At 68.3% G+C, this 56228-nt stretch carries 53 protein-coding genes and 10 pseudogenes (1 of these 63 running past the window's edge); 36 read left to right on the forward strand and 27 right to left on the reverse strand.

Features of this window, described 5'->3' with window-relative positions:
• Window positions 1-86: 86 nt before the first annotated feature.
• From BJF80_RS06710 to mobF, 5 genes are all read right to left on the reverse strand, one after another.
• Complete coding sequence (locus BJF80_RS06710; RefSeq protein ID WP_202817162.1) at window positions 87-1640, reverse strand: helicase C-terminal domain-containing protein; 1554 nt, start codon at window positions 1638-1640, stop codon at window positions 87-89.
• A 20-nt stretch (window positions 1641-1660) separates the two neighbouring features.
• A protein-coding gene (locus tag BJF80_RS06715) for an IS3 family transposase (RefSeq protein WP_143554014.1) occupies window positions 1661-2853 on the reverse strand; the annotation gives its coding sequence in 2 pieces (ribosomal slippage) (window positions 1661-2566 and window positions 2569-2853; 1191 coding nt in all).
• Between the two features lie 46 nt (window positions 2854-2899).
• Window positions 2900-3538, reverse strand: a complete 639-nt coding sequence (locus tag BJF80_RS06725) for a DEAD/DEAH box helicase (protein WP_237767475.1) — start codon at window positions 3536-3538, stop codon at window positions 2900-2902.
• 160 nt (window positions 3539-3698) lie between these two features.
• Complete coding sequence (locus tag BJF80_RS06730; RefSeq protein WP_051988614.1) at window positions 3699-4070, reverse strand: hypothetical protein; 372 nt, start codon at window positions 4068-4070, stop codon at window positions 3699-3701.
• 190 nt (window positions 4071-4260) lie between these two features.
• Window positions 4261-7803, reverse strand: coding sequence for a MobF family relaxase (mobF, locus tag BJF80_RS06735; RefSeq protein ID WP_143554015.1), 3543 nt, complete (start codon window positions 7801-7803; stop codon window positions 4261-4263).
• 163 nt (window positions 7804-7966) lie between these two features.
• Between mobF and BJF80_RS06740 the strand changes: the two genes are divergently transcribed.
• Genes BJF80_RS06740 through BJF80_RS06755 form a run of 4 tightly spaced genes read left to right on the forward strand, consistent with a single transcriptional unit; the run spans window position 7967 to window position 9515 of the window.
• Window positions 7967-8347: a TIR domain-containing protein gene (locus BJF80_RS06740; RefSeq protein WP_006591162.1), complete on the forward strand. Its 381-nt coding sequence runs from the start codon at window positions 7967-7969 to the stop codon at window positions 8345-8347.
• 20 nt (window positions 8348-8367) lie between these two features.
• Window positions 8368-8802, forward strand: coding sequence for a RipA family octameric membrane protein (locus tag BJF80_RS06745; protein ID WP_202817163.1), 435 nt, complete (start codon window positions 8368-8370; stop codon window positions 8800-8802).
• Complete coding sequence (locus tag BJF80_RS18320) at window positions 8793-9116, forward strand: DUF7701 domain-containing protein (RefSeq protein WP_006591160.1); 324 nt, start codon at window positions 8793-8795, stop codon at window positions 9114-9116. Before BJF80_RS06745 ends, BJF80_RS18320 begins: the two co-directional genes overlap by 10 nt.
• Before the next feature lie 39 nt (window positions 9117-9155).
• The gene (locus tag BJF80_RS06755) at window positions 9156-9515 is read left to right on the forward strand and encodes a hypothetical protein (protein ID WP_075812448.1); all 360 of its coding nucleotides are present in this window, start codon (window positions 9156-9158) and stop codon (window positions 9513-9515) included.
• 673 nt (window positions 9516-10188) lie between these two features.
• Here the strand turns inward: BJF80_RS06755 and BJF80_RS06760 are convergent.
• Window positions 10189-11184 (reverse strand): PIN domain-containing protein, encoded by a 996-nt coding sequence (locus tag BJF80_RS06760; protein WP_006591158.1) that lies wholly within the window; start codon window positions 11182-11184, stop codon window positions 10189-10191.
• 301 nt (window positions 11185-11485) lie between these two features.
• Here BJF80_RS06760 and BJF80_RS06765 point away from each other — a divergent pair, with 301 nt between their 5' ends.
• On the forward strand, window positions 11486-11851 hold the full coding sequence (locus BJF80_RS06765; protein ID WP_006591157.1) for a DNA cytosine methyltransferase: 366 nt from the start codon (window positions 11486-11488) through the stop codon (window positions 11849-11851).
• Here BJF80_RS06765 and BJF80_RS06770 read toward each other — a convergent pair.
• Window positions 11781-12206, reverse strand: a complete 426-nt coding sequence (locus BJF80_RS06770) for a winged helix-turn-helix transcriptional regulator (protein ID WP_006591156.1) — start codon at window positions 12204-12206, stop codon at window positions 11781-11783. The genes BJF80_RS06765 and BJF80_RS06770 overlap by 71 nt on opposite strands.
• 104 nt (window positions 12207-12310) lie before the next feature.
• Between BJF80_RS06770 and BJF80_RS06775 the strand changes: the two genes are divergently transcribed.
• A complete protein-coding gene (locus BJF80_RS06775; protein WP_040562036.1) occupies window positions 12311-13207 on the forward strand; it encodes an oxidoreductase in 897 nt (298 codons plus the stop codon).
• A gap of 78 nt (window positions 13208-13285) precedes the next feature.
• Here BJF80_RS06775 and BJF80_RS06780 read toward each other — a convergent pair whose 3' ends face one another.
• From BJF80_RS06780 to msrB, 4 genes and pseudogenes are all read right to left on the reverse strand, one after another.
• Window positions 13286-13654, reverse strand: a complete 369-nt coding sequence (locus BJF80_RS06780) for a thioredoxin family protein (RefSeq protein ID WP_006591154.1) — start codon at window positions 13652-13654, stop codon at window positions 13286-13288.
• Between the two features lie 233 nt (window positions 13655-13887).
• A complete protein-coding gene (locus BJF80_RS06785; protein WP_075812450.1) occupies window positions 13888-14529 on the reverse strand; it encodes a TetR/AcrR family transcriptional regulator in 642 nt (213 codons plus the stop codon).
• Window positions 14530-14761: 232 nt separating this feature from the next.
• A pseudogene (gene msrA, locus BJF80_RS06790) lies at window positions 14762-15321 on the reverse strand (peptide-methionine (S)-S-oxide reductase MsrA).
• Window positions 15318-15797 carry a peptide-methionine (R)-S-oxide reductase MsrB gene (gene msrB, locus BJF80_RS06795; protein ID WP_006591151.1) on the reverse strand — a complete coding sequence of 160 codons (480 nt, stop codon included), beginning with the start codon at window positions 15795-15797 and terminating at the stop codon, window positions 15318-15320. The pseudogene msrA and the gene msrB overlap by 4 nt, the downstream one beginning before the upstream one ends.
• Before the next feature lie 235 nt (window positions 15798-16032).
• Here msrB and BJF80_RS06800 point away from each other — a divergent pair, with 235 nt between their 5' ends.
• The 6 genes and pseudogenes from BJF80_RS06800 to cysS all read left to right on the forward strand — a co-directional run bounded on the left by BJF80_RS06800 (window position 16033) and on the right by cysS (window position 20094).
• The gene (locus BJF80_RS06800) at window positions 16033-16485 is read left to right on the forward strand and encodes a GNAT family N-acetyltransferase (protein WP_006591150.1); all 453 of its coding nucleotides are present in this window, start codon (window positions 16033-16035) and stop codon (window positions 16483-16485) included.
• Window positions 16478-17041, forward strand: a complete 564-nt coding sequence (locus BJF80_RS06805; protein ID WP_006591149.1) for a carboxymuconolactone decarboxylase family protein — start codon at window positions 16478-16480, stop codon at window positions 17039-17041. Before BJF80_RS06800 ends, BJF80_RS06805 begins: the two co-directional genes overlap by 8 nt.
• A 25-nt stretch (window positions 17042-17066) precedes the next feature.
• Window positions 17067-17660 carry a molybdopterin-dependent oxidoreductase gene (locus BJF80_RS06810; RefSeq protein WP_006591148.1) on the forward strand — a complete coding sequence of 198 codons (594 nt, stop codon included), beginning with the start codon at window positions 17067-17069 and terminating at the stop codon, window positions 17658-17660.
• Window positions 17657-18391, forward strand: coding sequence for an FAD-binding oxidoreductase (locus BJF80_RS06815; RefSeq protein WP_006591147.1), 735 nt, complete (start codon window positions 17657-17659; stop codon window positions 18389-18391). The genes BJF80_RS06810 and BJF80_RS06815 overlap by 4 nt, the downstream gene beginning before the upstream one ends.
• Window positions 18388-18645: a DUF6510 family protein gene (locus BJF80_RS21535; RefSeq protein ID WP_006591146.1), complete on the forward strand. Its 258-nt coding sequence runs from the start codon at window positions 18388-18390 to the stop codon at window positions 18643-18645. Before BJF80_RS06815 ends, BJF80_RS21535 begins: the two co-directional genes overlap by 4 nt.
• 49 nt (window positions 18646-18694) lie before the next feature.
• Window positions 18695-20094, forward strand: a pseudogene (gene cysS / locus BJF80_RS06825) (cysteine--tRNA ligase).
• Window positions 20095-20141: 47 nt separating this feature from the next.
• Here the strand turns inward: cysS and mshC are convergent.
• From mshC to BJF80_RS06850, 4 genes are all read right to left on the reverse strand, one after another.
• Window positions 20142-21380, reverse strand: coding sequence for a cysteine--1-D-myo-inosityl 2-amino-2-deoxy-alpha-D-glucopyranoside ligase (gene mshC, locus BJF80_RS06830; protein ID WP_006591144.1), 1239 nt, complete (start codon window positions 21378-21380; stop codon window positions 20142-20144).
• Window positions 21381-21872: 492 nt separating this feature from the next.
• Window positions 21873-22496, reverse strand: a complete 624-nt coding sequence (locus tag BJF80_RS06840; RefSeq protein ID WP_006591142.1) for a TetR/AcrR family transcriptional regulator — start codon at window positions 22494-22496, stop codon at window positions 21873-21875.
• Between the two features lie 39 nt (window positions 22497-22535).
• A complete protein-coding gene (locus BJF80_RS06845) occupies window positions 22536-23159 on the reverse strand; it encodes a DUF1003 domain-containing protein (RefSeq protein WP_006591141.1) in 624 nt (207 codons plus the stop codon).
• Window positions 23156-23836: an RraA family protein gene (locus BJF80_RS06850; protein ID WP_006591140.1), complete on the reverse strand. Its 681-nt coding sequence runs from the start codon at window positions 23834-23836 to the stop codon at window positions 23156-23158. The genes BJF80_RS06845 and BJF80_RS06850 overlap by 4 nt, the downstream gene beginning before the upstream one ends.
• A gap of 622 nt (window positions 23837-24458) precedes the next feature.
• Here BJF80_RS06850 and BJF80_RS06855 point away from each other — a divergent pair.
• The 20 genes and pseudogenes from BJF80_RS06855 to BJF80_RS18325 all read left to right on the forward strand — a co-directional run bounded on the left by BJF80_RS06855 (window position 24459) and on the right by BJF80_RS18325 (window position 43640).
• Window positions 24459-25367: a helix-turn-helix domain-containing protein gene (locus BJF80_RS06855; protein ID WP_075812452.1), complete on the forward strand. Its 909-nt coding sequence runs from the start codon at window positions 24459-24461 to the stop codon at window positions 25365-25367.
• 232 nt (window positions 25368-25599) lie between these two features.
• A complete protein-coding gene (locus BJF80_RS06860) occupies window positions 25600-26715 on the forward strand; it encodes an ArdC-like ssDNA-binding domain-containing protein (RefSeq protein WP_075812454.1) in 1116 nt (371 codons plus the stop codon).
• Complete coding sequence (locus tag BJF80_RS06865; protein WP_187344347.1) at window positions 26715-27668, forward strand: bifunctional DNA primase/polymerase; 954 nt, start codon at window positions 26715-26717, stop codon at window positions 27666-27668. The genes BJF80_RS06860 and BJF80_RS06865 overlap by 1 nt, the downstream gene beginning before the upstream one ends.
• Window positions 27668-28379: pseudogene (locus BJF80_RS06870) on the forward strand (DUF2637 domain-containing protein); the annotation flags it as partial. The gene BJF80_RS06865 and the pseudogene BJF80_RS06870, both read left to right, overlap by 1 nt.
• A gap of 32 nt (window positions 28380-28411) precedes the next feature.
• Window positions 28412-28804 carry a hypothetical protein gene (locus tag BJF80_RS06875; protein ID WP_075812458.1) on the forward strand — a complete coding sequence of 131 codons (393 nt, stop codon included), beginning with the start codon at window positions 28412-28414 and terminating at the stop codon, window positions 28802-28804.
• A 6-nt stretch (window positions 28805-28810) separates the two neighbouring features.
• A complete protein-coding gene (locus BJF80_RS06880) occupies window positions 28811-29722 on the forward strand; it encodes a hypothetical protein (RefSeq protein ID WP_075812460.1) in 912 nt (303 codons plus the stop codon).
• The gene (locus tag BJF80_RS06885; protein WP_083673506.1) at window positions 29719-30744 is read left to right on the forward strand and encodes a ParB N-terminal domain-containing protein; all 1026 of its coding nucleotides are present in this window, start codon (window positions 29719-29721) and stop codon (window positions 30742-30744) included. The genes BJF80_RS06880 and BJF80_RS06885 overlap by 4 nt, the downstream gene beginning before the upstream one ends.
• Window positions 30745-30790: 46 nt before the next feature.
• Window positions 30791-31500, forward strand: a pseudogene (locus BJF80_RS06890) (hypothetical protein).
• Window positions 31501-31521: 21 nt separating this feature from the next.
• The gene (locus BJF80_RS06895; protein ID WP_075812462.1) at window positions 31522-33165 is read left to right on the forward strand and encodes a M23 family metallopeptidase; all 1644 of its coding nucleotides are present in this window, start codon (window positions 31522-31524) and stop codon (window positions 33163-33165) included.
• A gap of 276 nt (window positions 33166-33441) precedes the next feature.
• Window positions 33442-33708 carry a DUF6112 family protein gene (locus BJF80_RS06900; protein WP_075812464.1) on the forward strand — a complete coding sequence of 89 codons (267 nt, stop codon included), beginning with the start codon at window positions 33442-33444 and terminating at the stop codon, window positions 33706-33708.
• A 229-nt stretch (window positions 33709-33937) separates the two neighbouring features.
• A pseudogene (locus tag BJF80_RS06905) lies at window positions 33938-34209 on the forward strand (DUF6112 family protein).
• Between the two features lie 41 nt (window positions 34210-34250).
• On the forward strand, window positions 34251-35669 hold the full coding sequence (locus tag BJF80_RS06910) for a conjugal transfer protein TrbL (RefSeq protein WP_075812466.1): 1419 nt from the start codon (window positions 34251-34253) through the stop codon (window positions 35667-35669).
• 5 nt (window positions 35670-35674) lie between these two features.
• Window positions 35675-37147: an SCO6880 family protein gene (locus tag BJF80_RS06915; RefSeq protein ID WP_075812468.1), complete on the forward strand. Its 1473-nt coding sequence runs from the start codon at window positions 35675-35677 to the stop codon at window positions 37145-37147.
• A gap of 87 nt (window positions 37148-37234) precedes the next feature.
• Window positions 37235-37591, forward strand: a pseudogene (locus BJF80_RS21540) (hypothetical protein); the annotation flags it as partial.
• A gap of 842 nt (window positions 37592-38433) precedes the next feature.
• Entirely contained in the window at window positions 38434-39921 is a 1488-nt protein-coding gene (locus tag BJF80_RS06930; RefSeq protein ID WP_075812470.1) for a putative type IV secretion/conjugal transfer ATPase, read from the forward strand.
• Window positions 39918-40478 (forward strand): hypothetical protein, encoded by a 561-nt coding sequence (locus tag BJF80_RS06935; protein WP_075812472.1) that lies wholly within the window; start codon window positions 39918-39920, stop codon window positions 40476-40478. Before BJF80_RS06930 ends, BJF80_RS06935 begins: the two co-directional genes overlap by 4 nt.
• Window positions 40475-42246: pseudogene (locus BJF80_RS06940) on the forward strand (type IV secretory system conjugative DNA transfer family protein); the annotation flags it as partial. The gene BJF80_RS06935 and the pseudogene BJF80_RS06940, both read left to right, overlap by 4 nt.
• 95 nt (window positions 42247-42341) lie before the next feature.
• A complete protein-coding gene (locus BJF80_RS06945) occupies window positions 42342-42821 on the forward strand; it encodes a hypothetical protein (RefSeq protein WP_075812474.1) in 480 nt (159 codons plus the stop codon).
• Window positions 42822-42835: 14 nt separating this feature from the next.
• Window positions 42836-43443 (forward strand): annotated as a pseudogene (locus BJF80_RS06950) (hypothetical protein).
• Window positions 43440-43640 carry a hypothetical protein gene (locus BJF80_RS18325; protein ID WP_143554017.1) on the forward strand — a complete coding sequence of 67 codons (201 nt, stop codon included), beginning with the start codon at window positions 43440-43442 and terminating at the stop codon, window positions 43638-43640. The pseudogene BJF80_RS06950 and the gene BJF80_RS18325 overlap by 4 nt, the downstream one beginning before the upstream one ends.
• Here BJF80_RS18325 and BJF80_RS06955 read toward each other — a convergent pair.
• The 3 genes and pseudogenes from BJF80_RS06955 to BJF80_RS06965 all read right to left on the reverse strand — a co-directional run bounded on the left by BJF80_RS06955 (window position 43624) and on the right by BJF80_RS06965 (window position 46599).
• Complete coding sequence (locus BJF80_RS06955) at window positions 43624-45267, reverse strand: recombinase family protein (protein WP_075812476.1); 1644 nt, start codon at window positions 45265-45267, stop codon at window positions 43624-43626. The two genes, BJF80_RS18325 and BJF80_RS06955, sit on opposite strands and share 17 nt — an antisense overlap.
• Window positions 45268-45361: 94 nt before the next feature.
• Window positions 45362-46237: pseudogene (locus BJF80_RS06960) on the reverse strand (ATP-binding protein); the annotation flags it as partial.
• A complete protein-coding gene (locus BJF80_RS06965) occupies window positions 46237-46599 on the reverse strand; it encodes a YraN family protein (protein ID WP_052327905.1) in 363 nt (120 codons plus the stop codon). The gene BJF80_RS06965 and the pseudogene BJF80_RS06960, both read right to left, overlap by 1 nt.
• Window positions 46600-46769: 170 nt before the next feature.
• Here BJF80_RS06965 and BJF80_RS06970 point away from each other — a divergent pair, with 170 nt between their 5' ends.
• Window positions 46770-48287 (forward strand): CoA-acylating methylmalonate-semialdehyde dehydrogenase, encoded by a 1518-nt coding sequence (locus BJF80_RS06970; protein WP_237767476.1) that lies wholly within the window; start codon window positions 46770-46772, stop codon window positions 48285-48287.
• Between the two features lie 26 nt (window positions 48288-48313).
• Here the strand turns inward: BJF80_RS06970 and BJF80_RS06975 are convergent, their stop codons facing one another.
• From BJF80_RS06975 to rplS, 4 genes are all read right to left on the reverse strand, one after another.
• The gene (locus BJF80_RS06975; protein ID WP_075812478.1) at window positions 48314-48634 is read right to left on the reverse strand and encodes a DUF2469 domain-containing protein; all 321 of its coding nucleotides are present in this window, start codon (window positions 48632-48634) and stop codon (window positions 48314-48316) included.
• Window positions 48631-49356: a ribonuclease HII gene (rnhB, locus tag BJF80_RS06980; RefSeq protein WP_237740066.1), complete on the reverse strand. Its 726-nt coding sequence runs from the start codon at window positions 49354-49356 to the stop codon at window positions 48631-48633. Before rnhB ends, BJF80_RS06975 begins: the two co-directional genes overlap by 4 nt.
• Window positions 49353-50132: a signal peptidase I gene (lepB, locus tag BJF80_RS06985; RefSeq protein ID WP_083673508.1), complete on the reverse strand. Its 780-nt coding sequence runs from the start codon at window positions 50130-50132 to the stop codon at window positions 49353-49355. Before lepB ends, rnhB begins: the two co-directional genes overlap by 4 nt.
• Window positions 50133-50253: 121 nt before the next feature.
• Window positions 50254-50655 (reverse strand): 50S ribosomal protein L19, encoded by a 402-nt coding sequence (gene rplS, locus BJF80_RS06990; protein WP_028131226.1) that lies wholly within the window; start codon window positions 50653-50655, stop codon window positions 50254-50256.
• Window positions 50656-50923: 268 nt separating this feature from the next.
• On the opposite strand from rplS, the gene BJF80_RS19910 reads away from it, so the two are divergent.
• On the forward strand, window positions 50924-51184 hold the full coding sequence (locus BJF80_RS19910) for a hypothetical protein (protein ID WP_237767477.1): 261 nt from the start codon (window positions 50924-50926) through the stop codon (window positions 51182-51184).
• On the forward strand, window positions 51088-51801 hold the full coding sequence (serB, locus tag BJF80_RS06995) for a phosphoserine phosphatase SerB (RefSeq protein ID WP_237767478.1): 714 nt from the start codon (window positions 51088-51090) through the stop codon (window positions 51799-51801). The genes BJF80_RS19910 and serB overlap by 97 nt, the downstream gene beginning before the upstream one ends.
• A gap of 55 nt (window positions 51802-51856) precedes the next feature.
• On the opposite strand, the gene trmD is transcribed toward serB, so the two are convergent.
• From trmD to BJF80_RS07020, 5 genes and pseudogenes are all read right to left on the reverse strand, one after another.
• Window positions 51857-52573, reverse strand: a complete 717-nt coding sequence (gene trmD / locus BJF80_RS07000; RefSeq protein ID WP_075812480.1) for a tRNA (guanosine(37)-N1)-methyltransferase TrmD — start codon at window positions 52571-52573, stop codon at window positions 51857-51859.
• A gap of 5 nt (window positions 52574-52578) precedes the next feature.
• The gene (gene rimM / locus BJF80_RS07005; RefSeq protein ID WP_075812482.1) at window positions 52579-53100 is read right to left on the reverse strand and encodes a ribosome maturation factor RimM; all 522 of its coding nucleotides are present in this window, start codon (window positions 53098-53100) and stop codon (window positions 52579-52581) included.
• Between the two features lie 107 nt (window positions 53101-53207).
• Window positions 53208-53450 carry an RNA-binding protein gene (locus BJF80_RS07010; protein WP_022926112.1) on the reverse strand — a complete coding sequence of 81 codons (243 nt, stop codon included), beginning with the start codon at window positions 53448-53450 and terminating at the stop codon, window positions 53208-53210.
• A 2-nt stretch (window positions 53451-53452) separates the two neighbouring features.
• Window positions 53453-54025, reverse strand: coding sequence for a 30S ribosomal protein S16 (gene rpsP, locus BJF80_RS07015; RefSeq protein WP_075812484.1), 573 nt, complete (start codon window positions 54023-54025; stop codon window positions 53453-53455).
• A 133-nt stretch (window positions 54026-54158) separates the two neighbouring features.
• Window positions 54159-55717 (reverse strand): annotated as a pseudogene (locus BJF80_RS07020) (helix-turn-helix domain-containing protein).
• A 116-nt stretch (window positions 55718-55833) separates the two neighbouring features.
• On the opposite strand from BJF80_RS07020, the gene aceA reads away from it, so the two are divergent.
• Window positions 55834-56228: the 5' portion of an isocitrate lyase gene (gene aceA, locus BJF80_RS07025; RefSeq protein ID WP_075812488.1), read on the forward strand. It continues 910 nt past the right edge of the window; the window shows 395 of its 1305 coding nt (coding positions 1-395); it begins with the start codon at window positions 55834-55836; its stop codon lies beyond the right edge, outside the window.

A 56228-nucleotide genomic window follows, 5' to 3' on the forward strand; every position in this document is an offset into this window, starting at 1 on the left:
TCCTTCGAGTAGGCGTGTGGTCAGAGACCGCCATCATCGAAGGAGCCCCGCTCCGTCCCCGGATTGGGGCCACAGGGTGGGGAATTTCAGTGAGCAGAACTGGGGAGAATCACCTGAGCGCCGTCACCGTCCGGCCCGCGGCCGAGGGTGTCCTCGGGCCGTTGCCCGATGTGACCGATGTGTTCCGCAAGGTCGCGCACGGCTTGCTCGAACTGTGGTGTACGAGGTCCCCAGTCAAGGTCCTGTAGGACGGCCTTGAACCCGAGCAAGAGATCATTGCCGGACGTGTACTTCGCTTGCAGCCAGGATGAAGCCTGTTCGCCCTGCGGGCGGCTCGCCGCCTTCAGACGCTCGTACAGCACACCCGTCAGGGGCCGGAGTAGCCGTCTGTTCGCGAGGTTGGCCGTCTTCTGGGTCTGCTGAGCCCCGGAAGGGTCGAAGAAGTTGGTGTATGACGCGAGCCGCTGCCTCTGGAGTGCCTGAGTCGCGGCGTCGTCTGTGATGCCATTTACGACTGTCTGCTGTTCCTGAGCTGCGACCACGTAGTCGCCGCGTAGGGCGGCATCGAACGCGCGCCGCTCAGCGCTGGCGGTGTCGGCGATCCGAGACGTGTCGTACCGGACCTGTGCCAGTGCGCCCTTGCTGTAGGCCACCCAGTCCTTATCGCGTTCGAGGCACTGCTCCATGATGTCGTGGAGGTCGTCTAGCGAGTCGGCCTCGACTTCGCTAGCGATCTCTGCTGCGAGGTCCAACTGCGCCCTCGTCGCGGGTGAGAAGAAGCCGCGTGCCTCCGGCGCATTGAGACGTTCGGCCAGCCGCGCCCCAAGGAGAAGGACCACAGCGTGATCCTCGTTCGACCGGGTGGCTCGTCCCATGCCCTGTTCCAGGCGCTGAATCTGTCGGCCAAGGAGGTTCGTTGATCCGGTCAACCGGGCCTGTGTCAGCCGCTCCGGTCCGTCGAGTGCTTCTGGTAGGCCATCCAGCACGAGGACGTGGCAGGCATCACCGGGCAGGTCGATCCCGTCGTAGCGGTTGATGAGCACTACTAGACCCAGTTGTGGGTTCTTGCGCAGTTGCTCGACGCCCTGATGAATGTTGTTGCGGTCCAGCACAAGAGCCGCGTCTTCTCGCCACCAGTCAGCGCGAGCGTGGCTCGGCACGATCACTACCACGTTCTGGTCCTCGGCCAGGTCCAGGACGAGATCACGGACCTCCTCGTCCGTCGCCTTGGGCACGAGTTGCTGTGGGACGAGGATCATCCGATCCCCGATGTCGCCAGCGCTCGAAGGAAAGATTGGCCGTGAGACTGACTCCGGTGCCGCGCCGAAGTGGCGGACCAGCACCGAGTCGTCAGCAAGCGTGGCGGTGAGGTAGACACGCCGCTGTGCCTGCGAGAAGCCGAGGAGTGTCTCTGTGGGATGGCAGGGCGGATAAATCTCGAACGCATCGCTGGTGATCACGGCGGTGCAGAGCGGGAGGCTGTCTACGACGAGCGGCCAGCCCCACTTCAGCGCGCTGTCCGAGATCGGATGGAGAATCGACAAGACCTGATCTTGCTTGTCCTGCCATGCCCAGAATGGAACCTCCTGTATCGCCGTCCGGCGGCGCGCTTCTAGGTCCAGCAGGCGGGACTGCTGCACGAATAGGTGACAGGTTGTAGTCACGCCGCCAGTGCGACGGTCGTGTTCATGATGGTCTCGAACTCGATGGGCGTCAATCGGCCTAGGCGGGCCTGGCGTCGGCGGCGGTGGTAGGTCCGTTCGATCCAGGTGACGATGGCGATGCGCAGTTGCTCGCGGGTGGTCCAGGAGCGGCGGTCGAGGACGTTCTTCTGCAGCAGCGCGAAGAAGCTTTCCATGGCGGCGTTGTCTCCGCTCGACCCGACTCTGCCCATGCTTCCGACCATGTGATGGCGGGTGAGCGCGCGCCGGAATTTTCGGCTTCGGAACTGAGATCCTCGGTCCGAATGCACGATGCAGCCGGCGGCATCACCGCGCATGGCGACCGCGTTCTCGAGCGCTTGGACGGCCAGTCGGGACTTCATCCTCGAGTCGATGGAGTATCCGACGATCCGCCCGCTGAACGCGTCCTTGATCGCGCAGAGGTAGAGCTTGCCCTCGGCGGTTTGGTGCTCTGTGATGTCCGTCAACCACAGCTCGTTCGCAGTCTCGGCGGCGAACACGTGCCGGGTCCGGCCGTGCTCATCGACGACCGCGCAAAGGTCGTCGTGCACTGGAGGACCGGGCCGGCGGTGCTTGCCGCGCTTGGGTTTCCCGAACGCGCTGAACCAGCCGTTGCTGGACGCGATCCGCCACGCGGTGCGATCCGACATCGTCTCACCGGCATCGCGGGCTTCGTCGGCGAGCAGCCGGTGCCCGAACTCGGGGTCGTCCCGGTGGGCGTCGAACAGCGTGTTCGCACGATACGCCTCCACCACCTCACCCGGCGTGATGGGGGTCGTCAGCCACCGGTAGTAGGGCTGGCGGGAGAGCTTGAGCACCCGACACGTCACCGTCACAGGGATCCCTGCTTCGGCGAGCTCCGTTACGAGCGGGTAGAACCTTTTCCCGGCAGATTCGCCTGCGACAGATACGCCGCCGCGCGGCGCAGCACCTCGTTCTCCTGCTCCAGCAGCCGGTTCCGCTTCCGCAGCTCACGGATCTCAGCAGCCTCGGTGCGGGTCTGGCCGGGCTTCGCGCCCTCGTCGACGTCGGCGCGGCGCAGCCATTTCTGCAGCGTCATCGGGTGGACACCGAAGTCTTTCGCGATCCGCTCGATGGTCACGCCGGGCTCGCGGCTCCTCGCGACGCGAACCACGTCGTCACGGAACTCGGACGGGTAGGGCTTGGGCACAGCAACATCCTTCCAGGCTCGCCGCTCGGGCAAGCCAGATCAGATGTCACCTATTCCTGCAGCAGTCCCGGCCGTTGGGCGACTGCGCTTTCAGGTCACCAGCGAAGAGTGTTAGCAGATCGCTGTACGCCTCCGAGTCGTCGTCGACGCGGAGCCGGAACACGTGGTCTGCCTGAGCGATGCAGGCGTGAGCGTCGTCAATGATCACCGCGCCAAGGCTGTGCGAGGGAGGCTTGGACACGCTGCCGCCGACTCCGAAGACGGACAGGCCGTTGAAGAGCTTCGCGAATGTCCCGACGAGCACCGCGCGTCCCTGCTGGTACTCGGGCGACCTGGGATCATTCGTGGTCGCGATCCCGACTCGTCCCGCCTCGGTCGTGACCTGTGCCGTCAGGAAGTCGTCAGGAACAAGATATGCAACGGGCCGGATACCCTCGTTGAGCCAACTGCGGGCGATGAGGAGCCCGACCAGCGTCTTGCCGCCTCCTGTGTTCATCTTGATCACGAGGTCGCGCTCGTCGCGACGGTCATGCCAGGCGGCCAGCACCTGGTCCTGGGGCCCTCGCAGGTAGTCGAGGCCAGAGACCTTCTCGGGTAGGGCGTTGAACAGGTCGCGGGGGTCGGTGATCGTGTTGGCTGGGACCGAGGCGCCCTGGCGCAGTCGCTTGAAGTTGACCTTGGCCATCGCGCGTTCTCCATCCTTCCCGGGCCCGTCCTCGGGCATGCTCATTCTCGCCCGCGCCTCCAACCAGCCGCGAGGGGCGCGCCGCCACGCCTGTCCAGAAGCGTTCGTTTCTGTCGCACCCCACAGCGCGGTAGCGAAGAGTCCCCGCAACGCTTGCCGATCAGCTCGCCGCCGAGCGAGTGATCTCGCGGTGGGGTTCGACCTCGACACGCTGCTGACGACGGCGCTCGGCACGCTCACGGAGGCGGGCACCGATGAGCAGGACCACGCTGACAGGGCCGATCCAGACCATTTTCAGGGCGTTCCAGATCGACCACAACACAACCAGGTGCAGCCACCTGGGACCGTTATCAGCGATGGCCTGCGCGCAGAGGTTCGCGATCAGCAGGTACGGGGTGGCGAGCAGCATCGCCGGGACGCCCCACCGCAACCCGCGCCTAGTGCGAATCGCGTCCAGCAGGATGTTGGTCGGCATCCAGGCGCGCAGGAGCAGGCGGGTACGAACGCTAAGGTTCCAGATCAGACGGATCATCGTGGACAGTCCTCTCCTCGGGGTTCCGTAGCGAACGAACTTCCCTGAGAGGGCCTTGTCGCCGAAGCGATGGGCCATGCCGCCGAACCTGTCGACGGCGCATATCTATGGCGCTACCTAGACATCATTCTACGACTGCACGCCGACATGAGGAAGGGCGCTGGCGACGGCCACCATCGGCCGCGTGTGCTCAGAGGCTCGGCCCTTGCCGGGTCGGGGCAGGTAGTCGGTGTTGCTGGTGGTGTTCGGGCTGGTCGGCGAGCTGGCGAAGTGCGGTCTCGGCTCTGGCGCGGTCGATCTTCTGTGCCGTGTTCTCCGGCGCCGGGCCGAGGGGCATGTCCTCGGTGAGGCCGTACCGGTCGCGGTAGGCGGCGACGGTGCGGGCGTGCCGGCGCCATGCCGCTGCCTTGCGGGGGTCACGCGGTGGCTCACCGAGGGTCCGCGTCCAGGGCTCCGCGGCGTCGCGCGCGGTGTCGAGTACCGCGTCTGCGCGGGTCTCGATCAGCTCTCGCCGCTCATCGAGGGCTTGCCGCATGTCGCGGGTCATCGGGCCGTCCGCGGAGGGGATGAGTCCGGCGATGAGCCGTGGCGTCTTGCGGGTGCGGCCTGAGCCGGCGGGGCGTGCGGTGGCGCGCGCAACGCGGTAGTGGAGGACGGAGGCGATGTCGTCGGCGTCTTCGAAGCCTCGCGCGGCTACCAGGCGCGGGAACAGGGTGTCGAGGTCGTGGTGGTTGGCCTCGGCGCGGCGCAGCTCGGCGGTGAGCGCACCGAACGTCTCGGACTCGATCACGGCGTCGATCTGGTCGGCAGTCAGACCAGAGGCACGGACGAGGGTGGCCCAGCGGTCTCGTTGTGCTGCGGCAGCAATCGTTTCGTACTCGGCGGCGAGCTGCGCGATAGAGCCCCAGTGCTCGTGTTCGGCGGTGATGGTCTCGTGTGCGGACAGCTCGGCCCCGGTGTGTTGGAGCACGCCGAACAGGACGGAGCGTCCGGTGGCGTCGGGGTTGTCGCCCGGATGCGGGTGGGCGTGTTCGTCGGCCCGGTCGAGGATGACGTAGGCGTGGTTGGAGTGCTTGCCGCGGGTCATCGCGACGTAGAGGTTCTCCCGCGTGGTGGTCGGCTCCACCAGCACGTGGGCGGTATCGACCGTGACGCCCTGCGCCCTATGCGCGGTGATCGCGTAGCCCAGATCAACATGGTCGGTCACGTAGCCGGCGGGCAGGACGATGGAGCCGCCGAACCGGCGGCCGGTCTTGCGGATGGTGACTGAGCCGTCGTCGCGGACGCCGGTGATGGTCCAGGTGTCGCCGTTGCGGACCCAGTCTTTGCCGTTGCGGAGGCGGCGGTCGTTGCGGCGGGTGATGATCGTGTCCCCTACCCCGGCAGTGGTGCCGTCGTTCAGCTCGACCTCCCGGCCCGGCTTCAACGTGCCGTCGAGGATCAGATCGGCACGGGCGCGCTGGTTGAGGGCGCTCACGTCCTCGCGGGTCTCGGCCACCAGCACCGACACCAACCCTCGCTCCCGGTCGGCGCGCCAAGCGGTGTAAGCGGCATCGGTCATCACCTCGGCGTCACCGTCGCGGATGCGGTCGTGGTCGAGGTAGGTGTCGATCACCTGCGTGCGTCCGTGCCGCAGTGCAAGGGATGCGGTCTTCTCCCAGGCGTTGGTGAACCGGTGCACGTCGACCAACTCGGGTGCATCGCCGCGGTCACCGACGAGAAGTCCGAACGCGCCGCCGGCGTCCACGGACTGGAGCTGTGCGTAGTCGCCGACCAGGAGCACCTTGGCCCCGGCTCGTTGGGCCAGGTGCGTGATCCGATCCAACGACAGAGTGCCGGCGAGGGAGGCTTCGTCGATGATGACGAGCTGCCCCGCCTCGAAGTCGGTGCCGTGGACGAGATGGTTCTGCCACCACTTCGCGGTGTTCTCCGTCGCGATCCCGAGGTCGTCGGCGAGAACCTGCGCAGCCACCGCGGACGGCGCGAGTCCAACCACGGAGCCCTTGCCGTGTTCCTTCTCCCACGCGCGCCGCAACGCGAACATCGCGGTGGTCTTCCCGGCGCCGGCCGGCCCGACCAGCACATCGAGCATCCGGCCAGAGACCGCGATCCTCATGAGCGCGTCGGCCTGATCCTCACCGAGCATCCGCCCCTCACGATCAGGCTTCGTGGTGACCTTCTCGACCGTCGCCAGCGGCACGGTCGGTCCGGTCAGGGCGCGGGAGCGTTCGAGCAGCCGGTCCTCGGCCGCGAGCAGCAGCTCGGAGGAGAACACGGTCGAGTGCTTCGGGCGGAACACGCTGGTGCCGTCCACCCGCCGAAACGCGGCCGGGCTCGTGACGAGGTCGGGCGGCGTCAACCGCAGCGATGCTTGCTCGGCGGCGTCGGCGATCATCCCCACGACGGCTTCGCGGTCGCGCATGGTGGCGAACCGCCAGCCCATCGTGTGCCGGGACGCCTCAGCCATCAGGTTCCACCGCCGCCACGTCGAGCGCTTCTCACCCACCACCTCAACCACGGTCTGCCCGAGTTCGGCAACGACCTCCAGCGGCACGTCGTCGGCACGCAGCAGCAACGCCTTGTCGTTGTCGGTGACAGTGCGCGCCCATCCGGTGGCGTCCTGACCGAGCACCCCGGTCGCGCGGGTGCGCCACTCGGCGGTGAGGTCGGCCAGCGACCGCACCTCCTTCTCCGGGCGTGTGGACAGGGTGGCTTGCGCGCGGAGCTTGATGATCGTGGCCGTGGAGGGCTGGCGACCGTGCCGGGCGACATACTCGGCGATCAACCGGTCCTTCTCGGCGTCGATGTGCCGGGCACGAGTCGAGAACTCCTGGACCAGCTCCTCCGGCACGGTGCTGATCGCCCACGCCGGGTTGCGGTCCCGGCCCATGTCGCGGGCTTCCCACTCGACGCCGAAGGTGCGCGTCATATGGTCGGCGAACACCGCCTCGTGCAACTCCGACAGCGCGACCACCGCGGCGTGCATCGGCCGACCATCCAAGCTCCGCCACTTCCCGTCGAACGCGGTCTGCACCTTGTTGGAGATGACGACGTGGGTGTGCAGATGGGGGTCGCCGGCGCGGGAGTCGAAGTGATCGAACGACGTCGCCACCAACCCGGTCACGTCAACCTGCGCAACGGCTCCGTCGCCGGCGGTTGCACCGGACCGCGTGGCTGCAACCTCCCGCTCCATGAACGCAACCACCTCCGCAACCGCCGCATGATGCGCCTCCCCGATCAGCGCCTGCGTCCCGGCATCAGCAACCGCCCACAACGCCGAGGCCGACTTCGGGATCGAGAAGGTGAAGTCGAACCCCGCCACCGCACGGCGCCTGCCGCGCTCGGTCTCCTCGGCCTCGATCCGCGCGACCGCCTCACCCTTCGCGCCAGGGCTCAGGCCGGGGTCGAGGTCGGCGATCCGGGCGTCGATCCGCTCCGGCACCGACTGGTAGGCGGGGAACGCGTGCCCGAGCGGGTCGCCGGTGATCGGGTCACGACCCATCCCCATCAAGAGCTGGAGCTGGGCCTCCGAAACCCGATCACCCACCGCGAGCTGGCCCTGGCCGAAGGAGGCGACGCCGGCCCCGAGCCATTGGCCCGGTGGTGTGCCCGCCTCCACGTAGTACCTCGTCAACGGCGTGGACAGCGCACGGTCGCCGTCCGCGGCCGCGACCGTGCGCAGCAGGTACTTGTAGCCGTCCCCGGCCGACATCACCCGCATCGAGACCGTCATGCATCGAAGGTGCGCGCGGCGACGATCGTGGCTCGTTGCATGGTGGTCGTGTCGCGCGGACCTCGTTCCGCCTCGGTCGTAGGATGGAGACGTGACTACGGACACACGGCACGAGCGGTAAGCCAGTTATCTGTGCTGCGCTCGCTATATAGAGGAGTAGAGCATGGCGCAGGATGTGTTTGTCAGCTTCGATTATGACCATGATGCGCGCCTGAAGGACCTGCTCATCGGCCAGGCCCGACTGCCAGATAGCCCGTTCGAGGTGGCCGACTGGTCAGTGAAGACTGCGAGCCCGACGTGGCGAGAGGACGCACGTCGTCGTATCCGCCGCTGCGACCAGGTCATCGTTCTCTGCGGTCAGCACACTGCTAGCGCGACAGGCGTGAGTGCTGAGATCGAGATCGCCCGCGACGAGGGTACGCCGTACTTTCTCCTGAAGGGCTACAACGTGACGTGTCAGCGGCCTACGGCAGCCTTGGCGAGCGACAAGCTCTATGACTGGACTTGGGACAATCTGAAACTGCTGATCGCTGGCAATCGATGAAGGAACCCACTCACGACACAGTGGAGCTCTACAAGTTGGCTGTCGAGATGGCCGATCGAGTCTCCGCTCGGCGCGGCCATGCTAATCAGTTCTACCTGACACTGCAATCGATCCTTCTTGGCGCTCCTGCTTTAGTTCAAGCAGTAGGATCACGAGGTTCCATCGAGCCGTTCTTGTCTTTTCTTCTTTGCGTTGTCGGCGTCGTCACAAGTGCGACCTGGTGGCTCCAACTGAAAAGTTACCGCGACCTAAACAAGGCGAAGTTTGCTGTCATCAACGCAATTGAGGAAGAGTACTTCGAGGTGCGTCCGTTCTTGGACGAGTGGAATCAACTTAAGAGTGACCCGATCGCCAGATGGCGTCCTAGATACGCTGAACTTGGTACGATCGAGAGAGTCGTCCCGGTCGTGTTTCTGCTGATAAACTTAGTGCTGGCTGTGATCGTATGGCTCTGAACTATATCGACGAGATCGCCGCGCGCATCGAGGCAACACTGGATCCGGAACAGCGACCCGACGACGACGCTTGGGCTCTCTATCGTCTGTATGCGTTGCTTGTACTGGTGAAGGGCGTGGACGTCTCGCTTGAAGACGTCCATGACGCTTGGTCTGTATGGATGGCGACGATCAATCCTAAGCACGATGCCCTCGTGCCCTTCTCTTCGCTCGATCCTGCGAAGCGATCGGAGGATGGTCCTTACGCGCAAGCGATAGCAGCCGTGGCGCGAGTGCTGAATAGTCAGTCGTTCGACGGCACAGGAGCGCGTTGATCTATGGGAAGTGCTGCACGCCCGCCGTCGTCACGTGCCGTGAAAGTCGAGATCGGACGGCAGCGCGTTGACGGCGATGACTCGCGTAGGTTCACGCCCGCCGCCATCACTTTCGATACACGCGCTCACACGCTGACTACCGAGATCAAAGATGACTGGGAAGAGCAGATAAAGAAGCAGTGGCTAACTAATCAATCGCATGTGAAAGAAGCGATTATCTACCAGTTCGGCATCGAAGACTTCGAGCAGAAGATTCGCGATTTCACCGATCTCGGTGTGGCGCCCTGGTCGGTTGTGGCGCTTCACAACGTCTACCTAGCGCAGGTGCGTAACGCCTTTGTCTCGGGGAGCTACTACTCAGCGCTTCTGGGGGCCTGCGGCTTGGTGAACGAATACTGAATCAGCTAGTCCTGACATTGCGAGACGACTACTCATCGCATCCGGCGACTAAACACGTTGCTGGAAAGAAATCTCTCGATGACTGGCAAAAGTGCGTGCGGACGCTAAAGGAATGGGGTGTTCTCGACGAAGAGACCGCCCGTGACTACTTACGTCTCATGCGCATGAGGCACGCAGCCGTGCACTATCGCTCTGATCTCGACAGCGGTGACGCGCGCGACGCCGCACTGGCCGCTGTCGTTCTGTTATGCGAGCTGGTCCAGCGAATCTTCAGCCCTCATGGCCGAGATGAGAACTACTTTCCAGGCCCAATCGGACGCTCCTACGTGCGCCGTGATGCTGAAGCCATTCCTTTCGTCAAGCACTTCATACTCCCAGCTTGCGTGCTCGTAAGCCCTGTCTATCGATTCGTGGCCTCAGCGTCGGAACCAGGTGGATTCGCTGTCTACGACGATCCTGAGTACGGCCGCAATTCACCCTCTCTCAGCGATGACCAGTTCGCCGAGCCGTCGCGAGCGAGCCCTCAAGTTCAATACCCGTTCTGACCTCGGACAGCAACACCGATCGTGCCTCATGCCGCGGCTTAGGTGCTCATGGCGACTGCATCTTGACCTCGATGGATGGTGCTCGGATTTCGCAACGCGGGCATACCTGAGCATGCGCACGGATGGCGCTAGGTGTCGAGAAAATCCCACTCACTGCCAAGGACCCATCGCAACGCAGAGATTTTCCCGTTGAGCATGCCAAGTTCGAAATCTGAGTATGGTCCTAGCTCTCCCGGTTGCGTGTAGGTCCCCTCAACGCGTGCTCGCCCCTCGCCGGCGATTTTCCGTAACCGTTCGAGCCCGGCATAGTCGCCAGCATCCTCCAAATGGTACTCGTGTTGCAGTGAACGGTGGTACCAGATGCGATCGAAAAGCTCCTTCTCAGCGTCTTGGATTTCATCCAAGCGTCGCGGCTCCTCCACGAAATCGGTATCTGCGAACAGTTCCTCGATCTCTGGACTGAAGTGGTGACGAAGGACCCCGTTCAATCCGTCGACTCCCAGTGCGTAAGTGGAATGCTCCGATGCGAAGGCTGCCGAGATGTCTGGATGCGGCAGCCGCTTGTCCCCATTGGGTAATGAGAAGTCCTCGCTGTTGGACGTAACGAACGCATGGGGGTGTTGCGCAAGATCGACAGTTGCAATCGCGGTTGCGTACAACTCGAGCAGCAACGCGTCGGCGACACTGTTGCGCGAGCGGTGAAAAGGTGCTCGCTTCGAGAGACCTCGTTCGACCGCCGCGTGGCGTTCCGAGTCCGTGGCCTCCACTGCGCGGCCACCACGGAGCAGATCGAGGACTTCATCGAAGTTGCGGGTCGTCATCGCGCCAATCAGTGGTGCGTGGCGTGCAAGGTCTTCAACGGTCCTGAGCGCCTGCTCGGTGTCGGTGCCGCCGAAGTCATCAAGATCCTGTCGGATCAGTTTGAAGCGCTGAGCGACACTAGCGGTCATCGACGCCTCGACACGCTCTCGATTGCGCTCATACTCCTCGATGACGAGCGACGGCACGATCAACTCGACCTCACCCTGATGAACAAGGACGCGGAGGGCAACGATCCATCGCTGACCGTCACGTCGTTTGGACAGGTCTAGCCACGTCGAGGTGTCAACCAGCAAGTTGAGCATGGTACTCACGTTATCCGTCACCGACAGCTCCGAGCCGTAGTCGGCGACGAGGCGGGGGTCCGAGGCGCACGACGAAGGGGGCACCCTCCCTCGACCTGCAAGACGCGTGGCAGCTCAGAGAGGGCTGAGCGGGGAGACGGATCGGCGTCGGGCTGCCGGTCGAGAGCGGACGCGCTCCGTCGGGTTATCGGCGGGGTTCCGCGGGCGACCAGGCGGGATCGTGCACCTGGCAGGTGATCAGCCCGGCGACAGGGCGCCGTGAGGGGCTCGGGTTCGGGGTCACCGAACTGCCGGAGCCTTCATGCACGACCACACCCCGTCTGGTGAGCGTCGTCTGCGGGTCGGGTCGCTGTTGTCTCGATACGGCGGACTCGATCTGGCTGTCAAGTATGTCTTCGACGCCGAGACGATCTGGTTCTTCGAGATCAACGAACCCGTCGCCCGCCACTGGCCCGACGCGCTGAACCTCGGTGACGTCACCAGCATCGACTGGAGCGCCGTCGAACCGATGGACATCCTCTGCGGTGGCTTCCCCTGCCTCAATGTCAAGCCTGGGAGCGAAGCGCTCGGTCAGCGTACCCGGATGTCGCACGGTGTCAGTGCTGGGTGTCGTAGTGGTCGCGATGGGTCTGGACAGTGTCCATGTGGTCTTGCGCCCAGACCCTGAGCTGCCGGGTGGTCCGGTGGAGCGAGAGACCGAGGTCTGTGAGCGCGTAGTCGACGGTGGCGGGGACAGTCGGGGTGACCGTGCGGGTGATGAGGCCGTCTCGTTCCAGGGATCGAAGGGTTTGGGTGAGCATCTTCTGGCTGACACCGGCGATGAGGCGGGAGAGTTCGGAGTACCGCATAGACGCCGGCTCGCCGACGCTGCCGGTGCCGTCGCCGCCGAGAGCACAGAGGATGAGCACGACCCATTTGTCGGCGAGCCGGTCGAGGAGCTGACGGCTCGGGCACACCGCGAGGAACGCGTTGTACGCGCTCTTGGCCCGCTCGCGCTTCTCGGCCGCGGTCGTCGTCGCCATCATGTCCGCCTTTCCACAGGAGGTAACGCACTCCGAAGTGCGTACTTCCCAGAAGAGAGTTGCTCTCCAACACTGATACAAGACGGTGCGGAGCACCACCCCTGATCCGAACAAGGAAGGCACGACACGATGACCACAGCGTCAATCACGCTCCCGGCGGCACCTGGAACCTTGGCGAACGGAGTGTCACCCGCTTCGGCTACGGGGCCATGCAGCTCGCGGGACCCTGGGTGATGGGGCCACCGGCTGACCATGACGGCGCGATCGCGGTGCTACGCGAGGCGGTCGCGCAGGGCGTCACGCACATCGACACCAGCGACGCCTACGGCCCGCGGGTCGCCAACGAGTTGATTCGTGAGGCGCTGCATCCGTATCCGGAGTCGGTACTGATCGCCACCAAGGTCGGCGCGAACCGCGACGCCGAGGGCGGCTGGCCAACCGCGCGCACTCCCGAGGAGCTGCGCCAGCAGTTCCGGGACAACCTTGAATCCCTGGGGGCCGAGCGCCTCGACCTGGTGAACATGCGCATGGGAGATGCCAACGGCCCCCAGCCAGGCTCGATCGCCGAAGCCATGGAGACCCTCGCCGGCCTCCAGCAAGAGGAATTGATCGGCCAGCTCGGAGTCAGTAACGTCACCGCTGAGCAGGTTGCCGAAGCCCGCGCGGTGACACCGATCGTCTGCGTGCAGAACATGTACAACCTCGCCAACCGGTGGGACGACCATCTGATCGACAGCCTCGCCGCCGACAACATCGCCTACGTCCCCTTCTTCCCCCTCGGTGGGTTCTCCCCGCTCCAGGCCGATGCGCTCACCGCCGTGGCAACCCGTCTGGAGACAACCCAGATGGCTGTCGCCCTTGCTTGGCTGCTGCAGCGCTCGGAGAACATCCTCCTCATCCCTGGGACCTCGAAGGTCGCGCACCTGCGCGAGAACATCACCGGCGCCAGTTTGTCCCTCACAGAACAGGACCTCGCCGAACTCGACAACATCAACTCCTGACGACCCGATCCAATCAGGGAGACGCCTCACGCAGCCCGACGCATGTCCGGGACATCGTCCTCCTGACCACGGCAACTACTAGTGGACGTGGGCATGGCTCTCGATCTCGGCTCGCACTTGCGCCATGTCGAGCGCCCGTACCTGTGTGATCAGGTCGTCAAGCGCGGGCCTCGGGAGCGCACCGGCCTGGAAGAACACCCTGATCGAGTCGCGGTAGACCGCGATTGTTGGTAGCGCGCGGATTGCGAGTGACTCAGACAACTGCTGCGCCGCCTCCGTGTCGACCTTGCCAAAGAGGATATCCATGTGGCTCTCAGATGCTGCCTCGTACACCGGCGCAAACGCCTTGCATGCACCGCACCAGGTAGCCCAGAAGTCAAGGATGACGATCCCTTCCCGCTCGGTCACTTCGCGGAAGTTCTTGTCTGTCACATCAACCGTTGCCATCTTCCGTCCAATCGCTCGGTGAGCTAACAATGGACCCCAGGGTCCACTCTCATGATTGCCGATCTTCGCGAGCGGCGCAAGCGCCATGGGCCTTAAGCCAAAGGGCTGCCGGGAGAGCGCAGCGCCTTCCCTACGCGTTCGACTTGAACGTGTTCTGGACCCTCAAGTCCACAGATTCTAGGAGCCGGGCGAATCTCAGGGTCGCTGCGCTGGCCGAGCGGGGTGGGGCGCAGTCACGCAGAGTTGCTCTCCGTCGAGTACGCCCGCACCTGTGCGATGGCCATGTCGAGGACCACCCGCATGGGACGGACGTCTCGGGCCGTCTTAGCGAGTAGGTAACCTCCTTGGAGAGCAGCCAACAGCCCAGTGGCCAACGCGTGCGCCTCGGCGCTCGGGATTAGCACGCCGCGCTTCTTCAGCTCTTCAATCGCATCAGTCAAGAGTTGGAGCCAGGCGTCAAAATGAGCAGCAATGACTTTCCGTGTGTCTTCGTCATGATCAGCGATCTCATTCGCCAGCGCTCCTAGTGGGCACCCATAGGCGCCGTTTCGGAGCGCATTGCGTTCAACTAGCTCATCGCGCCAGAGTTCGAGTCCGCGCAGCGACTCGACCCTCGCAAGGCGACGGCGCTGCTGTGACAGCAGTGCCTCTGCACGTGCCTCAATGACTTCTTTCACCAGTGCGTCCTTCTCAGCGAAGTGCTGATAGAGCTGCGACTTCGACGTCCCACTCGATGCACGGACGTCGGCCAGAGTCGTCGAGGCAACGCCGCGCTCGTACATCAACTGATCGGCTGCCTCGATAATCCGTGCCTTCGTTGCGGCGCCGCGCGCCGTCAAGCGGCGCGGGCGGGGGCCGCTGGCGCTGTCAGTCATACCCCAAGGCTAATCGCCTCGGGTTGGGCGGTCTCTCGCCCGCACTCAGGTGCCAACGACCATCGGCGTGGACCACCCTTGCGAGCAGCCGACGAGAGCCTCATGTCGTACTTCAGGATCGGGGCCCTCGCGGTTGGGCATGGCTGTGCAGTCGTCAACCGTCACCGGACCCTTCGGGGGCGGCGAGGCGGATCTCGACCCCAGATGCCCGGGCCCAAACCTCAGAACCTTGCTATGTTGCCACGCTGGGCGAACTCCGCTCCGGTAGTACCCAGCCGTCGCGGGGGAAGTGGCACGTGTAGCCGTTCGGATACTTCTCCAGGTAGTCCTGGTGCTCGGGCTCCGCCTCCCAGAACGGACCGACCGGCTCGATACTGGTAACTGCCTTACCCGGCCACAGACCCGATGCGTTCACATCCGCGATCGTGTCGCGGGCGATCCGCTCCTGCTCCGGCGTCACCGGGAAGATCGCGGAGCGGTAACTCGTCCCTCGGTCGTTCCCCTGACGGTTCAGCGTCGAGGGATCGTGGATCTGGAAGAACAGCGCCAGGATGTCCCGATAGCTCGTCTTCGAAGGGTCGAAGACGACCTCGATCGCCTCCGCATGGCCTGGGTGGTCGCGGTACGTCGGTGTTCGTTCTGCCCACCCGTGTACCCGACGCGGGTTCCTAAGATGCCCGGCTGGCGACGGATTAGGTCCTGCATGCCCCAGAAGCACCCGCCAGCCAGAACGGCTGTCTCCGCTCCCGAGACCTGCGCGATCGCTCCGCTGTCGTTGGTCCCGCTGGTCATGCGGTGGCTCCCTTCGTAGAGTCCTGGTCGGTGTCGAACAGTGCACTGAACTGGCCGTAGCCCTCCTCGACGAGCTTGGAGGCAGGAACGAAGCGCATCGCGGCCGAGTTCATGCAGTACCTCTGGCCCCCGGCGGCGGCGGGTCCGTCGTGGAATAGGTGCCCGAGATGGCTGTCGGCGCCCGCCGAGCGCACCTCGGTGCGGATCATGCCGTGCGTCCGGTCCGCCTTGGTCGTGACAGCGTCGGCGGCGATGGGCGCCGTGAAGCTCGGCCATCCCGTGCCGCTGTCGTACTTGTCGGTGGACGAGAACAGCGGCTGACCCGAGACGATGTCGACGTAGATGCCAGGCTCGTGATTGTCCCAGTACTCGTTCCGATAGGCCGGCTCTGTGCCGTCCTGCTGCGTCACCCGATGCTGCTCGTCGCTCAGGCGGCTGAGCAACTCAGGGGTCCTGCGGTAGTCGTTGGTGGTCACTTTGGCTCCTCCTAGCAGGTGACGCGCGGCCGCGCCATCACGTGCTGTAACGGACCGGGCGGTCCAACTATTCCACATGTCCTGCGTTAGAGTCGAGGCCAGACGATGCGTCGCCCCCGAGGCGGGGCGGCTGGTCTCGCGACGACCGACAAGACCGATGTCACGCGGCTGCTAGGGTCAAACCAAGACTCCTCGGCGATGCAGGTCCGGCGACAGAGGTTGGAGAGGAAACGGCATGAACGAACCCGAGGACCTGGGTCAGGTGACAGGAAGTATGGACCCACAGGACCAGAATCAGGCTGGTGGCGCCTTCACGGACACAGGCGCACGGCATGACGAGCCCGATGCCAGGTCGACGAACCTCGAGGACGGCACGTCGTTCTCGATCGCAGTGGATGCTCAGGCCAGCGCCTTCGTCGCAACCAAGGATGGCGTCGAATTCGGAGCCGTCCCGTTCGCGGACAAGAACGGCAGAGTGACGCTGTTGGCGACCTCGATCCTGCCGGACTACCGAGGACAGGGCTTGGCGACCGAACTCACCCGCAGGGTGCTGGACAGCATCCGCGCGGAGGGCAAGAGCGCGACCGTGAGGTGCCCCGTGTTCCGGTCCTTCATCGAGCGCAACCCCGAGTACGCCGCCATGGTGGACATTCCGGGCACTGGACGGGACGGTCGCGACGATGCCTGAGCCCGGCACCGAAGACCCGAAACCGGTACTCGGGAGTCTCCGGTTCGAGAACACTCGCTTCGACCCAGACATCACCCCGTTCCACGAACTTGCCAAGGACATGGCCGCACAGTTCGGGTACGCCGCAGAGCTGTCGGCGGACCGTGTCCTGCTACAACTCCTTCGTCTGCGCGTCGCACAGCTCAACCCCTGCTCCTACTGCCTGATTCTCCACGCCGAGGTGGCGGCCAGGATCGGGATCCGGTCCGAGCAGACCGCACACCTGGCGTCGTGGCGCGAGAGCGCCATGTACTCGCCCGGGCAGAGAGTCGCGCTCGCCTACTGCGAAGGTCTCACCTTGTTCCGTCACGAGGAGATTCCGGCCCTGCACAAAGAACTGCGGCTCCACTTCACGGAGCGCGAAGTCGCCGAGATCGCCGCGGTCGTCATCAACATGAACGTGTGGACCCGCCTAAAGCTGGCTCAGGGTGCCACTCCGAGCCTGGCGTCGTCCGGAACACCTACCCAACATCGCTCCCTCGTGAGCGACGCCGACCGTTCGCGCGGGCCACAGTAGAGAGTTCCCGGAGGAAGGGGTAGCCATGACAGTGATCAACAGCGGTTTCGGAGGACGAGGTGGCTCCAGTGACCCGCGACTGCCTCCTGGGCAGACCCACGTCTACGACTGGCCGGTGCTCTCGACGGGACCCACGCCCAATGTCGACGAGAGCCGATGGAGCTTCACGATCACGACCGAGGACCAGGTCGCGCACCGATGGAACTGGAGTGAGCTTCAGGAGGTGGGCGTCGAAGACATCGTCACCGATATCCACTGCGTCACCCACTGGTCGAAGCTGGACATGGCTTGGCGTGGCGTGCCCATAGACCGGCTGTTCGAGGATGTCGAGACCAGTTACGACTATGTGATGGTCCGTAGTTACGGCGGATACACCACCAACCTCCCTCTCGAGGATCTGCTCGATGGTCAGGCATGGGTAGCCACCGAAGCGGAGGGCGAGCCTCTCAGGCCCGAGCACGGAGGTCCTGCTCGACTTCTCGTGCCTCACCTCTACTTCTGGAAGAGCGCGAAGTGGGTTCGCGGGATGGAGATGATGCCCTCGGACGACCCGGGGTTCTGGGAACAGAACGGCTATCACCTCCGTGGCGACCCGTGGCGGGAGGAGCGCTACTGGTGATCACCTCTAACCGAGTCCGGTGGCACCTCGGGCGGGTGATCAGTCGGCAGTTTGAGACCGGCTCGGCCGTGCGTCTTGAACTGGCTGTGCCGACCTGGCCTGGAAACGACGCCGGAGCTCATCTCGACATCCGGCTCACGGCACCGGGCGGGTACCAGGCGTCCCGGTCTTACTCGCTGGCGTCTTCGGGTGAGTCGACACGGGTCGTGCTGGTGGTCCAGGAGCTACCCGGGGGCGAGGTGTCGCCGTTTCTTGTGCGTCAGCTCGCGGAAGGTGAAGAAGTCGAGGTACAAGGACCGCTCGGACGCTTCTTCGTCTGGATCCCCGCTGAGCCCGAGCAGTCACCGGTTCAGCTCATCGCGGGCGGCTCAGGGGTTGTGCCCTTGTTCTCGATGGCCTCGGCGCGTGAACGTGAGTTGAAAGGTGCTGAGTTTCGGCTGCTGTACTCGGTCCGCAGTCCGCGCGATGAGTTCTTCGCTGACGAACTGGCAGAGCTCTCACGAACCGTCGTCGAGATTGTCTACACGCGCGAGTCAGCACCTGGAGCGGGCCGGCCACCTGGACGGCTGACGCGTGAGGCGCTCGCAGCGTCGACCTTTCCCGCGTCGCTGTCGCCACGCATCTTCGTCTGCGGACCGACATCGTTCGTTGAGGCCGTCGCCGGTTGGCTTGTCGAACTGGGCCACGACCCCACGCAGATTCGTACGGAACGATTTGGAGGCAGTCGATGACTCACGTCGACGGAAACGCCCTCGCGGGTGCGTTCGCGACTGCTCTCGGTATCGAGATCACTGTGACGGTCGGCAGGTGCCGGGGCTGCGGCAGCTCTTTCAACCTCGCCTGCGCGCATGTCTTCATCACGGCCATGGGTGCAGTCATGCGATGCGGCCATTGTCAGGCGGTCCTGGGCGTCATCGTCCGCGGTTTCCGAGAGACGCTAGTGAACCTCTCGGGCCTGGACTACATCAGGGTGCCCCGCCTATGACTGGTCCGCTCGTCGCGATCGCGGCTTCTACCAGGCAGGAGGCTGCGGACTGATGCTTCGCATCTACGACAGTGCTGTCCGGGAGCTACGTAGCTTCGTCCCGCTAACCCCAGGACGAGTCTCCATCTATGTGTGCGGGCCGACCGTGCAGTCCGCGCCGCACATCGGGCACCTTCGTAGCGCCCTCGTCTACGATCTCTGGCGACGCTGGCTCACCCACCGCGGCTACGCGGTCACCCTCGTTCGCAACGTCACCGACGTCGACGACAAGGTTCTGGACCTAGCAACCGAGACTGAACCATGGTGGGCACGCGCCTACCGTGTCGAGACGGAGTTCGCGCGCTCGTACACCGCGTTGGGTGTTCTCCCGCCAACCCATGAACCCCGAACCTCCGGTCACATCCCGCAAGCACTGACCCTGATCGAACGACTCCTTCGCCGCGGACACGCCTACGTCGCCGGCGACGGCTCCGGCGACGTCTACTTCGATGTCAGCAGCTGGCAGGCATACGGCACGCTCACCCGGCAGACCCCCGACGCGTGGTGGACCCTGACGAAGGGCCTGGCGGGGCAAAGACCGATCCCCGCGACTTCGCGCTTTGGAAGGGAGCCAAGCCCAGCGACCCAGCATCCGCTCGTTGGCGCTCACCATGGGGAACCGGCAGGCCGGGATGGCACATACAGTGCTCGGCGATGTCCAGGCACTACCTCGGCCGTGCATTCGACATCCACGGAGGTGGCCTCGACCTGCGGTTCCCGCACCATGAGAACGAGCTTGCCCAGTCCACCGCAGCAGGCGAGGAGTTCGCCAAGTACTGGGTGCACAACGGCCTCGTCACCGTCGGCGGTCAGAAGATGGCCAAGTCGCTAGACAACTCTCTGTATGCCGACGAACTCCTCCGCCGCGTCGGCCCGGCGACCCTGCGTTACTACCTGCTCAGCGCGCACTACCGCAGCGCCTTGGACTATCACCAGGAAGCCCTCGCGCACACCGAAGCTGCGGTCACGAGAATCGCGACCTTCCAGCGCCGCGCACGAACACAGCTCGCGAACACAGCATCCGACGTCCCGAAGCCGCCCATTGCCTTTGCGGCCGCGCTCGACGACGATCTGAATGTTCCAGCGGCGCTCGCGGTATTACACGACCACGTGCGCGCGGGCAACATCGCTCTGGATAACGGCGATGCAGCTGCCGTCATGTCCGCGTACGAATCGGTGCTCGCGATGACCGAAGTGTTAGGAGCCGAGCCCGGCGGCTTCACGACCGCCCCGCGAGCCGACGTGCAGAGCAGCACGATCTCTACCCTCGTCGAGGTCCTGCTCGCGAATCGCTCTCATGCGCGAGACGCAGGAGACTTCTCCACAGCCGACCGCATCCGGAACGAACTGGCTAGTGCTGGGATCGCCATCCAGGACCACACCTCCGGCACCACCTGGACGCAGGCGTAGCCAGCTCGTGCACGATGGCCGAATATTCCCAGTCCGGGGTGATCCGATCAGAGCAGGAGACCGAGTGAAGCGTCCGCCAGACGTCGAACCGTCATAGAGGCAGAGCTGTCTCGCTTGTCCGCCACAGTGTCGGTACCAAGCGAGGCGTCAACCCACGCCTGCACAATGGTAACCGCGGCCGGAGCGTCCAGGTCGGCGGCTAGTGCCGATAGCACGGCCTGCACGACCGGTGCTGCCGGCGCCCCGCTACCGAGCGCCAGGGCACGCCGCCACTGCTTCAACGTGACGAGTGCGGCAGGGAGTTCGGCGTCTGTCCACTGCCAGCTTGATCGGTAGTGGTGCCGCATGAGGGCGAGGCGGATGGCCACAGGGTCCACTCCTTGCTTTCGCAGAGAGGAGACGAAGACCAGGTTTCCGCGCGACTTCGACATCTTCTGGCCGTCGTAGGCAACCATCCCGGCATGGACGAAGGTCTGCGCGAACCGATGCTGTGGATGAATGACATGACCGAGTCCTGCGGACATCTCGTGGTGCGGGAATGCCAGGTCTCGTCCTCCACCCTGTACGTCGAAGGATGGTCCCAGATATTCCTGGGCGATTGTGGTGCATCCGATGTGCCATCCGGGTCGTCCCGGCCCCCACGGACTGGGCCAGAACGGCTCCCCTGGCCGCTCGCCGCGCCAAACCAGACAGTCGAGCGGATCGCGCTTGCCTTTCCGGTCGGGGTCACCACCACGCTCGGCGAAGTCCTTCAGCATCACGTCGCGGTCGAGTGACGATATACGGCCGAAGGATGGGTCGGCAGACACCTCGAAGTAGAGGTCGATCCCCACTCGGTAGATGGAGCCGCGTTCTTTCAACATCTCGATGCGAGAGATGATCTTGGTGACGGTCTCGGCAACCCCGATGTAATGCGCGGGTGGCAGCACGCGTAAGGCTGTCATGTCCTGCCGGAATCGCTCGATCTCGCGTTGTGCGAGATCACTCCAGGGAATGCCTCGCGCGTGGGCGCGTTCCAGCAGCGGGTCATCGACGTCGGTCACGTTCTGGACATAGATGACATCGCGCCCAGCGTTTCGAAGGGCGCGGTTAAGCAGATCGAAGCCGACGTAGGTGGCCGCATGGCCGAGATGAGTGGAGTCGTACGGTGTGATACCACAGACGTACATCCGCGCGGCGTCGTCCGGCCGCAACGTCACCAACGATCGCTTCTCAGTGTCATAGACCGAGACTGCGGGCCCGTGCACATCCAGGCGTGGAATCTCTAAACGGGGCCATGCCAACATGTCGTGGTCCTCGTAGTCGATGAAGCCACACCAGAGGATTCGGCGTGGATTCCTGATCCTGCTGACAGAGTGTCGCGAGGGGTCATGCGGGCGTCCACCCGCGCAGGAATGCCAGCACCTTGGCTTCGGATACCTCACAGGGCCGTAGGTGCTCTGCTTTGCGAGTGCGGTACACGTTGGCGCTGATCAGGTCTTCGCCTCCTAGCTCTTCGGCCGAGATGCTGATGCTCTGGCCCTGCACTCGCGTGGTCCGGGTCAATCCGTATGAGCGACCTTCGTATGCGACGACGGTCCAGCCTTCAGGAACCCGGTCGACCATTGCCCGCAAGCTGGCCGTGGCCTGACTCGCACCATCATGCTCGGGAGGCATCGAGTGGAGAGAGCTCGAACTGTGAAAGGCCGGGGCAGAACTCCTCCTCACGGCATGGCTCGTGGAATCGTCCGCGGGCTCTGGGACTCGTGCCTCAGAAGGCATGTGCTCTCCTCCGCAGTTCACTCTGCGGCGCTCAGCGCGACGCGGATGGAGTCGAGAGCCATGTCGAGCGCGATTGCCATGCTGCGCTCGTCCCGTGTGGTCTTGACGAGGAGGTACCCGCCTTGGACAGCCGCCATCAGACCGACGGCGAGTTCCTCAGCATCTGCGTCCGGCCGTAGCTCGCCTGAGTCCTGCATGCGCTCCAGTCCGAGACGGAACCAGTGCTGCCAGACGCTGAATCCTCGCTGGAGATTCTCACGCGCAGTCTCAGACCGGCCAGCGATTTCGCTCGCCAGCGACCCCATCGGACAGCCGTGAGCACCTCGCCAACCACGCACTCCTACCACGATCGCATCCCGCCAACGCTCGAAGCCGCGCATCGTGCGCAGGTCGTCGAGGAATGGTGCCTGCTCGCCAAGCACCCGCTCAATCTGGGCCCTCACGACTGCCTCAACCAACTCGGTCTTGTCCGAGAAGTAGTGGTAAACCTGAGACTTGCCCGTTCCACTGGCCTCTATGACATCGTCAACGCTGGTGGCCTCGACGCCCTGCGAGTACATGAGATCGGCGGCTGCCGCGACGATACGCAGGCGAGTGGCCTCGCCCTTGGCGGTCAGCCGTCGCGGCTTCTTCTCACTCACCGTGCTCCCGATCTGGACTGAACCCGCCAGCCTCGGAGGTCACGATGAGTCCTGCGATCGAGTGGCTCCCGTCCGCGGTTTCTCAGCCGTACCGCCACCTCCCGGTACGTCAACGGCACCTGACGACCGGTCGCGTTCCCACTGCTCAAGAACCGAGTTGATGGCATGACTGATCGAGTGCAGATCGGCTTCGGTGTTCTGAGAGATGTGGAACGTCTCGATGTCTCGCGCACGGTCCCGGTCCGACTCCCGTCGCTGAGTGAGCAGAATCAGCGGTCCCTGCAGAGCCGCGACGATCGCCAGAGCCGTTCCTAGATAGTCCAGCATGGCCGTCGGGTGGGGATAAAAGAGCGGCAGGATAGTGTTCACGACAAACCACGCGAGAATCGCCACCACCAGGATTAGCAGGAACGGCCATGAGCCCGCGACGCTCGCCACCCAGGCAGCGGCCTTGTCTCCGGGGCTCGACCGCGCTTCTCTGAACATGCTGAGTTGGTGCCCGCAGTGCGGGCAAGCGAACATCTCGCGGCCAACGCTGTCGTTGGAGTGGTCGCCCGCCTCCGGCTCGGCGTGGTGTCGAGAAGCGCTGCGGGAGCCAGGGCTATCTCCCGTTCCAGCGTCTGGTGATGGTTCTGTCCGCTCGTCGCGTCCCGGCTCGGTCATCGCTCTCGCTCTCCCCGGGCGCTCTCCCCGGCACTGGCGCGTTCCTGCGCGATTTGCTCACGGAAGCGCGCGTCCTCCTGTTTCACCGCTGTCGCACCGAGTAGGACCTCGTCGATCTCCGCGCCGGGGATGATGACCGCCCCCGATCCGTCGGCGAGAACGTAGTCGCCCGGCATGATGCCGACACCATCCAGCACCACGGGAACGTTCGCCTGGTGTGGAGTGATCAGCGCACCGCCAGCCTCGACCGCTTCCCCGGCGCAGTACGCGGTGAACCCGTACGTTCGAAGCTCGGCGTAGTCCCGGAGCCGGCCATCTGTCAGCACCCCGTCGAGCCCGTAGTGGTGAACGCGGCCAAGCTTCGTTCCACCACCGACCGAGACGCCTGGATGGCCGTTGGTCGCGAGCACGAGGACCTTTCCCTCGGCGTCGTCGCCAACCGCCTCACGGATCAGCGATCGGAAATCGTGTACAGCGGGGTCGACGCTGGCAGCGCAACTGGGGAAGAAGGCGATAGTCACGACTGGTCCGAAGAGGACCCTGCCGGGGGTGGGACTCTCCAGCCCCAGGATGTGCGCACGGTGGCGGTGACGACGACCCAGCGCATCGACCACGTCGGCACAACTGATCTGCTCGGCCTGGGCACGCCGATGCTCGGCACCCCAACCGTTGGCCACACGAGGATCTCCACTCACAGCACATCACGATGCCAGAGCCATTTATGTACCGTCAAGTACGATCTTTGATACCAATGGCGTGAGTATGGGTTGGGAATCTCGCAGCCTGCGATGCCCTAGTTAGGTCCAAGACTGAGGTAGAACTCGTTCTATAGTGCGCTAAGTCTCCCGCGCATGACGGTGACATCTCCCGCTCGGGAGCTACGACACGTCTCACCCCCTTCGCCCGCGACTCGACACCGACGCGGCGACCGCGAACTCAGCCACAGGCGGTCAATTGTACTATCTGCTACATTTTTTACCGTGATGCCCGGTGGGAGACCACACACGCGGCAGAAGCCGTGGCAGGCCCTTGGGCGGGGATCCAAGCACCATTGCTGCCGGAGGAGAGGACCAAGAACGCCGACTATGACCACCCCGACTTCACCATGGCGCGACCGGTCGGCCAGTGGGCTGCTCGCCGCGACGCGCTGGGGTAGGGCTGCCCGACCCCCCCTCTGGGGGTCAGCCCCGTGACGTCTCTGGTTCCTAGACCTCGTGGCGCCCCACCAGCGACCGCAATGAGAGGCTGCGCGCCATGACCCGGCCCACGCCTGGTGCGGGTCGGCCGTAGCAGGCATGTATGCCTTCGGCGCGCCTTCAACCAATCATTGCTCGCACTTGCAGCATCCGTGTGCCTATCGCGCCCGTGGCGCATGACTGCGTCAAGCTGATCTTCGTCCGCGCAGGATCTGCGATCGTGCTCAGCGAGTTTGGTGAGAAGCCCGTCTGCGCCGGTGACGTCGTGGCCCTGGGTGCCAACACCCTGTGTGGTGGCGAACCCGAAGATCTTGTCACCGTCACCACGCTCTACCTGGACCGAGACTACGTCGTCGACCAGGTCTTCTGGCAGCATGCCGAGCTGCTTGCAGACCGGCTCGATGCCCATGACTTCGCCGACGAGATCTACTCCGAGTCGGCCCAGATACTCCGCCTCGGAGAGAACCGCACTCGGATGTTCACGCCACTCCTGGACGAGCTGGTCGCGCTCAGTGTTGACGGACCGTGCACCAAGAGGTTCTACCGGACGCAGGCCCTGCTCTTTGCCGTGCTCGATGTCGTGAGCCCGTATGTGAAGACCTCGCCCGTATCACGAACCACGACCCAGAAGAGGACGGGTCGTCCTGGCACACCACGTTACCGGCGGTTCGCGCCCCTGCGGGCCGAGGCTCGCGAAGCGCTCGACCTGCTTCGCAATGCACCGGCCGAGGACTGGACACTCGGTCGACTCGCCGCCGGAGTACATCTATCGCCCTCACAGCTCGGGCGGATCTTCGTGGACGCTTACGGCAAGACCCCCATGACGTACCTCACTACTGTCCGAGCCGAGCATCTGGCTCGGCTGCTGCGTGAGACTGACCTGTCTATTGAGGCAGCGATGCGCGAAGTGGGGTGGCGCAGTCGCGGTCATGCCGCGCGGATGTTTCGCCACGCCGTAGGTGTCACACCAACTCGCTATCGGCTGATGATCCGGCAGAGAGCGGCCGCCTGATCCTGAAGGTACACATCGCAGCGTCGACGGTACGGATCTCCGCATCCTTCCCGCCTGCTGGCAGGGAACGCGCCAAGGGCTAGTAGTGGTGGGGACTCGCCGGGTTCACCGCCGTGCCTGACGGTCACATGGCTTGTTTCGTTGTCCGTCTGCCGTTGCTGGTTTTCGCGGCGTACCTGATGGTCACCGAGCCTGGTCGGCCCGGTGCTCAGGGTATCGGGAGGACACGCCGATGGCGAAGACACGAGAGCAAGCGCAAGCCGCAAGAGAGGCCAAGCTCGACGAGCTGCACGAGAGCCTGACCGGCGCGGTCGAAGAACTGGTGTCCGGGCCGGATTGGGCGCGCGCGTTGACGTTCGCGGCCCGGTTCCGATCGAGGAGCTTCAACAACACCCTGCTGATCTGGGTCGCCCACGCGGAAGCATACGAGCAGGGCCGGGTGCCGGAGCCGTTCCCCTCGTACGTGGCCGGCTACAAGCAGTGGCAGGCCCTCGGACGGCAGGTGGAGAAGGGCCAGCCGGGCTACCAGATTCTCGCGCCGGTGACGGGCAGGTTCGCCTCGGCTACACCGCAGGATGCGGAGTCTTGGCGCCGGCTCGGTAAGGGTGAGAAGCCGCGTGCCGGTGAGGTGGTGCGTTCCAAGATGGTCGGCGTCCGACCTACATATGTGTGGGACGCGAGCCAGACCGCCGGTGACCCGATCCCCGAACCCCCGGCACCGCGGGTGCTGGAAGGCGAAGTGCCCGCCGGGTTGTGGGGCGGTCTGGCGGCGCAGGTCGAGGCGGCCGGGTTCGCGGTGCTGCGGGTACCGCACGAGGGCATGATCCACGGCGCGAACGGGATGACCGACTACACCGCGAACACCGTGGCGGTGCGGGAGAACATGGATCCCGCCGCGCAGGTCAAGACCCTCGCCCACGAACTCGGCCACGTCCTCCTCCACGGCCCCGACGCCGAGGATGTCCGTCAGCATCGCGGCATCGGCGAGGTCGAAGCCGAGTCCGTGGCGTTGATGGTCGGTGCCGCCCACGGAATGGACACCTCCGGGTACACGATCCCGTACGTGTCGACCTGGGCGACACGGGTCGATGGCACGGAGCCGGTGGAGGTGGTCAAGGCCACCGGGGAACGGGTCCGCAAGACCGCCCTGGCGATCCTGGACCAGCTCGACACCGCGCAAGTCGGTGACGGTACCCCGCCCGGTTTGGACCGGGCGGCGGCCCACCGCGAGACACCCGCGCACGTACCACCGGCACCGGAGCCGGTGCCGTCGCGGCAGGTGGCGTCGCTGCCCGAACCAGGTGCACGCCCCGTCCCGGTGCCGGCGCTCGAGGGGCGGGGACTGTGATGGCCGAGCACGGCGCGGTCTCCTCAGTGCTGCTGCGGATGAGCGGAGCGTGGCCGTTGTCGGCGGCCGCGCGGGAGTTCGCGTCGGCGGGGGTGCCGGTCTTCCCCTGTGTGGCGTATGGGAAGCGGCCGGCCACCGGACACGGGTTCCACGACGCCACCACGGACCTCGATCAGGTGCAGGCGTGGTGGCGGCAGTCGCCGGGCGCGAACATCGGTGTCCCGACCGGCGCCGCCTCCGAGGTCGTCGTGGTGGATCTGGATGTGCACGGCCCGGTCGACGGCCGGACCAGTTTCGACCGCGCCATGCGCGCCGGCCTGGTGGACGGGTGGGAGCTGCTGGTCCGCACCCCCACCGGTGGACTGCATGCCTACTACCCGGCGACACCCGGGACGGAGCAGCGGTCGTGGCAGGCCGGGCGGGCCGGGATCGACTTCCGCGGCGACGGCGGCTACATCATCGTCCCGCCCTCGACCCGCTCGATCCAGGGCACCACGGTCGGCTACCAGGTCGAGACGATCAACACCCGCCCCGCCGGCCTGCTGGACTCAAACGCGCTGCGGGACTTCCTCGACCCCCGCCCCGCACCTCGTCCACGGCCCGAGACCTGGCAGCCGGCGGGCCGGGACGATGCGCAGCGGCTGGCGGCGTGGCTGGACCGGCAGGACACCGACCGCAACCTGAAGCTGTTCTGGGCGTCCTGCCGTCTCGCCGAAGGCGGGGTCCCGCTCAACGATGCCCTCGACGCCGTGCTCACGGCAGCGAAGTCGGACTTCGGGCCACGAGAGATCACCGCCACGGTCCGGTCCGCCTACCGCACCGTCCGCGGCGAACCTGCCCGACACGGCCCATCGTCGCCGCCGGTACGCGGTGCGTCGCCGCAGGTCGCGGACGGCTGGTTCCGTCGCGACGCAAGCGCCGCAACGGGGACATCGAGGGTGCGGGGGCTGTGATGACCACCCCGGCCGCGAGCAGCACGGTCGCGAGCAGGACGGCGGGTCGCCGATGGGCGGTGATGACGGCGGTGTCGGGGACGGTGTTCATCGCCGCCGGCGCGTTCTGGCTGTCCTTCACCGCGCTGGCAGACCTCGCGGCCCGAAGCGGCATCGGTACAGAGCAGGCGTGGGCGTGGCCGCTGATCGTGGACGGCATCATCGTCGTCGCCACCGTCGCCGTCGTCGCCCTCGCCGGCCAGAAGTCGGCCTGGTATCCCTGGGCGCTGCTGATCGGCGGCGCCGCGGTGTCGGTGACCGCCAACGCGATCCACGCCGTGGTCGCCGCCGACGCCGACGTACCTGGCGTACTCGCTGCGAGTGTGGCGGCGGTGCCGCCGGTGGTGCTGGCAATCACCCACCTGACCGTCATCCTCACCCGCCCCACACCCGACACCGCCAGCCTGATGACCCCGCCAGTCTCGCGGCGCCCGAACCCGCGGTCCTCGACGCGCCGACGCAGCCACGCCGTGTGGAGCTGACCGTGCCACCCCGCCCAGATGACCCGCGCCCGGAATGCAGGCGCCCACAAGTGACACGCCAACCGCCGCAACGGAGCGAAGGAGCCAGGCGGCCGAGCTGCGGCGGCGGGGCTGGTCGAACAAGCGCATCGCCCGCGAACTCGGCGTGCACCCCTCCACGGTCGGGCGCTGGTTCGCCGGTGCGCACCTTTCTGACAGCAACGATGGTGAGGAGGCGACCCGATGAACGGGAACCCACACGAACAACACGAGCGGCGACGGCCGATCCCTGAGCCCGAGCGCGAACGGGAGCTGGCCGAATCGACCGGCACGCCGGACGCGGTGGGAGCCGCGCACATTCGCCGCGACGACCAGGAGCACACGCCCGCTGGAAGGCGGGCGCGGGGTGTGGAGTGGGTGCGACCCACCGACCTGATCGCCCGGCACGGGGCGACGCTGTCGGGGCGGGGTATCGACTTCGAGGCCGAGCTGGCCCGCCGCGCCCGCGCCCCGATCGCGAACCGGCTGCAGGACCTCACAGACCGGGCGCGACGGTTGCCCCCGTTGTCCGCCTTCGGCCGCAGCGGCAACGCGTCGTCGGGGCCGGTACGCGCTGGTGTCGGAATGAACAGGTGACCGGCCATGACCACCACAACAGACCACGACGAGGCCGGCGAGGGCTTCACGACCAGTGAGGGCCTGCGTGCGCTGCTGAACCGGCTGCATGAGGCGGGCGAGGGCGCGTGGGCGTCCGATCCGTCCGCGCGGGAGCTGATGGCCTACGCCGCGGAGAAGTACACCCCGCTGGCGCGCAAGCACGGCCTCGATCCGTGGGAGGCCGCATCTGCGGCGTTCGACGCGATGCAGTACGCCTCCACCCGGCGCGCGGACGATCCGTGGGCGATGGTCACCCACGGGGTGCGGATCACCTGCATCTTCGAGGAACGCGCCCAAGGACTGCTCTGCTCGGTCCACCAAGCCCGCCGCCCGCACGTGTCCGCGTTCCACGACCCGGAGCGGTTCGCCGACCGGGACAACCCGCTCACCGACTACCACCCCGCCTTCCACGTCACCGACCCCACCTCGGCGGACACCGAGACCGACGCCCGCACCGATGCGGACGACAACGGCAGTTCCGGCGGCGGGTCGGATCGGGCGTGCATGTCCGCGGGATCGGCGGCCGAGGACGCCATCGCCTTGCTGTGCCTGCTGGGCTGGGCGCCGGAGACCGCGCGGGCCTCGGTCGAGCACGTGTGCGGGGCGCTGATGCGGGCCGGCACCCGGCAGTCCGCGTATGAGGGGCTGCGGCGGGGCCGGCACGCCCGCGTCCTACTGGACCTGCCCGGCCGATCCTGGACCGTGCTGCTGCGAGCGCTGCTCGGCAGCCCACACCCCGCCTACGCCGCCACGAACGCCGGGAAGGGGGTGCTGCTGCGGCTGCTGATCGGCGAGACGCTACCGGTGCTGCTACGCGACGACGACCTGGTGCTCTCCCTGTCCCTCGCCGCCCCCACCCACCGTGACCGTGATCGTGGCGGGGGTGATGTGCTGTGAGTGAGGTGCAGGCCGGCGGAGTCCAGCTCGACCGGGTGGTGGACTCCATCATCGTCGGGACACGGCACCGCGCCGACCTGGGCGACATCGACGCCCTGGCCGCCTCCATCGAACGCGAGGGCCTGCTGCAACCGCTGACGGTCACCATCGACCGAGTGCTGGTATGCGGGGCGCGGCGGTTGGCGGCGATCAAGAAACTCCGCTGGCGCACCGTCAGCGTCTGGGTTCGCTCGGGCCTGTCGGATCGTCTCGGGCAGTTGCTGGGCGAGCAAGACGACAACATGCTGCACAAGCCGCTGACCCAGCTCGAAGCCGCCGCCCTGTACCGGGAACTGAAACAGGAGATGGCCGAAGACGCCGCCCGGCGGCAGGCCGCGACCCGCTTTACCAGCGACCACCAGCCCGGAAGCGACGGTGGTGGACAATGTCCACCACCGTCAACCGGGCAACTTGGCAAGACCCGCGAGCAGGCCGCCTCCATGATCGGCGGCGGCGCCTCCTACAAGACCTTCGAGCGGATCGGCTACCTAGAACGCATCGCCGCCGACCCCGCCCAACCCGAACCCCTGCGCGCGCAAGCTGCCGCGGCGTTGGAGCAGATCGAGGCCGGCGCACCAGTGCACCCGATCTTCCAAGCCGTCCGCGATGCCGCGACCATCGCGCAGGACGTTCGGGAGGCCGACCTGCACCAGATGGCCGACGAGGCCGTCGCCCGCGCCACCGCCGCCAAGAAGCAGAAAGACAAGACGTCGGCGCCGCGTCCGGTGCCGCTGACCGATGTGGATGGGGAGCCGGTGCGGTATCCGGTGCGGGCGTTCATCCACACCTGGGGCGAGCTGACCCAGTGGTGGACCCACTACGACCCAGACCAGCTCGCCACCGAGCTGACCGACGAGCAGATCGAAGCCTTCCTCGACACCGCCGAAGGCACGAGCCGGTTCGCCGACGAGCTGCGCGCCGCCCGCGACCGCGAACCGGCCGACGACGCGCCCTCGGGCCGGGGGCACCTGCGCGCCCTCTGACCGACCCGTTCTGAGTGCGAGGGAAGGACCAGCGCACCTGTCGGGTATGAAGACTCCCTTCGCTGCGTCTGATGCTCGTGCCCGGCGCCGGCTCATCGCCCTGGTCTCTGCGCTGGTGGTGATCGTGGTGCTGGCCGGGGTCGGCGTCTACGGCCTCCTGGCCGGGCCGCCCACCAGCGATCGCAGCCCCGACCGTGGCGGCGGCACACCATCGGCTCCGGTGGTCATTGCTCCTGGCGAGCCGACGCGACCGGAACTCCGTCCGTTCCCGCCTTGCCGGAGGTCGAGGCGTCGGACGACCCAGAGACGTTCGCCCGCAACGTCGCCGAGACCTTGTTCGCGTGGGACACCGGCAGCGAGTTGATGCCCTTGGATTACAGCTCGGTGGTCCTCGCTGTGGGTGATCCTTCGGGTGCGGAGCAGGCTGGGCTCGCCTCTGATGTCGCGGCCTATCTCCCGACCAGGGAGGCCTGGCTGGAGCTGCGTCAGTACGCGACCGCGCAGCACCTGACCATCGAGGACGCCTTCGTGCCGGAGGCGTGGGACACGGCGGTGGAGCAGGCCCAACCCGGACAGCTCGCCGAAGGCACCATCGCATACACGGTCGAGGGCACCCGCCACCGCACCGGCGTCTGGAACGACGAGCAGGTGACCTCGGAGCATCCGGTGGCGTTCACGCTCTTCATCGTCTGCGCACCCACGTATGACACCTGCCATCTGCTGCGCCTGTCCCAGCTCGACAACCCCCTCCGATAGCCGCCTGGGGGTGAGTGGTTCGTGTTGAAGAAGGTCGTCGTCGCCACGCTGGTCCTGGTGTTCTTCGGACCCGTCCTGGCGTTGTTATCGGTCGGGGTCCTGATGAACCCCGCCGCCACCGCGACCGTCGCCTGCACAGTCAACAGCGGGGTCACAGTCGGAGACGTCCCCGACTCACTGACCGTGACGACCGCGAACGGTGAGACGTTCACGCTCAACCGGCAACAGCTCACCCACGCGGCGACGATCATCGAGACCGGCAGCCAAATCGACGGGGTGACCCGCGACGGGCTGGTGATCGCGTTGATGGCGGCGCTTACCGAGTCCACCCTGCGGATGCTCTCCAACACCAGCGCCTACCCCGAGTCCGCGGACTACCCCAACGACGGCGACGGCTCCGACCACGACTCCCTCGGCCTGTTCCAGATGCGCCCACAATCCGGGTGGGGCACGGTCGCCGAGCTGATGGACCCCATCTACCAGGCGCAGGCGTTCTTCGGCGGACCCACCGGACCCAACCATCCGAGCCCCAGAGGGCTGCTGGACATCCCCGGCTGGGAGCAGATGGACAAGGGCGAGGCCGCCCAAGCCGTCGAAGTGTCCGCCTACCCCGACCGGTACCGCAACTACGAGCCGGTCGCCGAGACCATCCTCACCACACTCACCACCACGACGAGCGCGGGCGCGGGCGGCGAGGTCGTACAGGTGGCCGGGCCAGAGTCCTCGCGAGTGGTGTTCCCGGTCCCGGAAGGCACCTGGGTCCTCACCTCCGAATACGGGCCACGGGTGCATCCCATCACCGGAGAGGACTCCTTCCACACCGGGACCGACTTCGCCGCCCCGGACGGCACCGCGCTCTTGGCGGCAGCGGACGGGACGGTGACGGTGGCGGAGTTCTCCGGCGGGTACGGCGGGCTCATCGTCATCGAGCACACCATCGGCGGGCAGACGGTCGCGACGGCGTATGCGCACATGTGGGAGCACGGCATCCACGTCCAAGCCGGCGACACCGTGACCGCCGGGCAGCACATCGGCGACATCGGCTCCTCCGGCAACTCGACCGGCCCGCACCTGCATTTCGAGGTCAGCCTCGGCGGCACCGATGGCGAGCACACCGACCCCGCCGCCTGGCTCAACAGCCATGACGTAGCCGACCTGCCCGAACCCGAGACCGGCACACCGGGCCAGGAGTGCGACCCCGACACCGGCGGTGCGCCTGGTGGGGCGCCGGAGCCGTTCGAGGGCGACCCGAACCAGACGGTCGACGACCCCACCAGCGGCGGGCAGATCACCGCCCGCCTGCTGCACCTGTACACCCAGACCATCGCCGCGTTCCCCGACACGAGCTGGGTCTGCTACTCACCCCGGCCCGGCACCGTCTCCGAACACCCCCTCGGCCGGGCCTGCGACGGCACCTTCGGCAACGCCATCGGCTCCCAGCCCACCCCGGCACAGCGCGAGCTCGGGTGGGAGGTCACCAACTGGATGAAGGACCACGCCGAAGCTCTGGGCGTGGAGTACCTGATCTGGGACGGCCGCATCTGGTCCATATCCCGCGACGCCGAAGGCTGGCGCCCCTACGACGGCGGCGGGATGCATGACCCCGGCGACGTCACCGGCGGCCACTACGACCACCTGCACGTCACCGTGTCTCAGAATCCGTGATTGTTCGCTTACCTCTGATGCACGAATCTTGCGTCAGAGGTAAGCGACGGGTCGGCCACCGCCCGGGTCACCGCGGCCCGCTGAGACGGCGCGGGCGATCCGAGCGAGTGCCCTGGTCGCGGCGTTCCGCAGGACCAGGCGGGCGGTCCCGGCGCAGTTGGGCCAGCGAGTCGCACCTACCGGCATGAGGGCTATTCCGGCAGTTCGATCATCGGACACCACCAGCATCGCGTCTACCCGCTGCACCCGCGAAGGGCACGCCAGTGGTGATGCGGCATGAACGTGTTCCCCGACTTCGACGGGCTCGGCGGCATCGGCGACCTGCGGGCCGTGATCGGCGCGCTGCTGACGTTCGTGCTGATCGTCGCGGTGCTGATGCTGATCGTCTCCGCGATCGTGTGGGCCATCGCCGCCGCGAACGGCAACCACGTCATGGCCGGCAAGGGCCGCACCGGCGTCCTCGTCGCCCTCGGCGCCGCCGTGCTGGCCGGCGGCGGAGTGGCATGGATGAACTGGCTTATCGCCCTCGGCGACCAACTCTGACACCCGCCCTGCGCAACCATCGCCACCGATGCCGTCTCACCCTGCCCCGGGTGCGACATCCGTCTGTCGCGGGCCTCTCGGCGGGCGGGCGCGGTGCGTGGACGTGTGCGCGCACCTGATGCGTGAACCCCGTCCGTGTTCCCCGCCTTCGCGGCGGGTCCGCATCCGTCAGGAGCCCATCGTGTTCGACCTCGCCACCGCCCTTCTCGCCGCACCCGTCGTGGTGCCGATGGACATCAACATCGACCCCAACAGTGACGGCCTGCCCGGCATCGCGCAGTTGCGCACCATCGTCGGCGCCGTCATGACGGTCGGCCTCATCCTCTCCGTCCTCGCCCTCATCATCAGCGCGATCGTGTGGGGCTTCGGCGCCAACAGCTCCAACCCCCACCTCGCGGGCAGAGCAAGATCGGCGTCCTCGTGAGCTGCGGCGCCGCCGTCATCTGCGGCGCCTCGGTGACGCTCATCAACTTCTTCTGGAACGTCGGCCAGCAGGTCTGACCCACCCACCAAACGTCTCAACTTCTGAGGAGTGATCTGCGGTGGGTGTATGCGATATCCCCCTGGTCTCGACCGTCTGCGACACCGCCGGCGAAGCCGCAGCCAGCCTGGTCTCCGCCCCGTTCGACTGGCTCGCCGGCGCGATGGGCGCCGCCGCCGGCTGGCTCTTCGAGGCCGTCTGGTCGGTGTTCGACACCACCACCCTCGTGGATGTCACCAGCGATGAGTACGTGGCGGTCTACAACATCCTGTTCGGCATCGCGATCTTCGTGATGCTGATCTTCTTCTGCCTCCAACTCATCACCGGACTCATCAGACGCGACCCCACCGCACTGTCGAGAGCGGCCCTTGGGCTCGCCAAGAGCGTGCTCGGGTCGTTCGTGGTCATCACCCTGACCGCCCTGCTGCTGGAGATCGTGGACCAGCTCTGCGTCGGGATCATCCAGGCCGCCGGGGAGACCACCGAGAGCATGGGCGACAAGATCGCCCTGCTCGCCGCCGGCCTGGTCGGAATCAACATCGCCGCACCAGGAGTCGGCGCGATCATCACCATCTTCCTCGCCGGCCTCGCCATCGCCGCTGCCGCGATCGTCTGGCTCTCACTACTGGTGCGCAAGGCGCTGCTGCTGGTGGCGATCGTGTTCGCCCCCCTCGCCTTCTCCGGGGCCTCGTGGGACGCCAGCCGGGGGTGGATCAGCAAGTGGACGATGTTCGTCATCGCCCTGATCTGCTCCAAGCTCGTCCTGGTCGTGATGTTCCTCGTCGCCATCACCCAGGTCAGCGCGCCGATCGATGGGGACCTGGCCTCGGTGGCCGACCCGATCGCGGGGATCGTGCTGATGGCGATGGCCGCGTTCGCGCCCTACCTGACGTATAAGTTCATCGCGTTCGTCGGGTTCGACATGTACCACGCCATCGGCTCCGAACAGGACGCGAAGAACGCCCTCAACCGACCCGTCCCCACCCCCTCGAAGCCGCAGGGCGGCGCGGAGCCGAAGAAGGTCCTCGACGGTGACAACGACGGCGGCGGTCCTGGAGGTGGCGGGAAGAAGCCGCCGGAGCCGAAGAACCCCGCACCCGCCTCCAGCGGCACGGCTGGCGCAGGCGGCAAGACCGCCGCCGGCAGCTCCGCAGGAGCCGGTGCCGGTGGCGGGGCCGGAGCGGGCGCTGGGGCTAGGGCGGGTGCGGCGGCTGGCCCAGCCGCCGCCGCGGTGGTGGCCGCGAAAGTCGCCAAAGACGCCGCCACCGCCGGTCCCAAGGCCGGCAAGGCTCTCGGCAATCAGGGTGACAGCGCCGCCGACTCCGCGGGCCAGACCGACACCACCCCGCCACCGGCCGCGCAGGCACCCCCGCCCTCGACTCCGGCTCCCAAGACGCCATCGGCAGGCCCCTCGGCGCCGGGTTCGCGTCCGCCGAAGCAGCCACCGCCCCCGGCGCCGAAGCCGACCGGCAAGGAGTAGCCGCCATGTCCGCGAAGCAGAACGAGCCCGCCGCGTCGTCGGGCGAGCTGGTGCCGGTGAAGTTCTCCCGCCTCACCCGCCGCGGCATCCTCCTTGGACTCTCGCTCTCGCAGCTCATCACCCTCGCCATCGGCATCCTCTCGATTGTCGGTGCCCTCTACGCCGGGGGCGGCCTCCTGCTCGCCTACACCGCCCCCGTCTGGGTGATCGCCGCCTGCCTGACGTGGATACCCGTAGCGGGGCGTCCGGCGGTGGAATGGCTGCCGGTCGCGGTCTGGTGGCTCTGGCGCACCACCGGCGGACAGCTCCTCTACCGGCGCCGAGTCGTCAAGCCCCGCCCGGTCGGGACGCTGGCACTGCCCGGCGACCAGGCGCGGCTGCGGGAGTACACCGACCCCGAAACCGAGGCTGGGATGATCCACGACCCCACCGCCGGCACGCTGACCGTGGTCTGCGAGGTCACCCACCCCGCCTTCGTGCTCCTCGACCCGGGCGAGCAGGAACGACGGGTCACGTCCTGGGGCCGCGTGCTCGCCACCGTGTGCCGGTCGGGACGCATCGCCACCTTGCAGGTGCTGGAGCGGACGCTGCCGGACTCCGGCACCGGACTCGCGGAGTGGTGGGAAGCCCACGGCACGGCGGATGACTCCTGGGCCGCACAGACATATGCGGAGCTGATCGACCGCGCCGGCCCGGCCGGGGAACGGCACGCGACCACGCTGTCGCTGGCGCTGGACATGAACGCGAGCGCGCGGCAGATCAGGACCGCCGGCGGCGGCCTGCGCGGTGCCGCCGCGGTGCTGCGACAGGAGATGAACACCCTGGTCGCCGCCCTGCGCTCGGCCGACCTGTTACCGTCCGGGTGGCTCTCGCCGGGACAGATCGCGGTGATCCTCCGCAGCGCGTATGACCCGGCGATCGCCGCCACCCTCGAACGCCACGGGCAGCTTGGCCAGTCCCTCGCCACCGCCGGCCCGGTCGCCGTCAACGAGTCCTGGGCGCGGCTGCGCACCGACTCGGCCCACCACGCGGTGCTGTGGGTCTCCGAATGGCCCCGCTCGCTGGTGTATCCGGGGTTCCTGTCCCCGGTGCTCCTCTCGACGGGGATTCAGCGGTCGTTCTCGTTGCTGTGCACGCCGATGCGCTCCGATCAGGCCGCCCGCGACATCCGCAAGAAGAAGGTCGAGCACATCTCCGACCAGGCGCAACGGGCGAAGATCGGACAGATCGAGGACGCCGCCCAGACCGCGGAGTACCACGACGTGCTACAGCAGGAAGCCGACCTCACCGCCGGCCACGGCGTGCTGCGCTACACCGGCCTGATCGCCGTCTCCGCCCCCACCGTGGAAGAACTCGACGCGGGCGTGGCGGCGATCGAGCAGGCCGCGATCCAGGCCTCCTGCGAGACCCGCCTCCTCGTCGGGCAGCAAGCCGCCGCGTTCACCGCCGCCGCGCTCCCGCTCTGCCGCCGAATCTGACCCGGCCGCCGCGCGTGGGAGCGATGGTGCACCTGACCGGTGGCCCCCGAATCGCGGGGGTACTCGCCCGCGTCCAGGGAGGCCGTCATGCCCACGTTCCACGACCCACTCGCCGATGCCGCCGAAGCATCCGAGGCGATACGCGGTCTCGCCCACGCATCCCGCGTATTCGATGGCCCGGCCGACACCTACACCGTGTTCGGCGACCTCACCGCGGCCATGCGGTCGCTGCGGCAGGTGCTCGACCAGCTCGCCGCCACCCACCTCGCCCACCGCGAACGCGCGCACCACGACGACGGCGACCACCTCGCCGGTGATCGCTCAGCCCTCGCCGCCGCGGACGAGCTGCACCAGGCCGGCACCCTGCTCGACCAGGCCCACGACCACCTCAACGCCGCGTTCTCCCACTCGGGTCGCATCGCCTGGCACCCCGCACCCGCGCAAGCCGGGCTCGACCACGACCCCGCCACGTCCACCGCGACGGCGGGGACGCTGAGACTGACGGTCTGGCCCGATGCCCCGGTGGGTGAGCACCAGCGCTACGCCTACCGCATCACGGACACCACCACCGGGCAGGAGCTGGAGGGACGGGACCTGTTCACCGGCGCCGGCCAGCCCGTCGGCCCCGACCACGCGATCCACGACCTCGCGACCTTCCTCGGCGCCGCCGGTGAAGCCCGTCAGTACGCCCTCGACCACCCCGACACCGAGCCCGAGCACGCAGGTCTGTTCCCGAGCTGGGTGGCCGAGGCCGCCCGCACCAACGCCGACGCCCTCACCGAACTCACCGAACCCGCCGAACGGACGGCTATAGCCGAAGCGTCCCGGCCTGAGCGCCGGTGGATCAACGTGGTGTTCCTGCAAGGCGAGGACGCCGACGAAGTGCTGGACCTGATCGACCGGGACGGCACCGCCGCGGGCGTCGAGCACCTGAAGGGCTGGGACTACGGGGAGGAGACCACCCAGGCAGCGCTGGAGAACGGCTACGTCTACGACGAGCCCCCGACCGGCGCACTGGACAGGGTGATCACCGGCGAAGACGGCTACACCCTCACCTACAACCCGTTCGCCGGACACGTCAGCCTCCTCCGCGAGTACGCACCAGCCTCCGACGTCCTCGAAGACGCCGTGGTGCCGGCGCGGGAGGCGATCACCGGGATCGGCGCCCCGCCCGCACCTCAGCCGGCGCAGGCGTCCGCCACGCGGCGGACGGCCCTCGGCGCGGACAAGGACTGGTTCGCCGGACCCGCCCGCACGACCGGATCGGCCGGGCGAGGGCTGTCCCTGTGACCGGCACGGAGCCCGAGCGGCTGCACACATCCGTCCTGGTCGCCCCTGCCGCCGAACGCCGCCGACTGCGCAAGCAACGCCGACAGGCCGCCGCCCGCCTCCAAGCCGAACAACGCGCAGTCGAAAAGGGGGCGGCACGGGCAAAGGCCAAAGCCGAGAAGGCTGAGCGGCGCGCGACGACCTACCTACCGGCCGCCGGCGAACCCGGCCCGGCGGCACTCAAATCGCCGGGCCGGTTCCGGCTGCCCCGCCATCAAGACACGTCCGCGACGCTGGCCGGGGCGTATCCGTTCGTCGCCGAAGGCGGCCTCGGCTCCGATGGCGTGTTCGTCGGGCAAGACCTCTACTCCGGCGGATCGTTCGTCTACGACCCCTGGGTGCTCTACGCGCGCGGGATCATCACCGCACCCAACATCGTGCTGGCCGGCATCGTTGGCTCCGGCAAGTCCTCACTCGCCAAGTCCCTCTACACCCGCTCGTTGCCGTTCGGGCGCCGCGTCTACGTGCCCGGCGACCCGAAGGGCGAGCACACCGGCGTCGCCGAAGCGGTCGGCGGGCGGGCCATCGTGCTGGGCCACGGCCTCCACACCCGCCTCAACCCGCTCGATGAAGGCCACCGGCCCTCCGGTCTCTCGGATGAACAGTGGGCCTCCACGGTCGCCTCCCGGCGTCGTGACCTGATCGGCGCCCTCGCCGAGACCGTGCTCGCGCGGGGGTTGACGCCGCTGGAGCACACCGCGATCGACCTCGCCCTGACCGCCACCGTTGCCGAGAACACCGTGCCGATCCTGCCGATGGTCGTCGACCACATCCTCAGCCCGACCGATGCTCCGGATGGTCGCCTGGCGGAGGACGGCCGGCTCGTCGGTCACGCCCTACGCCGCCTCGTCGCCGGGGACCTCGGCGGCCTATTTGACGGCCCGAGCACCGTCGCCTTCGACCCGTCGCTGCCGATGATCTCCCTCGACCTGTCGCGCGTCACCGAGAACTCCACCCTCATCAGCGTCCTGATGACGTGCTCCAGCGCGTGGATAGAATCGGCGCTGCTGGACCCCAATGGTGGGCAGCGGTGGGTGATCTACGACGAAGCATGGCGCCTCATGTCCCACCCCGCCCTGCTACGGCGGATGGACGCGCACTGGAGGCTGGCACGGCACTACGGGATCGCGAACATGCTGATCTTCCACAAGCTCACCGACCTCGACAACGTGGGCGACCAAGGCTCGGCCATGCGCTCCCTCGCCAACAGCCTGCTCGCGAACGCCGAGACCCGGATCGTCTACCGGCAAGAGTCCGACCAGCTCGGCCCGACCGCGAAGGCCCTCGGGCTGACCGGTACCGAGCAGAAGCTCCTCCCCACCCTCGGGGTCGGACAGGGGCTGTGGAAGATCAAGTCCAGGAGTTTCATTTCGCAACACCAACTCCATCCCGTCGAGCTGGACCTGTTCCGGACCGATGCCCGCTACCTGGGCGGTCAGTCATGAGTGGCCGCAACCCGCTGCACCACACCTCGTCCCAGCAGCCCGACGAGACACCGGTGGTGCTGCCCCACGTCGTCATCATCGTCACCGAGAACAGCACCCTGGACGTCACCGTCGACGGCACGCCGTTCCCGCCCCCTGCCGCGGGTTCGGAGTGGACACGTGGCACCTTCGGGCTGCTGCTGGACGCGGTGACCAAGGACCGCACCATCGCGGTGCGGATCGAGGTCCGTGAGGTCGACGGGACCGTGTTCACCGACCTCATCCACACCCGCCGACGCCCCGCCTCCGAAGCAGACAGCACCGCGGCACCGACGCGCCGTGGCCGGCGTGCCCGCCAGCAGCAGCCGCCGGTGCTGGTTGAGGTCACCGGGGACGGGTTCGTGCCCGGCGAGGACATCGCCGTCGCCGTCATCGTCGCCCACACTGACGCCACCGGCACCGGCGCCGCCCGCGCTCTCCTCGACCAACGCCAGCTCGACGCCTTGGCCGAGAGCCCGCACGAGGTGGTGCTGTATGGGCGCATCTCCGGCACCACTGTGGTCAGGCGGGTACCGTGAGCAGCCCGCAGGGTCGTCAGACCGGCTCGTTCGGGGACGAGTTGACCAACGCCGCCCTCATCGCCCTCGTCGGGATGTTCGGCGTCGCGCTCGTCCTGCGCGCCGCCGGCAGCGTGGCGGCGTTCCTCACCGGCACCGCCCAACCCGCCGCGGGACCGGCGTCCGGGCTCGGAGTGCTGTTCAACCCCGGCGACCCCGCCGTCGCTCTCGACGCCGCCGCCGGGCTGAACCCGGTCGTCTACTGGATCGTCACCGCCGTCCTGCTCGCCGGCCTCTCGGTCGGTGGCGGGTGGGTGTGGGTGCGGCTGCGCCGCCACACCCGCAAGACCGAGACCGACCCCCGCCGCCTCGCCGGCACCGCCACCGGGCACGAAGTCAGCCAGACCGCCTCCGGGAAGGCACTGCTGCGCCGCGCCAGCACACTCCGCCCCTCCCTGGAGGCTCCCGCACCGGCGGATGTGGGCTACCTGCTTGGCACCAGCCTCGGCAAACAGGTCTGGGCATCGGTCGAGGACTCGATCCTGCTGCTCGGCCCACCCCGCTCCGGCAAAGGGCTCCACGTGGTGATCAACGCCATCTTGGACGCGCCCGGTGCCGTCGTCACCACCTCGACGCGACCGGACAACCTCACCGCCACCCTCCGCGCCCGCCAGCGCTACGGCCGACCGGTGGGGGTGTTCGATCCCCAGCACCTCGCCGAAGGCGTCCCCGCCGGACTGCGATGGTCCCCGGTCCGCGGCTGCGAGGACCCGCTGACGGCGATGGTCCGCGCCACGGGCCTCGCCTCAGCCACCGGGCTCAGCAGTGGCGGTGTGGAGTCCGGCGGGTTCTGGGAAGGCAAGACACGCACCGCCCTCCAAGCGCTGCTGCACGCCGCCGCCCTGGACGGCCGGCCACCGGCCGAACTGTTCCGGTGGACCCTGGACCCCTCCATCGCCGCCGAAGCCGTCGCCGTCCTCACCAACCACCCGAACGCAGCGACCGGATGGGCGGACTCGCTCGGGGCGATGATCGACTCCGACCCCAAGACCCGAGACTCCATCTGGCAAGGCGTCTCCCTCGCCCTCTCCGCCCTGGCTGACCCGCGCGTCCTGGACGCCGTCACCCCACGAGCGGGTGAGGACTTCGACCCCGAAGCCTTCCTCACCCAACGCGGCACGCTGTATCTGCTCGCGACCGGTGCGGGGGCCGGAGCGTCCGCGGCCCTGGTGGCGGCGTTCGTGGAAGACCTCGTGGAAGCCGCCCGCCGCCTCGCCGCCCGCTCACCCGCGCCCGGCTCGACCCACCACTGCTGCTCGCGCTGGATGAGATCGGCAACCTCTCACCGTTGCCCTCGCTGCCGACACTGATGGCCGAGGGCGGCGGCACCGGTATCACCTGCCTCGCCGTCTTGCAGTCACTGGCACAGGCACGGGAGAAGTGGGGCGACAACGCCGCCGGCGCCATCTGGGACGCGAGCATCGTCAAGATCATCCTCGGCGGCGCCTCCAACTCCCGAGACCTCCAAGACCTGTCCTCCCTCATCGGCGAACGCGACGAGTACACCGACTCCGTGACCCTGGGCGATCACGGCACGAGATCGAACCAACGCTCCATCAGGAGAGTGCCGATCCTGCCGCCCGACCGCATCCGCACCCTGCCCTTCGGCACCGGCATCACCCTCCTCCGTAGTGCGCCGCCGATCGTGACCGACCTGCGCGCCTGGCCCACCCGCCCCGACGCCGCCCAGCTCGGCAAGGACCGCTCGGCCATCGAGGCACTGCTGCGCGCCCGGCGGCGACCTGACGCACGGGGAGCCGGTCGTGCACCTGCCTGGTGTAGCCGCGCACCGTTGACGCGGCCTGACACGGGCAGGAGCACAGCATGTCGATCAACTCGCGACCCTCGATCCGGGGGTTCATCGCCAAAGATCCCCGCGAGCTGGAGACCCAGGACGGCGCCCTGTACGTGAAGGTGCGGTTCGGGCAGGAACGCAAGCACCGCGAGGAAGACGGCTCGTTCACCGACCTCGGCAAGACCTACGACACCTTCGTCGCCTACGACGACAACGTGCAGCGAATCATGGACAACTACGTCCCCGGCGACCGGTTCATCGCCCAGGGCTATGTCCGCAAGTTCCCCAAGGCCGACACCGGCATGGAAGGGGAGGTCTTCGTCGTCACCGGCATCGGTCACGACACCGCCTACACCCGCTACGACGTGGACCGCAGCGCCCGCCGCACCGGCCCCGAACAGACCGCCCCCGAGCACACCACACCGGCACGCACCGCCGAGCGGGACGCAGCGGCGTTCAACCCGCCCGACCGCCGGCCAGCCAGCACCGCGCCAGCGATCAGCATGTGAGGGGCGGCAGACCGATGAACGAACACACTCCCCACCCCGAACACCTGGACGACCCCGACGAACTGAACGAGTTGAACGAGTTGGACGAGTTGGACGAGCTGGACGAAGACAACCTCGTCCCGGACGACGACCCGCTGGTTGCCGAGCCTCCGCACCCGATCAACTGGAACCTGCTCACCGCCGCCGACGCCGAGGTCGAATGGTTCGAGCTGAACCGGTGGGTCCGATGGCTGCGCACCACCTACGGACTGCCCGCCAGCGTGATCCCACCGTTCTGGCACCACCACCCCGAGCTGGTCTGGGAACTGTCCGCACTGCACCTGCACTGGCTGTGCGCCTACGACCCCGACATGAGCGGCAGCGCCCCGCTCGGCTGGCACCGCGACTTCGCCGACGCCCGCAACCGGCTACGCGAATGGGTCGCCGCCTCCGGCACCCGCCTCGACCGAGACCGGCCCACCCGCCAGACCACCTGGCCCGGCGAGACCCCGCCCCGCCGGTCGAAGACGTCATCATCGCCGACCGCGAAAGCGAGTTCGTGGACTTCATGATCGCCGACGTCGAGCGACGCCGGCAAGCCGAGGAGGAGTTCTTCGCCGCGATCGCCGGAGAGGAACCGTGAGCACCGATACGACCTGCCCACCTCCGGCTGAGGTGGGCCAGGTCGTCGCCGAGCCCGCCCATGCGGCTTTCGCCGCCGGGTGGCGGGCCGGGACGCTCCGGCGCGACACCCAACCGGCCTCGCAGGACGTGATCGAGCAGATCGCGACGATGCTCGATGCCGCCAGCGTGGCCGACGCTCTCACTCGACCGGAGTGATCCTCAACCGCTCCTCGGTCGGTGCCGTGCCCGGCAGCGCGTCGATCCGGTGGATCATCCGCCGCAGATAGGCGCGCTTCTCGGTGATCGTCCTCTCCTTCCACGACGCGATCAACGCTGGGCCGTCCTCGATCGGGAACTCATCCAGCTCCATCGCATCCAACCGTCGCTGGAGACCATCGACACGTCGCTGCGCTTCAGCGATCAGCGACAGCAGCACCGTCACCATCGCACCCCGATACTCCCCGGTGCCCTGCTTGGACAGCAGCGCGTCACGCTCGGCCCTGGCCTCATCGAGCTGGGACAGCACCTCGTTGATGCCCACGTCAGCCCGAGCGGCACGCCGTCGGGCACGCACGGCAGCCAGCGCATCATCGGTGATCTGGGCGAAGAACCAGCCCAGCACGAATGCCTCGCCCTTGACCGCATCGATCGTGCATCCACCCGAGCAGTTCCCCGGGCCTCGGACCTTGTTGGCTTGGCAGCGGTATGCGAACGCCGGCACCCGCTCGCCAGAGGCGCGCTTGCGGTACTTCTGATGCCCATACAGGCGCTCCCCGCACTGGCAATGCAGCAGCCCGGTCAGCAGCCACTCGTGCGAGCCCCACGGTCGCCTGGTTCGCGAGGTCTTCGCTTCCTCCAACAGCCGGCGCACCCGCAACCAGGTCGCCCGATCACAGACCGGCTCCTGAGCGATCACCGGCTCGCCCGAAGCGTCCCGGGCGATGTGGTCCAGCAGGTCGAGCTTCACACCGCGCTGGTGCTCGGGCACCTGCCGCATCCGGTAGCCGATCATCCGGGGCGAGACCAGCGACCGGTACACCGTCGCCTCATACACCGGCCCGCCCGCGGCAGCGGTGATCCCGTACTGGTCGCTCCAGTAGCGGGCGATCTGAGCCAGGCTTTTGCCCGCCAGCACCATGTCCACCGCGTCTTTCAACGCCGGATGCTCAACCGGATGTGGCACCAGTCGCACGCCGGAACGTCCGAACTCATCGACCACACGCGGGCCAGCCATCCACCCCAGCGGCGGCGTGCCGCCATGATGGAATCCGGCCTCGGCCAGGTGCCGCTTCGACGCCAACTGCCGCTCGCTCATCGAATCGGTCTCAACCTCCGCGAGCAGTGCCTTGATCCCGGTCACCAGCTTCGCCCCCGCGGTCGCAGTGTTCAGCTCATCGGCGCTGTCCTGATGTGAGACCAGATACACCCCTGAGCGTTGGCACTGCCCGATCCACTCGATGCACTTCGCCGCGATCCGGTTCGTGCGATCCAACTTCCAGAACGCCACCGCCGGAACCGTCCCCGCCTGGATGTCCTGGTTCAACTGACGCCACCCCTTGCGGCTCTTCGCCGCAGAAGCGCTCGCTGAGTCGTTGTCGATGTACTCACCCATCACCGTCCACCCACCCTCGGTGGCGAGCTTGCGGGTCAGATCAAGACGCTGACGCTCGATCGCATCCGCCTTGTCCTTGTGATACTTCGACAGCCGCAGATACAGATAGATCGGCCGCGTGTCCCCGGCCGGCATGTTCGGCCCCGTCTGATTGAACGCCGGGTAGACCACCGCCCGCGTCGCCCGACCCGGCCGCGCGTTCGCGCCAGGCTGCTTCGTCCTCGTCGTCATCAGTGACCTCCTTCGATAAGGAGGTGCACTTTCCATTGCTTGCCTCGTCCATGAAGAGCACGCCGTGGTGGGCGCGCGAGACCGCCCCCGGGTGCACGGCGCGCGAGCCGCCACCGATGACTGCCGCGGTCGAGGCGGTGTGGTGGGGTGCGACGAAGGGCGGCTCGGACACGAGCCGGTCGTCCACGGCCAGGGCGCCGAGCACGGAGTGGATGGCGGTGACGGCGAGCGCGTCCGGACCCTCCAACGGGGGCAGGAGGCCGGGGAGCCGCTCGGCCAGCATCGTCTTGCCCGCCCCCGGCGGGCCGACGAGGAGCAGGTGGTGCCCGCCCGCGGCCGCGATCTCCAGGGCCTGCCGTGCGACGGCCTGGCCCACGACGTCACCCAGGTCGGGCACGGCCTGCACCGCGCGGGGCGTGGCCGGCGGCATCGGGAGGTCCACCTGGCCGCCCTCGGCCCGCGCCCGGAAGAAGGAGCGGACCTCCCCCAGCGTCCGCACCGGGTGGACCTGGACACCACGCACCAGCGCGGCCTCCCGGGCGGCGTCAGCGGCGACGAGGACGTCTGTGACACCACCGTCGGCCGCCGCGACGACCATCGGCAGCACCCCCGGGACCGGCCGGACGTCGCCGGCCAGGCCGACCTCGCCGATCTGGGCCACCCCGGCGACGGCGGTGGCCGGCACGTGGTCCTCGGCCGCCATCATCGCCACGGCGATCGCCAGGTCCAACCCGCTGCCGGTCTTGGGCACCCCCGCCGGCGAGAGGTTGATCGTCCAGCGCCGCGGCGGGATCGACATGCCGCAGTTGCGCAGGGCCGGGCGCACCCGGTCCGGGGCCTGCCGGCACGCGTTGTCCGCCAGCCCGGTCATCACCGTCGCCGGCAGGCCGTCCGCCCCCTGCGCCTCCACGGTGACCAGGCGTCCCTCGACTCCGCTCAGGGTGACCGCGTGGGTCCGGGCCAGGCCCATCAGGCCACCGCCCGCAGGTGGGTCAGGACCGGCTCGTCGTCGTGCGGCCGCAGCACGCCCACGACGTCGATGCGGAAGGCGGCGCCCCGCCGGTCGTGAGCCTCCAGCCAGGCCCACGCCAGTGTCCGCAGGCGCCGCGCCTTGTCCGCACCCACCGCCTCCACGGGCTCACCGAAGCGCACCGACCGGCGCGTCTTCACCTCGCAGAAGACCAGGGTGCGCCCGTCCTCGGCGACGACGTCCAGCTCGCCCTCCGGACACCGCCAGTTGCGGTCGACCACCTGCCAGCCGAGCGACTCCAGGTGCGCGCAGGCGAGGTCCTCCCCCCGGTCACCGACCGCCCGGGCCCGCGCCCAGGGCATACCTGCTGCCATGTCCTCCCCCTCTCGGCGGACGCGTCGCGCGCCCGCTTCGGACCAGCAGACGACGCGTCGGCGTCGACCTCAAGAGGCCGGCGCCGATCTGTGGAGAAGGTCAGCGGCCGTCGAGGGGTGTGGACGACCCCCGGCCCGGAGGGAGCATCATGGGCCGTATGCAGACCGACGACGCTCCCGACCTGCCCCTCGTCGCGCACTGGATCGGCGGCGTCGAGACGCCGGGAACCGACCCGCGCACGGCGCCGGTCTACGACCCGGCGCGCGGGACCGAGAGCGCGCGGGTCGCCCTGGCGGGCCCGGCCGAGGTCGAGGCCGCGGTGGTGGCCGCGAGCGCCGCCTTCCCCGGGTGGCGGGACACCTCTCTCGCCCAGCGCCAGGCCGTGCTCTTCCGCTTCCGGGAGCTGCTGCACGAGCGCAAGGACGAGCTGGCGACGATCATCACCGCTGAGCACGGCAAGGTCCTTGCGGACGCGCTCGGGGAGATCCAGCGCGGGCTCGAGGTCGTCGAGCTCGCCACCGGGTTCCCGCACCTCGTCAAGGGCGCGTTCTCGGAGAACGTCTCCACCGGGATCGACGTCTACTCCCTCAAGCAGCCGCTCGGCGTGGTCGCGGTCATCTCACCGTTCAACTTCCCAGCGATGGTGCCGCTGTGGTTCTTCCCGGTTGCGATCGCCGCCGGCAACGCCGTCGTCCTCAAGCCCAGCGAGAAGGACCCCTCGGCCGCGGTGTGGATGGCCCGGTTGTGGCAGGAGGCGGGCCTGCCGGACGGCGTCTTCAGCGTGCTCCACGGCGACCAGGAGGCGGTCGACGGCCTGCTGGCCCACCCCGACGTCGCCTCGCTCTCCTTCGTCGGGTCCACCCCCGTCGCGCAGCACGTCTACGAGACCGGTGCCCGGCACGGCAAGCGGGTCCAGGCGCTGGGCGGTGCCAAGAACCACATGCTCGTGCTGCCCGACGCCGACCTGGACCTCGTCGCGGACTCGGCGGTCAACGCCGGCTACGGCTCGGCCGGCGAGCGCTGCATGGCCATCTCTGTCGTGCTGGCGGTGGAGCCGGTCGCCGACGAGCTGATCGAGCGCCTCACCGAGCGCATCGGGCGGCTCCGCGTGGGTGACGGGCGCCGCGATCCCGACATGGGGCCGCTCGTGACACGCGAGCACCGCGACCGTGTCGCCTCCTACATCGACATCGCGGCGACGGACGGCGCCGACGTCGTCGTGGACGGGCGCGAGGTCACTCCGGACGGCGACCCCGGCGGCTTCTGGCTGGGCCCGACGCTGCTCGACCGCGTGCCCACGAGCAGCCGTGCCTACACCGAGGAGATCTTCGGACCGGTCCTGTCCGTGGTCCGTGTCGCGTCCTACGAGGACGGGGTGGAGCTCATCAACTCCGGCACCTTCGGCAACGGCACCGCGATCTTCACCCGTGACGGCGGCGCCGCGCGCCGCTTCCAGCACGAGATCCAGGTCGGCATGATCGGCATCAACGTGCCGATCCCGGTGCCGGTCGCCTACTACTCCTTCGGCGGGTGGAAGTCCTCGCTGTTCGGCGATGCCAAGGCCTACGGGGTCCGGGCCTTCGACTTCTTCACCCGGGAGAAGGCCGTCACGGCCCGCTGGCCGGACCCCGCCACGCACGGCGGCATCGACCTCGGCTTCCCGCGCCACGACTGATTCACCGGGGTCGGGCGACGGCCGCCTCAGCCGTGGTCCGTGAGCCCCTTGACGTCCAGGTCGGACTTGGCCAGCTCCTCGACGTTGACGTCCTTGAAGGTGATGACGCGCGCCTTCTTCACGAAGCGCGCGGGCCGGTAGACGTCCCACACCCAGGCGTCGGTCAGCGTGACCTCGAACCACGTCTCGCCGGCCCCGGCCCGCACCTGCACGTCGACCTCGTTGGCGAGGTAGAACCGGCGCTCGGTCTCCACGACGTGGGTGAACAGCCCGACGACGTCGCGGTACTCGCGGTAGAGCGCCAGCTCGGCCTCGGTCTCGTACTTCTCCAGGTCCTCCGCGCTCACTCCGTCATCCCTTCCTCGCGCCCCACGACCGTACCCGCCGCGGCGATGTTCCAGCTGCGCCGGTGCCACGCGCACGGACCGAGACGGCGCAGCGCCTCCTGGTGCTCCGGCGCGGCATACCCCTTGTTGTGCTCCCAGAGGTAGGCCTCGTGCCCTTCCTCGCGCGCGGCCTGCACCATGAGCCCGTCGCGCTCCACCTTGGCCAGGACGGAGGCGGCGGCGACCGAGGAGCAGCGCAGGTCGGCCTTGATCATCGTGCGGACCGGCGGCGGTGCGGCTCCGTCGACGAGCCCGAGCAGACCCACCCGCTCGGGGTCGGTGAGCCAGTCGTGGTTGCCGTCGAGCAGCACCAGGTCGGGTCGCAGTCCCCCGAGCTGTGCGAGGGCGCGCTCCCCGGCCAGGCGCAGGGCCGCCATGATGCCGATCGCGTCGATCTCCGAGGGCCAGGCATGACCGACCCCGTGCCCGTGCGCCCAGCGGCGGATCCGCGGGACCAGCCCCTCGCGCGCGGCCGGGGTCAGCAGCTTGGAGTCCTTGACCCCCTGCGGGGCGCTGCGGCAGGTCGCACCGATGGCGACGACGCCTACGCTGACCGGCCCGGCCAGGGCCCCGCGCCCCACCTCGTCCATCCCGACCAACAGCTCGTAGCCCTCCCGCTGCAGGGTGCGCTCCACCCGCAGGCTCGGTCGGCGGCTCGCTGGTCGGCGGGTCGTGGTGGTCACGGTGCGTCCGGGACGTCGGCGTAGGTCTCGGGCACGCCGAACCAGTCGAAGTGGTCGAAGGGGTAGAGGAGCACGACCGCCTGGCCGACGACGTCGTCGAGCGGGACCGACCCCTGCTCCCCGGTGCCGTCGTCGTTGGCCCGCGAGTCGCGGGAGTTGGAGCGGTGGTCGCCCATGAGCCAGATGTGGTCCTCGGGCACGGTGATCTCGAAGTCGCTCGTGCTCGGCTGGTCCGAGGGGTAGAGGTAGTCCTCCTCCAGCGGCTCCCCGTTGACGCTCAACCTGCCGTCCTCGTCGCAGCAGGCGACGGTGTCCCCCGGCATTCCGACGACCCGCTTGATGAGGTGGTTGCCCTGCGAGGAGGGTGCCACGCCGACGAACTCCAGCGCCCGCAGGGTCCCGTTGAGGAGCGGGCCGCGGTCGACCCGCTCGACCGGTGGCAGCCAGCCCCCCGGGTCCTCGAAGACGACGATGTCCCCCCGGTCCACCCCGAGCGAGCCGACCTGGAGCTTGCTGACCATGACCCGGTCGCCGTAGACCAGCGTGTTCTCCATGCTGCCGGAGGGGATCCAGAAGGCCTGCGCCAGGAAGGTCTTGATGAGGAAGGAGATCACGAGGGCGGTCGCGGCGATGGCCGCGATCTCCCGCACCGCGGCGAGGAAGCCGCCCCGCCGCCGGGGCTCCTGCCCCTGCCCCTCCTCGCGCTCCGGGGCGGGCCGGGGCCCGAGGTCGTCGGACCCGCCCTCCGCCCGGGTGTCCCGCGTGGGGTCGCTCACCTGCTGCCGTCCTTGCGTCGTCCTGAAGTCGTCCCGACCCTAACCCGGGAGCCTGGTAACAGACCGATCCCCCGCCGGGGGCCGGCGAGGGATCGGGTGGTTCTGCGGCCCGAGCCGGTGCTCAGTCCTGCTGGGCCGGTGCCTGAGCGGCGGGCGCGCCGCCCTTCATCGCGGGGACGCTGTCGCGGCGCTCGCGGATCTTGGCCGCCTTGCCGCGCAGGTCGCGCAGGTAGTAGAGCTTGGCGCGGCGCACGTCGCCGCGGCTCACGACCTCGATCTTCTCGATGTTCGGGGAGTGCAGCGGGAAGGTCCGCTCCACGCCGACGCCGAAGGACACCTTGCGGACGGTGTAGGTCTCGCCGAGGCCACCGCCGTGACGGCGGATGACGACGCCCTTGAAGACCTGGACACGGGAGCGGTTGCCCTCGATGACCTTCACGTGGACGTCGACGGTGTCGCCGGCGCGGAAGTCGGGGATGTCGCTCCGCAGGCTGGCGGCGTCGAGATCGTCGAGCTTGTGCATGGTTGTCTCCTGCTCGCAGGTGCCACAGGTCACCCGCGGCGATCGGTGCTCGGCGCCGCCGGTGGGCGGCACGGCACGGGTCGTCGTGGTGTCGTCTCCGTCGGGTGCCACCCGCACGCTCCCCCTGTGGCAGGGGCACGGGATGCTCGGCACGGACGCCGGGACGCAAGGATCCAGTCTGCCAGAGGTGCGCCACGGCCTCCAAGTCCGCGCCGGTCCGGTCGACGCAGGTGCGCGGGTATGCCCGTCCGCCACCTACGATCGGGCGGTGCCCCTGCTGACCCTGCTGAGCGACCCCACGGCCCGCGACCTCGGCGACTCGGCGGTCCACGACGTGAGCGGCGACCGGGCCACGTCGTCGCCGCGCTGGCTGCGCCCCGGCGCCGCGGTCGAGGTGGAGCTGGACGGCGACGCCGGTCTGGAGGAGGGCACGTGGGAGCCTGGCAGGCGCGGGGGATCGACGTCGTCGTCCAGTCCCAGGGAGCACGGCGGCGCCGGGTGCTGCTCGCCGACATGGACTCCACGATGATCGAGCAGGAGTGCATCGACGAGCTCGCCGCGCAGGTGGGCGTGGGCGAGCGGGTGGCCGCCATCACCGCGCGAGCCATGAACGGTGAGCTCGACTTCGCCGAGGCGCTGCACGAACGGGTCGGGCTGCTCCAGGGACTGCCCGTCGACGTCGTCCGGACCGTCCTCGACGAGCGCATCACCCTCGCGCCGGGCGGACCCGAGCTGCTCGCCACGACGGCGGCGCACGGAGGGTATGCCGCGCTCGTGTCGGGCGGTTTCACCCACTTCACCGAGGTGGTCGCCGCACGGCTCGGCTTCCACGAGCACCGTGCCAACACGCTCGAGGTGGCCGACGGGCGGTTGACCGGCCGGGTGGTCCCACCGGTGGTCGGCCAGGATGCCAAGGTCGCCGCGCTGCGCGAGATCACGTCCCGCCTCGGGCTGACCCCCGCCGACGCCGTGGCGGTCGGCGACGGGGCCAACGACCTGCCGATGCTGCAGCTCGCGGGGCTGGGCGTCGCCCTGCACGCCAAGCCGGCGGTGGCCGCGCGCGCCCCGGTCCGGGTCAACCACGGCGACCTCACCGCCCTGCTCTACCTGCAGGGCTACTCCGACGACGAGATCGTGCGCCCCTGAGCCTTCTGGACCTTGGTTCGTGGGACCCGTCGCCCAGAAACCTCCGTCCAGAAGATCAGCGACCGGCCCGGTAGCGCTCCATGAGGTCCGGGCGGCGCTGCGCGGTGCGGGCCAGCCGCTGCTCGTGCCGCCAGGCCGCGATCTGGCCGTGGTGGCCCGACAGCAGCACGTCGGGCACCTCGTGCCCCCGCCAGCTCGCGGGCTTGGTGTAGACGGGGTACTCCAGCAGCCCCCCGGTGTGCGACTCCTCGGCCAGCGACGCCTCGTTGCCGACCATGCCGGGCAGCAGCCGGGCGATGGCCTCGGTCATCGCCAGGACGGCGACCTCCCCGCCGTTGAGGACGTAGTCGCCGAGGCTGAGCACCGACAGCGGGTAGCGGGAGGCGAACTCGTCGTAGACCCGCTCGTCGATGCCCTCGTAGCGGCCGCAGACGAAGACCAGCCAGTCCTCCTGCTCCGCGAGCCGCTCGGCGGTCGCCTGCGTGAAGACCTCACCTCCGGGGCCCGGGACGACGATCCGCGGCGTCCGCCCGGGGACCGAGGTGCAGATCTCGTCCAGCGCCTCGCCCCACGGCTCGGGCCGCATGACCATCCCGGCGCCGCCGCCGTAGGGCGTGTCGTCCACGGTGCGGTGCCGGTCATGGGTCCAGTCGCGCAGGTCGTGCACCTGCACCTCGAGCAGTCCCTCGCGCCGCGCCCGCCCCAGCAGGGACAGCTCGAGCGGAGCGAGATAGTCCGGGAAGATCGTGACGACGTCGACACGCAGCGGCATACCTCTCACTCCCCCAGCTCGAGCAGACCCGGCGGCGGGTCGACGACGACCCGGCGAGCGTCCTCGTCCACCTCGGGCACCAGCTCGTCGACGAAGGGCACGAGCACCTCGCCGCCGGGGGTGCGGACCTCGAGCAGGTCCTGCACCGGGCGGACGTGCAGCGCGCTCACCTCGCCCAGCGGGCTGCCGTCGGGGAGGACGACGGCGAAACCCAGCAGGTCGTCCTCGCGCCAGCCGTCCTCCTCGCCCTCGGCTGCGTCGTCCTCGTCGTCGGCGACCAGCAGCCGGGTGCCGCGCAGCGCCCCGGCCGCGGTCCGGTCGGTATGCCCCTTGAAGGCGAGCAGGTAGATCCCCTGGTGCTGCCGCACCGAGCGCAGCACCAGCGGCCCGGTCGCGGCGGGCTCGGTGGTGAAACTCTCCCCCACAACGAACCGCCCCTCGGGGTCGTCGGTGTGCACCTGGACGGTGACCTCGCCCCGCAGGCCGTGCGGCCTGCCGATCCGGGCGGCGACGAAGGCCTCGGTCATGGTGCTCCTGTCGGGTGTGCCGTCCGCCGGGACGGGCTGCGGGTGGGACGCGTGCGGCCCGCCCCGGCGGTGGTGCCGGGACGGGCCGTCAAGCAGGATGCCTCGCGTCAGCGGGTGCGGTCGGTATCGACGATGTCGACCCGGACCTTGTCCCCGCCGGCGAGCGCGCCGACCACGGTGCGCAGCGCGCTCGCGGTCCGGCCCCGCCGGCCGATGACGCGACCCAGGTCGTCAGGGTGGACCCGGACCTCGAGGACCTCGCCGTGGCGGGCGTTCTTGGTCCGGACGGCGACGTCACCGTCGTGGTCGACGATGCCCTTGACCAGGTGCTCCAGGGCTTCCTCGAGCACGCTCAGGCCTCGTCGGTCTTCGCGTCGCCCTCGGCGGCCTCGGTGCCGGTGGCGGCGTCCTCGGTGGCACCCTCGCCGGTGCTGGCCGCGGCCGAGCCCTCGGTGTCGGCGGGCGGGGCGGTCTCCTCGGCGGGGGCCTCGGTCGCGGCCTCCTCGGCGGCGGGCGCCTCGGTCCTCTCCGCCTTGGCCGCCTTCGTGCGCTTCTGCGTGGTAGCGCCCGAGGTGTCCTCGCCGTCGGCGGCGGCGAGCGCAGCCTCGTAGAGGGCCTTCTTGTCGGCCTTGGGCTCGCGGGTCCTCAGCGTGCCCTCGGCACCGTCCTCACCCTTGTACTTCTGCCAGTCACCGGTGACCTTGAGCAGCGCGGCGACCTGCTCGGTCGGCTGCGCACCGACGCCGAGCCAGTACTGCGCCCGCTCGGAGTCGATGTCGATGAGCGAGGGCTCCTCGGTCGGGTGGTACTTGCCGATCTCCTCGATCGCCCGGCCGTCGCGCTTGGTGCGCGAGTCCATGACGACGACGCGGTAGTACGGTGCACGGATCTTGCCCATGCGCTTCAGGCGAATCTTGACAGCCACGTGTGCGGTGTCTCCTCAGTCTTGTCTGTGGTGGGCTACCTGGCGTCCGCGTGGGGAAGAACACGCACGGCGCCGCGGTGGCGATGGACACATCCGGGCACGGTGAGAGGGCCGACCGCAGATGGGTACGCGCTCATTGTGCCACATCGGCCCGCTCCCCCTGCTCCGGCGCGGCATCGGTCGCCTCCCCGTCCTCGCCCTCGGGGGCGTGCCCCGCCACGAAGCGCAGCACCTCGGTCTCGTCGACCCCCGGGAAGACGCCCGGCGGCATGACGGCGAGGAGGTGCGAGTGCGCCCGGGCGCTGGGCCAGACCTGTCCGTCCCAGGCACGGGCCAGCTCGGCCGGGGGTCGGGTGCAGCACCGGGGGTCGGGGCACCGGGAGACCCGCCGCTGCGTGGTGTCCCGCCCGCGCATCCAGCGGACCTGGTCGAAGGGCACCCCGAGACTGATCGAGAAGAGCCCGGCCGAGGTCGGCTCGGCGACCGCGGTGCACCAGTAGGTCCCGCGACCGGTGTCGGTGTACTGGTGGTAGACCGAGCCACGGGGCTGGTCGAAGACGACCCGGGCGGTCCAGGACCGGCATACCCGCGCGCCCTCGATCGCTCCCGAGGCGTCCATGGGGAAGCGCACGCCGTCGTTCTCGTAGGCTTGTAGATGACGCCGTCGGCGCTGGTCCGCATGAAGTGGACCTGGAGGTCGAGGTGCTCGGTCGCGAGGTTGCAGAACCGGTGGGCGGCCGTCTCGTAGGACACGGCGTAGGTGTCGCGCAGGTCCTCCAGCGCGATGTCGCGCTCGGCCTTGGCCCGGCGCAGCAGCGGTACCGCACTGCTCTCGGGCACGAGGGTGGCCGCGGCGAAGTAGTTGATCTCGACCCGCTGGGCGAGGAACTCGGCGTAGTCGCGCGGGGGCTGGTGGTCCAGCACGACGTGGCCGAGGGCCTGCAGCGCCGCGGCCCGCGGGTCGTGCCCGCCGCCCTCGGGTAGGTAGATCCGCCGGTGCGCCAGGTCGGTGACGGTCCGGGTCGAGGCCGGCACGTCCGGGACGGCGACGATCTCGAAGCCGACGTGGCGCGCGATCCGGTTCACCGCCTCGCGGGACAGCGGGCCCTGGGTATGCCCGACCTGCTCGACGAGCGCCGCGGCGGCGGACTCGATGTCGGCGAAGTAGTTGCCGGCCTCGCGCATCCGGGCGCGCAGCTCGGCGTTGGCCAGGCGCGCGAACTCCGGGGTCGCCGCCCGCTGCTGCTGCAGCCCGACGACGCTCTCGTAGAGCCCGACGAGGGCCTCGAGGGCGTCGTCCGGCAGACCGGGGCCCACCCGCACCGGCGGGATCCCCAGGGTCTGGAAGCCCTCGGCCCGTTGCGCCCGCTCCCAGCGCACCTCCAGCGCCGCCCGACGGCTCGGCGGCCCGCCGGTGAGCAACGTCGTGAGATCGACGTCGAGGGCGGTCGCGAGCCGACCGAGCACGGAGGCACGGGCCTCGCGGCGACCGTTCTCGATGAGCGACAGGGCCGAGGTCGACAGCTCGACCCGGGCGGCCACGTCGGCGAGGGTCAGGCCGGCCTCGCGGCGGTGGTGCCGCACCCGGCGGCCGACCGAGACCGGGTCGGCGGCGCCAGAGGACGGACTGTCGGTGCCCTCCAGACGCTCGGAGGGACGGAACGGCAGCACCCGACGGTGGGAGGACGGCATACCTCCACCTTAGCGAAAATTCGACGATTCTTGACACCGCGGAACCTGCCCCGACCCCCGATCCGCCCCTCAGAGTGGTGTCACACACCCCGTCGCCACAGGGAAAGGGCACGACGATGACGACGACCACCGAGCAGACCACCACCGCTCCCGCCGCCCAGCAGGCGCTGGAGATCGAGCGCGACTGGCAGACCAACCCCCGCTGGTCCGGGGTCGAGCGCCGCTACACGGCCGAGGACGTCGTGCGGCTGCGCGGCTCCGTCGTCGAGGAGCACACCCTCGCCCGCCGCGGTGCGGAGAAGCTGTGGGAGGCGCTGGAGACCAAGCCCTTCACCCGCGCCCTCGGCGCCCTCACCGGCAACCAGGCGGTGCAGATGGTCAAGGGTGGGCTGGAGGCCATCTACCTCTCCGGGTGGCAGGTCGCCGCGGACGCCAACCTCGCGGGCCAGACCTACCCCGACCAGAGCCTCTACCCCGCCAACTCGGTCCCGGCCGTGGTCCGCCGGATCAA

It is taken from the genome of Serinicoccus sp. CUA-874 (assembly GCF_001942225.1).
GTDB classification, from domain to species: Bacteria; Actinomycetota; Actinomycetes; order Actinomycetales; family Dermatophilaceae; genus Ornithinicoccus; species Ornithinicoccus marinus.

Excerpts from the sequence above, each read along its gene's own strand:
- BJF80_RS06725 (WP_237767475.1), bottom strand. The coding sequence starts at position 3,538 with ATGGCCAAGGTCAACTTCAAGCGACTGCGCCAGGGCGCCTCGGTCCCA.
- BJF80_RS06730 (WP_051988614.1), bottom strand. The coding sequence starts at position 4,070 with ATGATCCGTCTGATCTGGAACCTTAGCGTTCGTACCCGCCTGCTCCTG.
- mobF (WP_143554015.1), bottom strand. The coding sequence starts at position 7,803 with ATGACGGTCTCGATGCGGGTGATGTCGGCCGGGGACGGCTACAAGTAC.
- BJF80_RS06740 (WP_006591162.1), top strand. The coding sequence starts at position 7,967 with ATGGCGCAGGATGTGTTTGTCAGCTTCGATTATGACCATGATGCGCGC.
- BJF80_RS18320 (WP_006591160.1), top strand. The coding sequence starts at position 8,793 with ATGGCTCTGAACTATATCGACGAGATCGCCGCGCGCATCGAGGCAACA.
- BJF80_RS06760 (WP_006591158.1), bottom strand. The coding sequence starts at position 11,184 with ATGCTCAACTTGCTGGTTGACACCTCGACGTGGCTAGACCTGTCCAAA.
- BJF80_RS06765 (WP_006591157.1), top strand. The coding sequence starts at position 11,486 with ATGCACGACCACACCCCGTCTGGTGAGCGTCGTCTGCGGGTCGGGTCG.
- BJF80_RS06770 (WP_006591156.1), bottom strand. The coding sequence starts at position 12,206 with ATGGCGACGACGACCGCGGCCGAGAAGCGCGAGCGGGCCAAGAGCGCG.
- BJF80_RS06780 (WP_006591154.1), bottom strand. The coding sequence starts at position 13,654 with ATGGCAACGGTTGATGTGACAGACAAGAACTTCCGCGAAGTGACCGAG.
- BJF80_RS06785 (WP_075812450.1), bottom strand. The coding sequence starts at position 14,529 with ATGACTGACAGCGCCAGCGGCCCCCGCCCGCGCCGCTTGACGGCGCGC.
- BJF80_RS06800 (WP_006591150.1), top strand. The coding sequence starts at position 16,033 with ATGAACGAACCCGAGGACCTGGGTCAGGTGACAGGAAGTATGGACCCA.
- BJF80_RS06805 (WP_006591149.1), top strand. The coding sequence starts at position 16,478 with ATGCCTGAGCCCGGCACCGAAGACCCGAAACCGGTACTCGGGAGTCTC.
- BJF80_RS06810 (WP_006591148.1), top strand. The coding sequence starts at position 17,067 with ATGACAGTGATCAACAGCGGTTTCGGAGGACGAGGTGGCTCCAGTGAC.
- BJF80_RS21535 (WP_006591146.1), top strand. The coding sequence starts at position 18,388 with ATGACTCACGTCGACGGAAACGCCCTCGCGGGTGCGTTCGCGACTGCT.
- mshC (WP_006591144.1), bottom strand. The coding sequence starts at position 21,380 with ATGTTGGCATGGCCCCGTTTAGAGATTCCACGCCTGGATGTGCACGGG.
- BJF80_RS06845 (WP_006591141.1), bottom strand. The coding sequence starts at position 23,159 with ATGACCGAGCCGGGACGCGACGAGCGGACAGAACCATCACCAGACGCT.
- BJF80_RS06855 (WP_075812452.1), top strand. The coding sequence starts at position 24,459 with ATGCCTTCGGCGCGCCTTCAACCAATCATTGCTCGCACTTGCAGCATC.
- BJF80_RS06860 (WP_075812454.1), top strand. The coding sequence starts at position 25,600 with ATGGCGAAGACACGAGAGCAAGCGCAAGCCGCAAGAGAGGCCAAGCTC.
- BJF80_RS06865 (WP_187344347.1), top strand. The coding sequence starts at position 26,715 with ATGGCCGAGCACGGCGCGGTCTCCTCAGTGCTGCTGCGGATGAGCGGA.
- BJF80_RS06875 (WP_075812458.1), top strand. The coding sequence starts at position 28,412 with ATGAACGGGAACCCACACGAACAACACGAGCGGCGACGGCCGATCCCT.
- BJF80_RS06880 (WP_075812460.1), top strand. The coding sequence starts at position 28,811 with ATGACCACCACAACAGACCACGACGAGGCCGGCGAGGGCTTCACGACC.
- BJF80_RS06900 (WP_075812464.1), top strand. The coding sequence starts at position 33,442 with ATGAACGTGTTCCCCGACTTCGACGGGCTCGGCGGCATCGGCGACCTG.
- BJF80_RS06915 (WP_075812468.1), top strand. The coding sequence starts at position 35,675 with ATGTCCGCGAAGCAGAACGAGCCCGCCGCGTCGTCGGGCGAGCTGGTG.
- BJF80_RS06935 (WP_075812472.1), top strand. The coding sequence starts at position 39,918 with ATGAGTGGCCGCAACCCGCTGCACCACACCTCGTCCCAGCAGCCCGAC.
- BJF80_RS06945 (WP_075812474.1), top strand. The coding sequence starts at position 42,342 with ATGTCGATCAACTCGCGACCCTCGATCCGGGGGTTCATCGCCAAAGAT.
- BJF80_RS06955 (WP_075812476.1), bottom strand. The coding sequence starts at position 45,267 with ATGACGACGAGGACGAAGCAGCCTGGCGCGAACGCGCGGCCGGGTCGG.
- BJF80_RS06965 (WP_052327905.1), bottom strand. The coding sequence starts at position 46,599 with ATGCCCTGGGCGCGGGCCCGGGCGGTCGGTGACCGGGGGGAGGACCTC.
- BJF80_RS06970 (WP_237767476.1), top strand. The coding sequence starts at position 46,770 with ATGCAGACCGACGACGCTCCCGACCTGCCCCTCGTCGCGCACTGGATC.
- rplS (WP_028131226.1), bottom strand. The coding sequence starts at position 50,655 with ATGCACAAGCTCGACGATCTCGACGCCGCCAGCCTGCGGAGCGACATC.
- trmD (WP_075812480.1), bottom strand. The coding sequence starts at position 52,573 with ATGCCGCTGCGTGTCGACGTCGTCACGATCTTCCCGGACTATCTCGCT.
- rimM (WP_075812482.1), bottom strand. The coding sequence starts at position 53,100 with ATGACCGAGGCCTTCGTCGCCGCCCGGATCGGCAGGCCGCACGGCCTG.